This window comes from Sorangium sp. So ce363 (assembly GCF_051520435.1).
Classification (GTDB): domain Bacteria; phylum Myxococcota_A; class Polyangia; order Polyangiales; family Polyangiaceae; genus Sorangium; species Sorangium cellulosum_B.
In genome coordinates this window covers 9122209-9179879 of the sequence record NZ_CP150333.1, presented here as the reverse complement: position 1 = coordinate 9179879, position 57671 = coordinate 9122209, and the positions used below count along the sequence as shown (strand labels likewise).

The following is a 57671-nucleotide window of genomic DNA, read 5'->3' as shown; positions in this document are numbered from 1 at the left end:
GTTGCGGTCGCTCCCAGGCGCCGTCGCCCGACCGCGCGGCGCCGGATGCGTCCAGCGCCGCGGCGGCGCCCGGGGTCGCAGCGACGGCGCCCGGGGCCGTCACGGAGGCGCCCGAGGTGGCGACCGCGCCCGGGACCGCCGCGCCGCCGGGCACTGCACCCGCTCCCGCGCAGTCCGTGAGCGCTGCGCCGTCCGCGCAGCCCGCGAGCGCTGCGCCGTCCATGAGCGCCGCGGGGATCAGGAAGCCCTCGCCGGGCGCGCGCGGCCCGCTGCCCGATGCGAAGCCGAAGCTCAAGTGTGGCAGGACGTACTGCAACGCGGCGGGGGAGTGCTTTGCGCCGTCGCCGCCCCAGTGCGAGTGAAGGCGCAAGGGCGCGGGAGAGACTAGCCGCCGCTCTGGCGGGAGCGCGCGATCCCCCGCGGATCACCCGCGCTTCGACCGCTTGCCCTGGGGCGCGGGCGGAGCCGGCTCCGGGACCGCGACGGGCGCCAGCGTCTGCCGCGCCAGCTCTCGCGCGTAGGCGAGGCGGTCGGCCGGCGAGCCGAGCGCGTTCAGCCCCTCGTAAAGCCCCGCGAAGAACGTCGGGAAGAAGACCGCCGAGAGCGCCGCCACCACCCGGCGCGCCGCCGCCCGCTCCTCGATCCCGGGCACCGCCGCCCGGACGAGATCGCGCAGGCGCTCCATCACAGGCGCGAAGAGCTTCGGGAAAGGACCGCTGTAGTCGTCCGCGTGAAACGCGTCGTGCAGGAGCGCCCTGCCCACGTTCGGGTACCGCATCCCGCCCTCGAGGTAGTAGCCGAGCAGCCCGCTCAGCGCCTCCAGAGGGTCGCCCGGCATCCGGGCGAGGAAATCCTCGCTGTCCACCAGCATGTTCCGGATCGACCCCTCGAGCGCCGCCGCGACGAGCGCTTCCTTCGACCGGAAATAGTAGTTCACCGCGGCGATGTTGACGCCGGCCGCCGCCGCGAGCTTCCGCACCGTCAGCTGCCCGATGCCGTGCTTCTCGATCTGATCGATCGCCGCGACCACGAGCCGCTGCCGTGGATCGAGATCGTCCGCAGGGGCGAGGGGGTCACGGTCGTTCATACGATTGTTTGAAACACACCTTGACGATGCGCCTGGCGGGCGTCAATGCTTGAAACACATGTTTCAATCACTTGTTTCGTCAGGCGCTGGAGGTGCACCGATGCTCGATCGGCGGAGGTTTCTCACCCACACGGCGGTCGCGGGGGGCGCGGCGGCGCTCGGGTTCGCGTCGGGCCGCCGCGGGGTCGATCAGGAGGTCGCGTCCGCGCGGTTCCACGGCGACGACACGCTCGGGCAGGGCCAGGCGGCGCCCGTCTGGCACCGGTTCAAGTTCATCGGCCAGCCGGTGATGGACGCGCAGATCGTGTTCTGGCTCGGCCTCGCGTCGATGGGGCTGACCGACGTCGGCGAGGTGCTCGACACCGCGACCCGCATCCGCCCGGGCGACGAGCGCTCGTGGTTCGACCAGTGGCTGGCCACCGCGAAGCGGGTGCAGGGCTACGGCGAGGAGGCGGAGGCCCGCGGCCACGCGCGCAGCGCCGCGTCGCACTTCCTGCGCGCGGGCGCGTACCACCGGGCCGGGCTGATGCGCTACGCGGATCGCTCTGACCCGCGCCTTGTCGAGGCGACGATCGCGGGGCTCGACCTGCATGACCGGGCGCTCCGCCTGCGGGGCTACGACTCCCGGCAGGTCGATATCCCCTACGAGAGCGGCGTGCTCCACGGCCGCGTCCATTACGCGCCCGGGGTGGCGCGCGCGCCCGCGATCGTGCTGCAGCAGGGCCTCCACGCGTGGCCCGAGGACACCATGTGGGTCATCGACGGCGCGCTCGAGCGGGGCTACCACGTCCTCTCGTTCCACGGCCCGGGGCAGGGCGCCTCGCTGCGCCTCCACGGGCACCCCTTCCGGCCCGACTGGGAGGTCCCCGTGGGGCGCGTGCTCGACTTCGCCGAGCGCGACGAGCGGCTCGACGCCGGCAGGTTCGTCCTGATGGGCCTCTCGTTCGGCGGTTACCTCGCGCCGCGGGCGGCCTCGCGCGAGCGCCGCCTGCGCGCCCTCGTCGCCAACCCGGGCGTCGTCAGCTGGCGCGACGCGATGCTGCGCCACTTCGCGTCGATCCCCGGCCTGCTCGAGCTGCATAAGCGCGGCCCCGCGGCCTTCGACCGCGCCATCGACGCCGCTTCGGTTGTGATGCCCGACGCGCGCTGGTACTTCGACGACGTGACATGGAAGCACGGCGTCTCGACGCCGCACGAGGTGATCGACGAGCTCCGCAAGTACGACAACGAAGGCGGCGTCGCGAGCATCCGCTGCGAGACGCTGATCATGGAGGGCAGCGCCGAGGACGCGTCTCCAGGCGAGTCGGAGCGCCTCTACGGCGCGCTCACGTGCCCGAAGCACATGATGGTGTTCGACGCGGGCACGGCGTCGCAGGTCCACTGCCAGGGCGGCAACCAGCTCCTCGCCCAGGCGCGGCTCTTCGACTGGCTCGACGAGCGGGTGGCGCGATGAGGCCGGCCGATCGCGCCGCCGCGCGCTCCACGGACGAGCGTCGAGGCGGGGGCCCCTCCCGCCGGGGCGCGCGCCCCCCGCGGCTCCTCGCCCTGGCGCCGCTCCTCGGGGTCCTCGCGCCGGGCGCGGCGTGGGCCCAGATCCCCGATCTCGTGGACCTGAGCGCGCAGTATATGCCGGGCGCCGCGCTCGAGGACCCGCGCCCCGCGCGGGCGCAGGTCTCGTCGTACGAGGTCAACGCCAACGTGCCGATCCCCCTCGGGGAGAGGACGTTCCTCATCCCGGGGGCGACCTACCATGTCGAGGCGGTCTCGTACGCCGGCGTCCCGCCCGGCTTCGACAAGCTCCGGGCCTTCCACGCCGTCGACGTCCCGGTGCTGTTCGTCCAGCTGCTCCCCCACGACTGGTCGCTCTCGCTGCGCGTCGCCCCGGGGATCGCGGGCGACTTCGAGGCCTTCGACGGTGGCCTCCTTCGCGTCAGCGCGCTCGGGCTCGCGACCCACACGCTCTCGGAGAAGCTCGTCCTCGGCGGCGGCGCGCTCGCGTCGTACAGCTTCGGCTCGTTCCTCCCGCTGCCGGCGGCGTACGTCGACTGGACGCCGAGCCCCCATTTCCGCGTCGAGGCCTTCCTGCCGGGCTTCGCGACCGTGAAGCTCCTCTTCTCGGATCGCGTCGAGGTCGGCCTGCGCGCGGACCTGGCGGGGAACGCCTACGCCGTGCGCGACCCGCGCGTCACCGGGGCGTGGCCGTGCGCGGCCCAGCCGGCCGACGACCCGGCGACCGAGCAGGACGAGCGGGCGGCGCGGCCCGAGGCGTGCGTCGATCACATCGCCTACTCGGTCGCGACCGCGGGCGTGACCCTCGGCGTGCGCGCCTTCTCGTCGGTGTGGGTGAACGCCCAGGCGGGACACAGCCTGTTCCGTCGCTACGAGCCGATGAACGACGAGGACGAGGGTATCCCCGGCGGCGGGCAGAGCATCCCGAACGTGCTCTTCTTCCGCGCCGGCGTGACATGGCGCATCCCGAAGAGCTGAAGCGCGACTCACCGCCTGGCGCACCGCGCGAGCGTATAGCCGCACACCGACCGACGGGTGCCCGCCGGACCGTTGAAGACGGCTCGACGCCGGTGCATCCTCCGCCTTATGTGCCCGGGAGAGGTCATCGACAGCCGCTTCCAGCTCGAGCGCGTCGCGGCCTCCGGTGGGATGGGGACGGTCTACCGCGCCGTCGACCGGGCCACGGGGGCGCAGGTCGCGCTCAAGCTCCTCGGCCAGCCCGACCGGAGCGCCGCGCACCGCTTCGAGCACGAGGCGCGGATCCTCGCCGAGCTCGATCACCCGCGGATCGTCCGGCACGTGGCCCACGGCATCACCCCCGACGGGGTGCCCTACCTCGCCATGGAATGGCTCGAAGGGGAGAGCCTGGCGCAGCGCCTCGCCCGGCAGAAGCTCGATCTCGAGGAGAGCCTCGCCCTGCTCCGCGCGGCCGCCGAGGCGCTCGGGGCGGCGCACGCGCGGGGCATCGTCCACCGCGACGTCAAGCCGAGCAACCTGCTGCTCGTCGGCGGCGAGGTCGCCGGCCTGAAGGTGCTCGACTTCGGCATCGCCCGGATGAAGCGCACCATCGGCGCGCTCACGCAGACCGGCTCCGTGATGGGGACCCCGGGGTACATGGCCCCGGAGCAGGCCACCGGCGAGCGCGACCGCCTCGACGCGCGGGCCGACATCTTCTCGCTCGGCGCCGTGCTCTTCGAGTGCCTCACGGGCAGGCCCGCGTTCCAGGGCCAGCACGTGATGGCGCTCCTCGCGAAGCTCCTCATGGAAGACCCGCCGCGCGTGCGGAACCTCCGGCCCGAGGTGCCGCAGGAGCTCGACGAGTTCGTCGCCCGCATGCTCGCGAAGGACCCGGAGCAGCGGCCGCGCGACGGATCGGCCGTCCTCGAGGCGCTCGACGCCCTCGAGCGCGATCCGACGAGCGGCCTGGCCGCGCCCCCCGTCCTGTACGAGGCGATCACGGCGTGCGAGCTCCGGCTGCTCTCGCTGGTGGCCGCGCGGGAGCCGCGCTTTACGGCCTGCGACAGCGCGGCCAGCACGCTCGTCGCCGCGGCGCCGAGCGACCTCACGAGGAAGCTCTACACGAGCGCGCAGCCGTTCGGGGCCCGCGTGGACGCGCTCGCCGACGGGACGATCGTGCTCTCGATCGCCGGCGTGGGCGACGCCGCCCTGCAGGCCGCGCGCGCGGCGCGGTGCGCCCTGAAGCTCGTCGAGCTCGTGCCGGAGGCCTCCGTCGTGCTCACGACCGGCCGCGCCGAGCACACCGGCAGCCTCCCGGTCGGCCCGGTCATGGATCGCGCGGCCGCGCTCCTCGCCCTCGCGGAGCGCGACGCGCGCCCGGAGCGGAGGCCCGCGCCCGTGTGGATCGACGACGTGACGCGGGCGCTGCTCGACGCGCGGTTCGAGATCGAGCCGGCGCGGCCCGGCACGTTCTTCCTGCTGCAGGAGCGCGAGGTCGGGCGGTCGGCGCGGACGCTCCTCGGGAAGCCGAGCCCCTACGTCGGCCGCGACAGGGAGCTCCGGAACCTGCGCGAGCTCCTCGAAGACAGCTTCGGCGGGCCCGAGCCCCGCGCCATCCTGATCACCGGGCCGCCCGGGATCGGCAAATCCCGCCTGCGGTACGAGCTCATCGAGATCCTGCGGGAGCGGCACCCCGAGCTCACCGTCGCGGTCGGCCGCGGCGACTCGCTGAGCGCGGGCTCGCCGTTCTCGCTCCTCGGCTCCGCGCTCCGGGGCGCGGCGGGGATCACCGGCGGTGAGCCCGCCCCGGCGCAGCGGGAGCGGCTCCTCTCGCTGGTCGCCCGCGCCCAGGCGCTGACGCCGGGCGAGAGGACGAGGATCGCCGCGTTCCTCGGCGAGATCGTCGGCACGCCGTTCCCGGGCGAGGCCGATCCGAGGTTCCTCGAGGCGCGGCAGAGCCCGGCCCTGATGGCCGACCAGATCCCGCTCGCCTACCTCGACTTCATGGAGGCGGCGTGCGCGGCGGGGCCCTACCTGCTCGTGCTCGAGGACATCCAGTGGGGCGACGCGGCGTCGCTCAAGCTGATCGCGCGGGTCCTCCGGGAGCTCCGCGACCGGCCCTTCGCGGTGCTCTACCTGGCGCGGGTCGAGGTGCGGAAGGTCTTCCCCGTCCTCTGGGAGGGCAGCGAGGTGCACGAGATCACGCTCGGCGCGCTGCCGCGCCGCGCGGCCGAGGAGCTCGTGCGGCAGATGCTCGGCGACGGGTTTCCGCCCTCCGAGGTCGCGCGCCTCGTCGAGCGCGCGAGCGGCAACGCCTTCTACCTGGAGGAGCTCATCCGGGCGGTCGCGGAGGGGCGCGCGGACCGGCTGCCGGAGACGATCCTGGGCATGGTCGAGGCGCGGCTCGAGGCCATCCCCGCGGAGGCGCGGCGGCTGCTGCGGGCGGCGAGCATCTTCGGCGAGGCGTTCTGGAAGACCGGGGCGCTCGCCCTGCTCGGCGACGCCGGCGGGTCGACGCTCGCGGTGGACTGGCTGCCCTGGATGCTCCAGCGCGAGCTGCTCGAGCGCCGCGAGCAGAGCCGCTTCTCGGACGAGGAGGAGTACGCGTTCCGGCACGCGCTCATCCGCGACGGCTGCTACGCGATGCTCCCGGACCACGATCGCGCGCTCGGGCACCGGCTCGCCGCCGAGTGGCTCCTGCAGGCGGGAGAGCACGACGCCAAGGTGCTGGCCGAGCACTTCGAGCGGGGCGGCGAGCCGCGGCTCGCGGTGGAGTTCTACCTGCACGCGGCGGAGCAGGCGCTCGCCGGGAGCGACCCGGCCGCCGCGCGCGCGCTCGCGGACCGGGGGCTCGCCCTGGGCGCGGAGCGGGACGTCGAGGCGGTGCTCCGCGGGATCCAGGAAGGGGCGTCCCGCGCGCTGGGCGCGGCGGACGAGCGCGCCGCGCCCTCGTCGCGGTCGTGAGCGCTCAGGGCGACCGCTTCCGAAGGTGGTCAGCGTCATGTGGCCCGCCATCGTCGCGGCGCTGCAGCCGCTTCATCTGCGGGGTCTCGTCGCAGCCGCCGCCGCCAGCCGCACGCAGGGTCTCCACGATGACCTTCCGCAAACAGGCGGCCGCCGGGTCCTTGTGCGTCCGCTCATGCCACGCGAGCGAGATCTCGTGCCCGAGGTCCTTCACGGGCAGCTCGACGATCCGGACAGGGAGGTGCGACCCGAGCGCCACGGCGACGCGGCGAGGCATGAACGCCACCAGGTCGCTGGCCGCTGCCGCCATCATTGCGGCCGCGAAACCAGGGACCACCAGGGCGATCCGGCGGACCAGGCCCTGCGCGCGGAGGGCCTGCTCGACCATGGCGTGACCACGACCCGGACGGCCGAGCGGGATGTGCACGTCGATGAAGCCGAGCCGCGGGAAGGAGCCCCGCGTCAGACGCTGGCGCACGATCGGGTGATCGTGGCGGACGACCCCCACGGTCGGATCCCGGTAGAGCGGCGCGACGCGCAGCCCAGGGTCGCGCTTCTGCACCCCGAGCGCCGCGTCGAGCCCGCCCGCGGACATGCCCCCCGACGCCACCAGGTAATCGATGCTCACCACGCGAAGCCGCGCGAGCGGCATCTCCCGCGCGAGCGCCGCCGCGACGGGCGGCACGTCCGCGATCTGCGAGTTGTCGGCGCAGGCGAGCGTGAGCTCCCGGGTCGACGAGCGCGGGTCGAACACCCGCCGGTGCTCGATCACCAACCGCAGCTGGCCCATCGCCGCCGTGAGCTCCGGCAGCAACTCGTCCGCCGCCGGCGTCGGCGCCATGCCGCGGCCATCGCGGACGAGCAGCGGATCGCCGAGCAGCTCGCGGGCCCTGGCGAGCGCGTTCGAGACCGCCGACTGCGTGACGCCCAGCCGGCGCGCGGCGCGCGTCGCGCTGCGCTCCTCGAGCGTGACCGCGAGGACGTGGAGCAGGTTGAGGTCGATGGTCGATAGATTCACCACGGTGATATTTTGTATCACGAACCATCACTGGAGATGGCATATGGCCTCTGTCTAGATACGGCCATGTCCACCCGCGAGAGGCGCCCGACCCGCGCTGGTTCCGCCCTGCTCTGGCTCGCCGCCGCCAGCCTCGCCGCCGCGGGCTGCGACGACTTCCACGATTGCGATCCGCCCGATCCAGAGCGCCAGGCCGAGCTGCCCGCGGCGCTGTCGGAGACCGGCCTCTACGCTGACATCGCCGCGCGCGCGGTGGCGAGCGACGTGGTGGCCTACGAGCCCGGGTTCGAGCTCTGGAGCGACGGCGCCGAGAAGCAGCGGTTCATCCGGCTGCCGCCCGGCGCGCAGATCGACACCGGCGATCAGGACGCATGGCAGTTCCCCGACGGGACCCGCCTGTGGAAGGAGTTCCGGAGGGATGGGGCGCTCGTCGAGACCCGCCTGCTCGCCAAGGTAGGCCCCGCCCCCGAGGACTGGGCCGCGGTCGCCTACGTCTGGAACGCCGACGGGACCGACGCGCTCGCGACGTCCGGCGGCGCCGAGGACGCGCGCGGGACGCTGCACGACGTGCCCGCGGCGGCCGAGTGCATGGGCTGCCACGGCGGGACCAAGAGCCGCGTGCTCGGCTTCTCCGCGATCCAGCTCGCCACGAGCCGGGGCGAGGTCGACCTCGACGAGGTCATCGCCCGCGGGATGCTGTCGGATCCTCCGCGTCGGCCGATCCAACTGCCCGGAGACGCCGTGACGCGCGCTGCCCTCGGCTGGCTGCACGCGAACTGCAGCCACTGCCACAACCGGAGCCGCCCGAAGAGCGACGGCGCGCGCTGCTATGACCCGGAGCGCAGGTTCGATTTCACGCTCCGGGTCGACGAGCTCGCGTCCGTCGAGTCGACGGCCACCTACCGCACCGCCATCGGCCCGGTGATCGACCCGGGCGATCCCGACGGCAGCGATGTGGTGGAGCGCGCCCGGACGCGCGATCCGGACTGGCCTTCGATGCCGCCCCTCGGGACCGAGATCGTGGACGAGGCCGGGCTGGCCGTGCTCCGCGCCTGGATCCGCGGGCTCTAGAGCGACGGTCACCCGCTTCGGATACGGGCCCACCTCGGCGTTTTCGGTGCTCAGCGAACCGGAGTGCGCTTGCGCGCCGAAAACGCCGATCTGGGCCCGTCTCCTGTGCGGGAGACCGCCGCTCTGCTCTGCGCGTAGCGGGAGACCGCTGCTCTGCTCTGCGCGTAGCGGGAGACCGCCGCTCTGCTCTGCGCGTAACAGAGGTGGGCGGAAACCGCTGATCGCCCGGCCGCAGCACCGGAGCCAGATACTCCTGCCCCTACGTCTCGAATCGAGGGCGATTCCTGCGCCTTTCCGGCGTGCTCGCGTCGGGCTCGTCGTGGCGAGCCGCCGTGGTGGCTCACGGACCCGCGGCGACGGGCATCCCGGTGCCGGAGACGAAGACGAAGACGAGCGCGACGGCGCCACCGACCTGGGCCAACGACATCACGGCGCCACCTCCCGCGGCTACCTGGGACCCTCCGGCGAGCGCGCGCACGAGCCTCGGCGACGGCATCGTCCCGCCGGTCTACGCACGCATCGACTGGGCTTCCCTCATCCGCCGCGTCTATTTGGAGGATGAGCTCGCGTGTCTGTGTGGTGGGCGCCGGCGGCTCCTCGCCGACATCGGTCAACGTGCGCAGCGCGAAGCCATCGTGGCGATCCTGACCCATCTCGGCATCCCCACCGAGCCGCCGCCCATCGCCAGGGCCAGAGACCCGACGTTCGACGCGGGGTGAGCCTCTCGGCCTCGTCCCTCCGCGTGCCGCTCGCGCGTGCCGAAGGCCAACCTCTGGCCGCAGCTCGACCCCATGCGAGCGGCGCCCTCGTTCTTGAGCCTTTTCGTGCCCCGCGCATCCCCGAGCGCCAGCCCGCGTTGGTGGCCCGCGCGGTTCTGCCTTTCGTGATCCGACCGGCTCGTCATAGCCTCCGCGTAGCCCCAAGAACATCCCGGGCCAGACCAACGCCCTGGAGGGCGACGTGTATCCGCAGCACGCCGATGCGCCCCGTTGCGCGCTCTGCGCCGCGCTCGACCCACTCTTTCGACCCATGAACGAGGCGTCGCGACGCTCGCGGTCCCGCCACTTCGGTTCGCCGCGCCACACTTCCTCGCGAAGCGATCCGGCTTCTTTTACCTACGCGCTCCCCTATCCACCCTATCCCTCGCGCCGCCGACGTGGAGCGACAGGTAGGAGAGCGCGCCGCGGGGCACCGTCGCGACCATAGTTCCCACGGTGCCAAGCGTTTCCTCGATCTCACTATGGGGCGCCACAGGTGTCGTCGCTGGCTTTGCAGAAGCCGCTGCAGCAGTCGCTGTTGAACTCGCAGGAGCCGCCCAGTATGACGCAGCAGTTGCCGTCCACGCACCTCCCGCTGACGCCGCATTCGGCGTCGTTCTGGCACGGATCCCCGGGAGAAGAAATCCCGTGCTGGTCGTTCGAGAGCCCCCCGGAGGGGGAAGTCTTCTGGCCGTGTCCCTGGCCACCGGACGTCCGGCCGCTCGGACGCTTGCTCTTCCCCGCCATCTGTGGCTTCGCCTGCCCGGCGTCCCCATGGTGCGCTTGGTTCGCGTGAGCCGCCCCGACTACTGCCAATGAGGTTGCCAGCGCGTATGTTCCGATGAGCTTCGTGAAATGGATCATGTTCGCTTCCTCTGGTGCGGACGGAGTGATGGATTCACGGCGGTGTGCCCGACCTGGGCGCTGCGCGCACGTCCCATACATCCACCCCACTGCACGGGACATAGTGCCGGGGACCACGCACGCCAATCGGACGGCGAACAGTGTAGCTCCGACGGCGAAGAGCTGGCGCGCGCAGGCGGCGACGCCGAGCACGAGCTCGCGGCGGTCGGTCTTGTCGGGCCAGTGGTCGATGGAGAGGCAGAGTTCGCCGTCGGGGCGCACCCGGCCGGCACTCTCACTATGGGGCACCACATCAAAGAATGTTCTGTCAACCCAGGGCAGGTCCCGCAGTTGGGGCTTGACGTCTCCGAAACGTTTGGACTTTCTTCTCCCCCAAAAGCCGGCGGGACCTGAAGAACAGGCACCCCGATCCGCCTATTCCCGTCCAAATTCCCGCTTGTACGCGGGATTTTAGGTTCTCTCACCGGGGACTAGATAGCTAGACAGCCAAATTGGCTGGTGGGTCTTCCGCTCGAGGGGGGTGGGCTTCAGAGAGGGTATGGCATTCCACAACCACGCTCTGCTCGATGAGGTCTGCGCATGCGCCCCGCTATCGGATGGATCACGGTCGCCGCCGTCTCCCTGCTTTTCGCGTTCGGTGTGATCTTAAAAAAACTCGAGCCCGGGTCCTGGGACCCGCGTCTCGCGCCCATACTCTCCTCAGCAGCCTGCGGCGACTCCGGGCAGGCGTGCTGCGAGCCGGGCGGGGTCTTCAAGGTCGCGCACTGCAACGACGGCTTCGGCTGCGACGGGCGCAGCAACACCTGCGGCCCTTGCGGCCGTGGCGGACAGGCCTGCTGCGACGGACCGAGCACCTGTTTCGGTGGCATTTGCAGGACGGACCCTCTCGATCCGACGAAGTACGACATTTGCCGTGAGGGACGCTGCGACGACGGGACGCACACCTGTCAGGCTTGCGGCCAATGGCCGGACAGCCCCTGCTGTGCGCCTGACGCGAACTTCGCCACCCCGCGCTGCATCGGCGCCGAAATCACATGTAACTTCGAGTCGTCTAGGTGCGAGAGATGCGGCTTCCTGAACGAGCTCGCCTGCGGGTCGTCTTGCAGAGCGGGCGCCTATGATGGCACGACCGGGCGTTGCGTGCCTTGTGGCAAGTTCGGCCAGCCGCCGTGCGCGGGAGCCTGCGACAGCGGGTTGGAGGCCGAACTGTTCGAAAACGTCTGCGTGTTGCCGTGCGGCCGGGAAGGCCAGGATTGCTGCGAAGGGGGCCGCTGCCGGGCCGGGCAACTCACGTGCTCCAACGGGATGTGCAGTGCCCTGTCGGGAGCACTGCCTTGTGTAGTTGTTGGGTTGAACGTGCGCGGCGTAGGCCGTAATGTGCGTGCGAGCTTCACTACGCTGCCCACTTTGAGTACATCGAGGATATCGGTGGGGGGGTTCGGGAACCAGTACCGTGTTCCCACGTTCTATCACCTCTACAACCTTGCCCTCAACACAGGCCGGCTGTGGGGTATACCCCTCAACTACCCGGCCGGGCGATTGCCCTACCGCATCGAGGCGTGCGGAAAAGTGTTCGACGGCACCGTCTATGTCCCGGGGTCACCAGGGGGGTGTGGCACCGAGACTGCCTATCCGTGTAGCGGTGAGTGCGAGAATGGGCTTGAGGTCGGTAAGCTCGGCTTTCTCGGCCCGGATCGCTGTCTGGTGCCCTCGAAAAACTACAGCAATCCTCCGGCACCAGGATCGTTGTCGTGTTATCCTCCTTCTCTCCCTTGCCCGTTTGAGACCATGACGACCTGCGCTTTTGCTAACACGTGCGTTCCATGTGGCGGCGACCTGGAGCCCAAATGCACGAACGGAAGCCGTCCCTGCCGGACTTTCCGCGAACTCGACGAAAGCTGCTCTGCCGACTATCCGTAGGTTCAAGCTTCAGTGCGCCAGGTGAAGCCTGGACGAGGGGGATGCCATGTAGAACAAGCTGAAAGCTCGCGATGGATCTCCAGCGGGTTCAAGCAGCGATCCCCCTCGAGACGCCGACCTGAGGGTAGTTCCTCGGAGCAACGCGACACGCCCCGACAACTCCGCAGCGCGTGCGTTAGGTCGGAGAACGGACGCCGGCCCGATCCATAGGGTATCTTGCCCCGCAGGCTGTGGAGTGAAGGTGGCCCCTTCGATGCATTGATAAATTATTGATATAGCATCGTTCTTTTTTCAGGAGGGCCGGATCGCATAGAGGAATGTTCTGTCAACCCAGGGAAGGTCCCGCAGTTGGAGCTTGACGTCTCCGAAACGATTCGACCTCCTTTTCCCTTCCGCGCCATGCGCGAGCGGATCGAGAAACTCGTTGCGCAGGCGTAGCGGTTCAGTGTCTACCGGCGCCACCTGCCGGAGGCGATCGTTCTCAGGCTCCACGCGATCTGCTTCTGGCGTGCGGAACTGCTGCTCCGGCGCTCCCTTGGAGATGACGACGCTGTCCTCGAAATCGACTGGCCCGTCCCGAAGGCGCCGCCGCGCCTCGAGAACTGCGCCGACGTGCGCGCGCGATCACGTCGCGCCGTTTCTTCGTGCCCGTAAGGCCGAACAGTAGAGTCTGCTCTCGAGGTCAAGCTCCGTCGGCTCGGCGCCCTCCAAGTTGAGTTCGTGCACCGTCGCGCCTCACAGATCCAACGTTAGCTCCAAGTGGCGGTGAACAAGAACTACCCGGCGCTCCCCGTCCCATCGCATGCTCGAGAGAGCACCGTCCTGAGACGCGACGACCGCCGTCGAACCAGGGAATCTGTTGCAGGCTATGGCGGCAGACAGATGTCTGGCGCCACCCACGCCTGCGAGCTCACCTGATTCAGGGGGGCTGTTGGCGCCGTTGTACGGGTCAATGTATTCGACCCCAATTTGCCATGCGGCTGATCCGTTTTGAAGAATACCCCGAAGCAAATTACTGTTAGGTCTGGCGCTATGACGGTCATGCCGTCTGTTCCAGTGAAGTGAGCGATTGACTCGAGTGCGGATCGCAGGCGCGACTCGGTCGCCTGGTCGCCAAGCGTTGGTTTCATTATGAAGGTAGTTAAGTCTTCATTTGTGGTGTATGCTCCGATCTTATCCGCGTCGGGAACGCGTATGCGTGCCGTGGGTCTCTTTGGAGCAAGGATATGGCTTGTTGTGTGGTTCTTCCAGTCTAGTCCGTGGGGTAGCACAAGGAGAGCCCCTCCATGGCCCATGCGTACCATGCATTCGGCGATGCGCGTAAAGCACATTCGTAGCTGGGTCTTTGAAGCGTCACTGGCATAGGAGGAGAACGGTGGTGATAGCGCTCGTTCTACATCTTGTATCAAATCGAAGTCCCCTCGATAGAGAGCTGCCACGCCGCGTCGGTACGTGAGTATTAGCCTGGTATCGTAGCGGGCTGCAAGCACGCCGGGATCGAGGACTCGAACGACGAAATGGCTGGGGCGAACCTGGCCGAAATAATGGATCCCTGCGATCTTGAGTTCGTTCTGGGTCGACCTTATGCCGATGTAGGTGCGCGATGGATCCATGGCCGCGGACAGCCTGGAAAGTGTCTTTGGAGTGAGTGTCAGCGGAGTTTCAAATTCGTAGTCGAGGAAATCATCTTTCTCAATTAGGAATAGGGTGAATGTCACCTTTCTGCCTTCCTCGCGCTCGAGGCTGCCCACGAAGGCGAGCGATAGGCTCTGGGAGATCTGTGCTGATGTTGGCGGGGCTGGTGTGTTGGCCCCAGACTTCGTTTGTTCCGTAAAAATTCGCGCGGTGCACGTCGCCACGTGCTCGACGAGTCTTTGGTCGTGTGGGAACCTGACCAGGTCGCTCATTCTTCGAGCCTAAAGCAGTTCCCAGTCGAAGACCAGCTACGAGGAGTCGACGAACCGCGCCGTCAACACGCTCGACGGGGCTCGACACGTCCGAGCGCGTGTGGGCTGTGCGCACGTCGAGAGCCGAGCGGCAGCGCCGCGAGCTCGTGCGGCGAGCAGCGCGCCGAACAAGCATCACCCGGCCGGGGCGCAGACCCTGGCCGCGCTCGCGCGCGAGCTCGGGAGCCGGGTGTGCGTGGAGGGGGGCGCCCTGGCGGGCCTGCCCGCGCCGGAGCGCCGCTGGGGAGGCGGCGGGGTGCACCTGCTCGACTGCGGAACCCGCTACAGCCACGCGGCGCACGCGACCGAGCTCGCGCCGAAGGTGTGGGCCGCCCTCGTGCGGCCCTGGTTCGAGGGGGTCAGCGGAGCCCCGAGCTCTCCCCGCTCAAAGCGTGCATGCAACTGTCGCTCTTCGGCGGCGCCGTTGTGCGCCTCGATGAGGACGGCGTCCCCCTCGGAGGCGGACGACGAGGATCGCTTCCGCCCCCGGGGCAAGAGCCTGTGGGCCGGCGAGGTGGCAGGCTTCAACATCCATGCGGGCGTCACGCTCCGCGCGGGGGATCGCGCCGTCCTTGAACGGCTGTGCCGCTAGGGCGCGCGCCCGCCCTTCAGCCTGGAGCGCATCTCGCTCCTGCCCGATGGCCGCGTCGCGTACCGTCTTCGCAAGCCCCGTCGCAACGGCGCGACTCACCTGGTGCAGGCGCCCGTGCATTTTCTGGCGCGCATCGCGGCTCTCGTGCCTCCACCCCGGTATGCGTTGCTGCGCCTTTCCGGCGTGCTCGCGTCGGGCTCGTCGTGGCGAGCCGCCGTGGTGGCTCACCGGCCCGCGGCGACGGGCATCCCGGTGCTGGAGACGAAGACGAAGACGAGCGCGCAGCAGGATCTCGGGCGGCTCCCGGCCGGCACCCGCTATCAGGAGGCCAAGGACGCGCTCGGCGGCCTCTCGGTCGAGGTCATGTTCCATAGCCACCTGAGCCACGCGGCCCAGGAGCTGAAGCGCCTGCTCTGCGCGGCCGACGCCATGCGCCGCGCCTTCGATCTCGGCTACCTCTCGGGCTTCGATGCGCTGTCGACGCCGAGGGGCCAGCGCTGCGCCATGCTCCTCACGATGGCCGGTCTCCTGGAGTTCCCCGCAGATCAGAACTTCATCGATGGCCTCTGGTCGATGGCGCTCAAGGCGCTGCGGCTCCCGCAGATCTCTCGCAGCATGGTGCGCGCCTGCATCACCGACGAGGATCACGAGATATCGAACTACTACGGATCGCGGCGCGGGCTGGGCCAGCTCCTGGCAGCGCTCGAGAAGAGCGATCCGGTGACGTTCGAGCAGCTCGGCACGGACGACCCGCTCGTGGGGAGGCCGGCGGAGCTCGATCTCGGGGCGGGGGAGCGGCCGGTGGGCTGAGGGAGGCCGTGAAAAGGGGCTCCACCGAGTGCGGGCGAGCGGCGCCGAGCGGCGCTCGGTGAAGGTCGGGCAGCCGAGCTCCCGGACGGGAGCGGGGGGAGCGATCGAGAAAATCCCCGCTAGGGCGGAGCCCATCGGGGTATTTTCCGTTTATAGATCAACCCAGATCGCGCCCTTCCTGGAGCTCTCCACCGCCTTGACGACGAACTGGATGCCCCGGACGCCGTCCTGGACCGTGGGATAGCCGCCCTGGGGCGCCTGCCCGGACTTCGCCCGGCGGATGTCCGCGCAGACGTTCTTGTAGATCGTCGCGAAGGCCTCCAGGTAGCCCTCGGGATGGCCCGAGGGCGTGCGGGTGCACTCCTTGGCGGCTTCGCCCATGTAGCCCTGGCCGCGTCCCCAGGTCTCCCATCCCTTGCCCTTCGGCTTCACGACGAGGTAGTTCGGGTTCTGCTGGTGCCATTCCAGGCCCGCCTTGGTACCGTAGATGCGGATGTTCAGGTTGTTCTCCTCGCCGCAGGCCACCTGGGAGCAGGTGAGGACTCCCTTGCCGCCGTTCTGGAGGCGCAGCAGCATGTTGGCGTCGTCGTCGAGGGTGCGGCCCGGGACGAAGGAGGTGAGATCGGCGCATAGGGACTTGATCTTGAGCCCAGTGATGTATTCCAGCAGGTTCTCGCCGTGGGTGCCGATGTCGCCCACGCAGTTGGAGACGCCGGAGCGGGCCGGGTCCGTGCGCCAGGCCGCCTGCTTCTGGCCGGTCTGCTCGATGGGGTCCATCAGCCAGTCCTGGATGTACTCCACCAGCACCTTGCGGATCTCGCCGATCTCGCCCTTTTGGACCATCTCGCGCGCCTGCCGCACGGCGGGATAGCCGGTGTAGTTGTGGGTGAGGCCGAAGACGAGCTTGCTCTTCTCCACGAGCGTGGCGAGCTCCTGGGCCTCCTCCAGGTTGTAGGCGAGGGGCTTGTCGCACACCACGTGGATGCCGGCCTCGAGGAAGGCCTTGGCCACGGGGAAGTGCATGTGATTGGGCGTGGCGATGATGACGAAGTCGATGCCTTGGGGGTGCTTGGCCTCCTCCACCGCCATCTTGCGGAAGTCGTCGTAAGAGCGATCGAGGTCCCAGGCCTCGGCGCTGGCCTCGGCCCTGGCCGGATCGGAGGACATGGCGCCGGCCACCACGAGGGCCTGGCTGTCGAGCTGGGCGGCGATGCGGTGCACCGAGCCGATGAACGCCCCGGCGCCGCCGCCGACGATGCCTGCCCGGAGACGTCGTTTGGTGATGTCGGACATGGGAAGGACCTTTCCTTGGTTTCGATTCTTCGAGGGTTCTTCGTTCTTGGCGCTCGGTTCTTCGTTGTGGCCTCGCGGGCCGTTCTTCCACCAAGAAGGAACAACTGAGTACCAGGAACCTATCTCTGAGGCCCGAGGGCCGGCAGCTCCCGGCGAATCTTCAAGTCCTGTACGCCTGCCGCCCGAAGCCCTGCACCGGGATGCCCTGGGCCGGCATGACCTCGTTCTGCAGCGCGAACATGCAGGCCGCGGCCTCGTCGATCTTGCGCGTGAACGCGAGGGAGCCCTTGAGGACGGGCTTCAGCTTCTCCTTGTCCTGGACGCGCGCCGGCGGGAACTCGTGCTCGACCACGAGGGGGGTGTTGGCGACGTCGAGCTCGAGCAGCTCGCGGGCGGCCAGCTGGTGGTCGAGCCAGTCCACGGTGCGGTTCTGGAGGTAGCCGAGCGGGTCGTGCCTGGCCGTGCCCGGCAGCTCGTGCATGCTGTAGACCACCTGCTTCTTCCAGGCGTTGAGGAGGTCGGACGCGTTGCCGGAGACCTCGCCCTGCTTCCAGTCGCCGCGCTGCATCACCTGGCCCTGGTAGCCCCAGGCCGCCACGCCCTTGGTATCGATCACCTGGCCCTTCACGTGGAAGCCGGCGATGAGGAAGGCGTAACCTGTGTCCTTGAGGTACTGGAAGACGGAGCGGGTGTCCTGCCCCATGAGGATGGCGTGGGAAGGATCGTAGTGGATGCGGAGCTGGTCCCCCACCCCGTGCTTCTCGGCGATCCGGTGGAGGGCGATCCAGGCCCCGGGCACGTGGCCGATGTTGTTGACCCAGAGATCGGTGGGGTTCCAGCCGGGCATGGGGCATTGCTCCACCCGGTACTGCAGGCCGCGGTCCTTGGCCGCCTTGAGGAGCGGGACGAACTCCTGCTCGAACATGACCAGGTTCTGGTCCATGCTGAGCTTGATGTTCCGGCCCACGAAGCCGCACACCGCCCTCGCGCCCAGGAGGACCGCCGCGTCCATGGCTTTGACCATGAAATCGTGCTTCTTCTTCCGGTTGGCGTCATCGTCGGTGAGCAGGTTGTCGAAGTAGGCGACGTCGGTGATGCCGACGCACGCCTCCTTCATGGCGGCGAGCACGCGGTCCGCGCGCTTCCTGTCGAGGGGCTTGCGCAGATCGAGGGTGTTGGCCACCGGGTCCAGCATGGCCTCGGCGGGCACGTCGCTCTCGGTGGGGTGCAGGGCCGCGGAGAGCTGGATGTTCTCCACGTCCAGCTCGCGGGCAAACTGCAGCCAATCCTCGATGGCCCGGTCGGGGTCCGGGTCCCGCACCTCCCGGGGAGTCAGCTCCTGGAGGGCGGCGGTGAGGACGCTCATCTTCATGAACTTGGGCTCGAACGCTCTGACGGCCATGGTCGGATCCTCCTTCTGCGGGCTCCGCTGCCCCGGAGCCCAAGGCAGCGGTTGCCCGTGATCTCGGTTGGGGATCTATAGCTATCCGGCCGGAACGCCCCAAGGGAAGCCCCGGCGCGGCCGTCCAGCCGGACGCGGAGAGGTCGCCGCGATCCGATGGAGGCGGGGGCCCTCCCGGTTCGGGGCACCTCGTCGCATCCACGCTGTACCAATCCAGTACGAGTGAGCGGAGCGGTCCCTTCGCGCTCGAGCGCGCGTCGCCCCCGAGACCAGCACCGCACTGCTTCGGCAAGTTCACCACCAGGCGGCACAGAGGGCATTCGGGGACATGGCGCCATGCCCCTGGCTTGCCGCTCAGGGGCGGTACCGCGGATCGTCGAGGAAGGCGGGATCGGTCAGCGACCGCAGGAACGCCACCAGATCGGCCTTCTCGTCCGGAGAGAGCCCCAGTTCATCGATCTGCGGATCGGTGGAGAAATGGCCCAGCCCGCCGCGATCGTAATGGTCGACCACCTCCTCCAGCGTCGCCAGCGAACCGTCGTGCATGTAGGGGGCGCTCGCCGCAATGTTCCGCAGACCGGGCACCTTGAATTTGCCAAGGTCTCCCGTCCGTCCGGTGATCCCTTGCGCTCTCCTTTCTGGGTCCTTGTCTGCCTAACCCAAGGTTTCCCTCGACGGAGGGAGAGCGCCATGCTGCCATCACATGAGATCGCGCGGCCGGCAGCACCTCACGGCAGCCGACCTCGTGTTGCCCTCCCTCCTGCCCCGAGCTCGAGCCTAAAGCGGAGCTCCTCCGACGTGTCCGGTTGCGCGGCCACGGTCGGCAGCTGCGGGAACCAGCAGGGGCAACGTTGCGGACGCCACGTTCCGATGATGCCTTCTCCCCGGTGGTCTCCGCGCAGCCCTTCAACGTGGCGGAGTTCTGAGGCGCCGCTCCGGGTTGTGATGGCCGACCTGCGGTGTTCGGCCGCCGGCGCGAGGTCGAGGCCCTGACCGAACGCGGGGAGCCGTTCGATCTCGACGTCGTGTCGTCGCGGAGCGTGGCGTGGAGCCACCCCGACTTCCTCGTGGGATCGTTCCAGGCGCGGCCGATTTCCGGGAAGGCGTCAGCATTCTGCTCAACGGCTCACGGCGCTGACAGCCGCGTCGAGGTCCGAACCGGCCTCCCGTCGCCCGCCTCCTGAGGGAGCGGTCGGCCCACCTCTGGTGGCATCCAGGGGGCGTTTCCCGGGCCGGATGCATAGGCTTCCGGACAGGGGCAAGATGGGATGCGCTAGTACGTTCAACCGGCAGACGTGGCTCCACGCCCTCGTGCTCGGGGTGGCGTTCTTCGTGGTGGCGAGGCTCGCCAACCAGTTCGCCTTCCCGCCTCATCCGAGCTCCGTGCTCTGGCTGCCGAGCGGGCTCACCCTCGCCTTCTTGCTGCGGAGCCCGCCCCAGCGTTGGCCCGCCCTGCTGGCCGCCGTCTTCGTCGCCGAGGTCACCTCGGTCCTCGTCCATCCCTTCCCCATACCGCCCTGGGTTTCCGGTTTGTGGGGCCTCGCCAATTGCCTGCGCACCCTGGTCGGGGCGTGCCTGATACGGCATTTCGTGGGGACCGCCGTCCTGCTCTCCCGCCGCTGGGAGATCGCCGGGTTGCTCCTCTTTGGAGGCCTGGTCAGCCCCCTCGCGAGCGCCACGCTTGGCTCGTTCGGCTACACGTTCTCCAGCGCGCCTTCTTGCTTCGTGGATGACTGGGTGAACTGGTGGTTGAGCGATGGGCTAGGAACCATCCTGGTTGCCCCGCTGCTGCTCACCTGGACGCCGGCGGCCCTCCGCCCGAAGTGGTCGCGCCGCCTCGCGGAGCTTTCGGCAATGCTGGCCCTGACCGCGCTGGGCACGCACTTCATCTTTGGCGATCCCGCGCCCGAAGGGGTCCGCGCCTCGCTTGCGTACGTCAGCTTTCCCTTCGTCCTGTGGGGTGCGCTGCGGATGGGTCCCGTCGGTGCAGCGAGCACCTCGGCCGTGGTGGCGATGATCGCGCTCTGGCACACCACCCACGGGCTGGGTCCGTTCGGCGCCCTGCCTGCTTCGCTGCCCGAAAAGGTGCTTACGCTCCAGATGTTCCTGGCGATCCTCGGCCTGACGGCCCTGACGCTGGCCGCGGTGGTCGCGGAGCGATGGCGGACAGAGGAGCTGCAGCACTTGCTCGTCGAGGCAGGGGCGATGCTCGCGTCGTCGTTGAATGTCCACGATACCTTTCCGCGCGTGGCCCGTCTCGTCGTGCCTCGGGCGTGCGCAGGTTTTGCCGTGTGGCTCGCGAGCGAGCATGGGCGGCTCGAGGTTTTGGGTCAGGCGGGATGGAGCGCCGCCAGGCAGGCACGCCTGGAGGGTCACCTGCCGCCGCTGCCGACCACATCGAAGCGCTGGAGCACCCAGGAAGGCACGGCGGTGCTCGCTCCGCTGCGGGGCCGAGGGCAGGTTCAGGGGGCGCTCGTGCTCATGAGCGACGACCGGGCCCGCCACGCCGGACGAGCGGACCTCGCGCTGGCCGAGGATCTGGCCCACCGGTGCGGCATCGCGCTGGAAAGCGCACGCCTCTTCGCAGAGGCCGAGCAGGCCATCGCGGCGCGCAACGAGTTCATTGTCCTGGCCGCCCACGAGCTGCGCACGCCGCTCACGTCGCTCACCCTGCATGTGCAAAGCTTCGACGCGCTGCTGCGCCGAGAGGGCGCCTCGAAAGCCGCGCGCGAAAAAGTCCGCGCAATGTCGCGCCAGCTCGAGCGTCTGAGTCAGCTCGTCGAGCGTGTGCTGGACGTGGGGCGTATCACCACGGGCCAGATGGAGATCCACAGGGAAGCGGTGGACGTGGTCGGGATGGTGGAGCAGGTGGCGGGCGCCTTCGCCGAGGATGCGATCCAGGTTGGGAGCGAGCTGCGGGTCGAGGCCGAGGCGGACCTCACGGCGTGGTGGGACCGGGGCCGCATCGAGCAGGCGCTCGTCAACGTCCTGGCGAACGCGCTCAAGTTCGGGGCTGGGCATCCCATCGAAGTTCGCGTATCCCGCGAGGGAGGAGATGTGCGCATCGAGGTGAAGGATCACGGCATCGGCATCGCTTCCGAAGCGCTGACGCGCATCTTTCAGCGCTTCGAGCGGGCGGAGTCGTCCCGCAGGTACGGGGGGCTGGGTCTCGGGCTGTTCCTCACCCAGCGGATCGTCACGTCCCACGGCGGGGCGATTCACGTGGAGAGCCAACCCGGGGAAGGAGCGACCTTCGTGCTGCAGCTCCCGGTGGGAGAGCAGGGATGATCAGCGTGCAGCATCAGGACCGGCGAGAAAGTGGCTGCTCCCGCTCGCCCCGAGGCGTCGCCGTCGCTGCCAGCTGCTCGCCTCGGGCAAGCGGCGCTCGGCGCTGGACACGTACTTGAGGGAGGTAGTTGGCAACAACCGCCCCGCAGGCTGCGGAGTGAAGGCGGCCCCTTCGATGCATGGATAAGTTATTGATATAGCGTCGTTCTCAGTGGGACCATCCATCCGGATAGCCGCACGGGCGCTCGTGCGAGCGCCCCAGTGATCGCTTCGTCGATCGCGATCGCCGCTATGCTTTCAAGTACGGCAAGAGCTCGTTCATGTTCTGGAGCACCGCGCTCGGATAGATGTCCTTCATCCATTCACCGACGAACTTCACGCCATAGCCGCCGTCGGGGTCGGATTGGTATTCGGCCGGAGGCACGCCCATTCCTTGAAGCACGTTCGCGAACCACTGATTGTAAGGCAAGCCCGCATAGTCGGGCTCGGCAGGGTTTTCAGAGAGGTCGTACGGCAGGTTCAGATCCCGGTAATCGAGGTAGCTTCCCGTCCGGAAGAACCCGCCTGCGCTGCCGGCCGTCACGATCGGCTGCGACATCGAAAAATGGGTGACTGCGCCCGACTCCTGGTTCCAGTGGACCAGCGTGCTGTCAAGCAACGTGGAGCCGTCCGCCTCCTCGACGGCATCGAGCTTCGTCACCAGGTCGAGGAAGACATTCTCGAAGAAGCGCTGGTGCGCCGCCCGGAGCGTCTCCTGCTGGGCGGGTAGATCCGCCATGTGCGCGATGTCGTTATGCCAATCGCCGGCGAACGGGGAGAACTGCTCAATGACCTCGAGCGTCGCGATGCGCGACGTGTCGCAGACGAACGCGGCGACGATGACGTCGTTGAAGAGCGACCAATACTCGGCGTTGGCGCTCGGGTCGACGAGGTACGAGCTGTTGCCGTCCACGACGTCCATCGACCCGGTCGCCGGCCGCGACACGTCGCCGCACGAGACATGAACGTTGAGCTTGCGCTGGAGCTCGTGCAGTCGATCGAAGTGATCGTCGAGGCGCTGGCGGTCCGCCTTGGAGAGCCGGGTGTTCGCGTTGCGCAGGCGCTTGTAGTCCTCCATCACCCGGTCGACGATGAGCGGGCGTTTGGGCGCTTCCTCCTCGGCCGGCACGAAGATCTTCTTGAAGAGGTTCTGGGAGTCGTGCTCCACGGCGAGGGCGTCGATCGATCCCGATTTCGTCTGCGGGCTGGACCAGCCCCAAGAGATCCCATACTCGCCTAACATCGAGTAGACGCCCGTGCCGATCGCCATCGTCCGGACGAGGATAATATCGAGGTTCGGGTAGAACGACGGGGACCACGCCATCACCTGATCGATGGTCGGCATCGGCGACGATTGCACTTTATCGGCGTCGTGCCCGCCGTCGTTCGCGGCGAAGTTTCCGAGGTGGCCGCCGCCGTTGTGCCCGATCTCGAACGTAATATCGAGCCCGCGCAGCACGTTGAGCTTCGAGGCGATCTTGGGGGTGAGCTTGCTGGACGCCGCGGTCAGCACCGACGAGAGGCTCGCCGTTCCGCCTTCGAGCGCCGGCACGAGGTCGCCTCGGCGCACGTTCCGCCCGCGATACGCCGCCTCTTCGGTCAAGCTCGCGTCGTTCGGGAACATGTGCGATCCCCACACGCCGCCGTGCTTCGTGGCCATCGCCACGAAGCGCTTCGGTGAGGTGGTGGGCTCGGCGCGCGCGCTCCGCTCGATGAGGGACTCCAAAAAGGGCAGCGCGAGGACGAACCCTGCGGCACCGCGGAGGAACTGGCGTCGGGGATGGGTAGCCATGGTCATTGTCCGTCGAAGGAGCGCATCCGGAATGCGTCAATGAGAGCCACGCTGCGAAGCACGTCTCGGAGCGACTCGCCTTCCGACATCCGTCCGTGCAGCGCCGCGAGCGCGCAGCCGTCGGTGTCAAGGGACTCGGCGCGGCCGAACGTGAAGCGAAAATACTGGCGCGCGAAGCACGCCTGCGGTTTGCCGCTCTCGACCATCAAGCGGCTGAGATCGGCGGCGCCCTTGGAAGGAGCCGTCGCGCCGGTGGTAAGCATGGGCACCGACGACGTGTCGATCGGCGCTTCTCCGACCACCTCGCCCGTCTCGGGATCGTATAGGACTTGCGATTTCCGGGAGCGGCCGAGCGCGTCGAAGTTCTCGGTCGCGAAGCCGAGCGGGTTGATGAACCCAGCGTGGCAACCGGCGCAGGCGGTTCCAGGCTGCTCCGTGACCTGCTCGACGACTTGACGCGTCGAGTAGGTCTTGCTGAGCTCCGGCTTCTTGCTATTGGCGTTCGCAGGCGGCGGGGGAATCTCGTCGCAGAGGATCGCCTTGCGCAAGAAGACCCCTTTCATGATGGGCCTCGTGTTCGCCGAGCCGGTCGCCAATAGCGCGGCGCGCGTCAGGAGGCCGACGCGCGATCCATCGGGCAGCTCCGGCGGCGGGCTCGTCCCGTCCCACACCGGGACGCCGTAGAGCGTCGCGAGATCGTCGGTGCGAGCGAACGATTGCGTGCTCGTGAAGAGATCCGAGAAGGTGCCGCCGGAATCGAACGTATAATAGAGGGCCATGTCGGTGACCTCAGCGAACATCCGTTCGCGGAGCTCGGGCCCGGGCACGAAGTCGCCGATGAATGCATCGAAGACGGGAGTGCCGAGTCTCGTGTCGAGCTCCTCGAGATCCTCGCGATAGAGCCATTCGGAGAAGAAACTCGCAATGGAAGCCCGGGTTCGCGGGTCGTCGACGAGCCGATCGAGCTGGGCCTCGTACCCCTCGGGCGTGGCGAGCGCCCCGGAGCGGGCGGCGGCGAGGAGCTCCTCGTCCGGCGTGGTCTGCCAAAAATGGAACGACAGCCGCGCGGCGAGCTCGTACGACGTCACCGGGACGACAGCGCTGTTTCCCGTACCGTGCTCGACGAAATAGAGCATCCACGGCGCTGTGAGCAGGAGGCCGATGACGTCCGCGTAGTCGGGCGGGTCGAACGGCGGAGCTCCAGCGACGGCGCGGTAAAAGGCGATGTCCTCGTCGCTGACCGGCCGTCGCAGCGCCCGCTCTCCGAAGCGCCGGATAAAGTCGTCGAGGCACGCGTCGTCGTCACCGGCGTCGGGATTGGTCGCGCAGTCGCCGGCCACGGCTCCGAGGCGGCTCGGGCTAGCGGTCAGCTCGGCGCCCACGAACGTCGCGATCTGGTACGTCGCGTCGATGTACTCCTGGTGCACCGTCTGGTCGAGCCGCGTGTAGGCGCCAAACTTACCCCCCGGGCCTTCGCGCTTGTCGGGAGGGACAGCATCGAAGAGCGCCGCAGCGTTCGCGAGGATCGCCGGCGCGTCGCCCGGCAGCAGGTAGCTGACCAGGTCGCCGACGGCGTTCCGGTGCTGCTGTCTCGAGAGGCGCCGGAGCGGGGGCGTCGCTGGAACCGCTGCGGAATCACAAGTAAAACCGGGCGTGGCGGCATCGGGGCCGCCCGGAGCGGGCCCATCCCCGGCCTTGCCGACGCATCCGGCGAGGAGCAGGCAGAACGTTGGAGCGAGTAGACGATGTCGCATGGCCAACCGGGAGGGTACAGCGAGCCGGGTGTAATAGGTGACACAAATCGTCTCGGACAATGGCATTTGAATGTAAGCAAGTAGTGGGTAACTGTGAACCACGTTGCTCGTTGAAGGCAACCCCCGATGAGCGACGCGGGCATCCCGGCTTCGCGCGACCTGACCCGTTGAGAGCTCCCAGGCGACCACGCGATCGCTCGTGTCGGCGGACGCGAGGCGTCGGTCGTCCGGCGAGAACGCGACGGCGTTAACGATTGCTCACATCGGCGACAACCGCACGTTCGTTGTACGTGGAAAAGATGCGCGCAAGCTTACGATCGAACACACGCTTGCATTCGATGCCACATACAGGGAGCGGTGTGGGGGAGCGATGGGAGGGGTGCACGATGGCTGGAAAAAAATGGCTCACGCGGTACTTCGACGGCGACAACGACGGCGCGTAGGTAAAAGAAGCCGGTTCGCTGCGCGATGAAGTGTGGCGCGGCGAAGCGAAGCGGCGGGAGCGCGAACGTCGCGGCGGCTCGTTCATGGGGCGAAAGAGTGGTTCGGACGCGGTGCGGCGCGCGCAGAGCGGCGCATCGGCGTGCCGCGGGCACAAGTCGCCCTCCAGGCTTTTCTCTGGCCCGGGGTGTTCTTGCGGTAGGCTATGCGGCGTCGCCGAGCGCCTTGCGGCGCAGGACGGTGCTCTTCCAGTACGGCGGCCCCCGGTTGGGTGAGCGCGCTATTTCTCGCCCGCCGGCTCATGCCGAGCGGGTGCATTGTTGCAGGTACGAAGCTCGCCGCTCACCGGGAGGCGTTGAAATCGAAGAAGATCAAGCTCTCTGCCAAGGTCGACGCAGCGGTCCAGTCCGTCATTGCGTCCACCGAGGCCCTTGAGGCGCTCGGGAGCGTCGACGCCACGATGGTGGAGATCGATCGCGGCACCGACCGATGCATCGGCGCGTTCAGCTGCCAGCTCGCCAGCATCGAGCGCGCGTTCGATCACGACGACATCCTGCCGATGACGGATGACGAGGTGCGCGCCGTCGCGATGCGCTGCTGGTGCGCTCGGAGGTGCTGTCGTCGGGCACCGACTTCATCCGCCTTGTCTACTCCCAGCAGTGGGTGCGCATGAGCGCGATGATCAAGGCGCTCGACGGCAAGGACGTGAAGGCGGCGGTTGAGCGCCTCGGGCTCTCGGCCGAGGCAGGCCGCCTGCAGCGCTGGACGGAGCTGTACGGGAAGAAGCTCGGCGTCACCGAGGCGAAGGGCGCGGATCCGGCCGTCAAGGCGGTCGAGGCATGGCACGAGGCCTACGGCACGCTCCTGGTCCGGGTCCATGCCGAGTACGACGACGACAAGGACGAGACGCACGCGCTCCTCCGCGACCGGCTGCTCTCGCCGTACGAGGACGCGGCGGAAGAAGAGCGGCGCGCCGAGCAGCGCGCCCGCGCCGCCAGCGCCCCTCGACCACGAGGACACGGACCCCCTCGAGGCGGGGCGGCGCCGCCTCGGCGCCCTCGGTCCGCTCCCGTGGCTCGCCGCGCCGGGCTACCTCCGACGGCAACGCCACCCAGAACGTCGCGCCCTTTCCCGAAGCTGGCGCGTGACATCCAGCGGGAGCGACGTCCGGGGGCGCCTTCGCTCGACCCCGGCGGGCAGTCGCGCTGCCGCCGGCGCTCGTCGGCGCGATGGTCGTCGAGCTCGCGGGTGCGCCGCGCTCGCGCGAGCTTGCGGTCGCGAACACGGCGACACGCGGCGCCGCAGACACGCTGGGTGGTCAGGGCGCGCGGTGACGGTGTGAAGGGGCAGCGGCACTCGGTGCATCGAGGGCGGGACGCCATCCTTGGAGCGTCGCGGGCTGCGACGCGGTGGTCGCCTTTGCGGCGGAGATGGCTGGGGCGGCGCCCCCGGGCCCGATGCACTGACCGCAGCGGGTCGCATCTTCGTCGAGGAGATCGCGCGCTGGCAGAAGCAGAAGGCGACCGAGCGCGCCACGCCCGGCGGCGAGACCGGCTCGGTGACCTTCGTGCAACGGTTCGACTCCACGCTTGGGAGCTTCGTGCACTTCCACGTCGTGGCGCTCGATGGCGTATTCACTCGAAAGGACGGTCCCGAGGTCGTTTTCCACCAGGGCCCTGCGCCCTCGCGCGACGACATCGCCGCTGTCGCCGCGCGCGTCGAGAAGCGCATGATGCGGTGGCTGCGGCGGCGGAAGCTCGTGGACGACCGGCCGATCGAGCAGCGCTCCAACGAGGCCCCCGAGCTCTCCCCGCTCGAAGCGTGCATGCAACTGTCGCTCTTCGGCGGCACCTTTGTGCGCCTCGATGAGGACGGCGTCCCGCTCGCAGAGGCGGACGACGAGGGTCGCTTCCGCCCCCGGGGCAAGAGTCCGTGGGCCGGCGAGGTGGCAGGCTTCAACATCCATGCGGGCGTCACGCTCCGCGCGGGGGATCGCGCCTGCCTTGAACGGCTGTGCCGCTACGGCGCGCGCCTGCCCTTCAGCCTGGAGCGCATCTCGCTCCTGCCCGATGGCCGCGTCGCGTACCGCCTTCGCAAGCCCCGTCGCAACGGCGCGATTCACCTGGTGCTGGCGCCCGTGCATTTTCTGGCGCGCATCGCGGCTCTCGTGCATCCACCCCGGTATCCGTTGCTGCGCCTTTCCGGCGTGCTCGCGTCGGGCTCGTCGTGGCGAGCCGCCGTGGTGGCTCACCGGCCCGCGGCGACGAGCATCCCGGTGCCGGAGACGAAGACGAAGACGAGCGCGACGGCGCCACCGACCTGCGCCAACGACATCACGGCGCCACCTCCCGCGGCTACCTGGAACCCTCCGGCGAGCGCGCGCACGAGCCTCGGCGACGGCATCGTCCTGCCCGTCTACGCACGCATCGACTGGGCTTCCCTCATCCGCCGCGTCTATCTGGAGGATGTGCTCGCGTGTCCGTGCGGTGGGCGCCGGCGGCTCGTCGCCGACATCGGTCAACGTGCGCAGCGCGAAGCCATCCTGGCGCTCCTGACCCATCTCGGCATCCCCACCGAGCCGCCGCCCATTGCCAGGGCCAGAGACCCGTCGTTCGACGCGGCGTGAGCCTCTCGGCCTCGTCCCTCCGCGTGCCGCTCGCGCGTGGCCGTTGGCCAACCTCTGCCCGCAGCTCGACCCCACGCGAGCGGCGCCCTCGTTCTTGGGCCTTTTCGTGCTCCGCGCATCCCGGAGCGCCAGCCCGCGTTGGTGGCCCGCGCGGTTCTGCTTTTCGTGATCCGGCCGGCTCGTCCTAGCCTCTTGCCGAAGATCCGGCCGCGCGGCGCGCCGAAGACCTCGTCGCACGGGCGTGCGCTCGGCGCTCGCTGGAACAGCTCGGTGACGATGCCGACGAACGGCGGCATCGCGATCCACGACCGCTGGGGTTGACAGAATGGCACGGAATAGCCAGTCACGCCCGGGCTTTTCATAGCCGATGACAGACAGCAAGGCGCGACTCCGGAGGAGGCTGAAGCATCTGGGCGTTGGGCTCGCGGCTACGGCCGCGCTTTTCGTGCTCTTCCGGGCCGGCGCATCGGCCTGGGGGCAATCCCGGCTCCGCGATTACGTGGATGCCACCGAGGCCGAGTGGGACGCAGAGCGCGCGCAGCTCCGCGAGCGCGCGCGGGCCGCCCGCGCAGGCGCCGGGGGCGAGGACTGCGGGGCGAGCTATGCGAGAATACCGATGATCCCGCTGAGCCCCCTTTCCCAGATGTTGGAGCAAGCGATCGAGGCTGGGCCCAGCGCGCCGCTCTCCCCCGAGCTCCTCGCCGCTCTCGAGCGGCAGCGCCCGGCGCTGGACGCCTTCCGGCAGGCGGCGCGGTGCTCTCACGTCGAGCTGGCGAAAGACGCGCCGGTGGGCGATCTCGCGCTGGTGTGGCCGGCGCTGAGGGCGAGCCGACTGGTCTTGATCGAGGGGCACGCGCTCGCGGCCAGGGGAGACGCGCGCGGCGCCCTTGATCGCTATCTCACCGTGGCCAGGGTCAGCGCGGACATGTCCGCTGGGTCGCACACCGCTGTCGTGATCAGCGCGTTCGCCGCCACGCCCGCGTACCGCGGCGTCGCCGCGCTGGTCGCCGGCGCGCCGCGGCTCGCCCCCGCGGAGCTCGCCGAGCTGGACCAGGCGCTCGCGGAGCGAGGGCGCCACCTGCCTCTGCTCTCCGACGCTATCCGGAAGGAGCGCTTGGACCTCCGGAAGACGGCCGTGGGCCTGAGCGAGGGGGGCACTTCCGCCGAGGAGATCCCTTTTCGCGTGACGTCCACCAGCGTTCTCGCGCTCACCCTGGTGCTCCCGGCGGACGCCGTGTTCGGCGAGGGCATCCCCCAGCTCGACGCACGGCTGCGGCGCGCGGAGCAGATCGCGCTCGATGCGCAGCGCGATCCGTCTCAGATAGGACGATTCCGGGAGCTCGCGATCGACTCCCTCGCCGCCGAGGCCACCCCGTTCGGCACGTTCCGTGACCCTGAGTTTCTCCAGGACCTGGCGCGGCGGGATTGCGCCCTGCGAGCGTCGCATCTCCTCGCGCGCGCGGCCGTCGAGGCGGAGCGGGCGTATACGGACGGCGGCTACCCCGAGGCGCTCCCGGCCCTCGCGCAAGACCCTTGTGGGACAGGACCTCTCGTATACAGAAAGAGCCCGGACGGCGGTGGTTACAGCCTGTTCAGCGTCGGCAAGGATGGCAAGGCAGGCGGTCCGCGCGCCGAAAACGGCAGGATCAGCGACGGGGACGATCTCGTCGTCACCCGGCGAGGAGAGGGCATCCGGTAGCGGGCGATCAGGCGGCGGAGCGCTAGCCTGGATTTTCACCGAGATAGTTCGCCCAACCGCGCAGCATGAGGCCGTCCCGCAGGCTCGGTATCCGGAGGACGCGGTTTCACGCGGAACGGCGTGATCCAGGCAAGCGGTGGCATCAAGGGCGCCGGGTGGGCGCGCGCCGGGTCGCGATCGGCTGCGATCTCGCCTCGACGCTGGTCGTCGCCTCGATCCCGCTGCTGTACCACGCTGGCCTGCTGGGCTTCCCCCTGTTGCTGGCCCTCGTCGCCGTCGCCAGCGCGCTGCGTGGACCGGGTGACGCCGCCAAGCAAGCGCTCGTGCCGGCGCTCGTGGCCAGCGCCGGGGTGCGCATGAGCGTGCGACCGGCCTCGCGTCCACGGTCGAGCTGTCCGAGAGGCCGCCGAGATCTCCTGGCGGGGAGACGGTCCTCCACGGGCTGGTTCGCTGGTGGCACCGCGAGCTGCGCTGCCCTTCATCCCAGATTCCGTGCGTCACCGCGTTCGCCCACATCAGCGCTGGTCGGGGCCAATCCGGCTCGTGGAGACCGTCGGGCGTGGAGGGAGTGGAGCACTGGCCAGGTGGCAGCGACTTCGATAACTACTTATCGAGCAGAGGCCGCTCCGCCGCACCGGCCAGCCGGACGACCTCGCGCCCGTCGCGAGGGAAATTGACACCCGTCGTGTGAGCGTTCACAGTGCGCCCGCGCTCGTCCTTTCGATCTGAAGACTGCACGGGTCGTCATGCGCACCCGCCAGAGATCCTTGTAGCCGGGATTGGCGACCAGAACGACTCAGGACATGACCATGAGAAAATACAGCGCTTTCATCACGGCGACGATCCTGATCGGGTCTCTGCCCATCTCCTGCGTAGAGGACGAGCGGGTAGAGCCCGTGGCGTATCCCCTGACCATCGAGGCGAAGGGGGACGGGACGACCGATCCGCCGCCTGGAACCTACCTGCACAGGGCCGGCACCGTGGTGACCGTGACCGCCAGACCCGCGCCGAGCGCCGACTTCGCGGGATGGAGCGGAGCGGCGAGCGAGGCGGACGACGTCGTGGAGATCACGGTGGACGGGAACAAGACCGTGACCGCCGCCTTCGAGACAGCGACCTGGTCGAACGAGCCCCAGTCCACCTACCTCAACCCGATCCTGCCCGGCGATCACCCGGACATGAACATCTATATCGAGGGGGACGATTTCTACATCACCGGCTCCAGCTTCAACATCTCACCCAACGTCGAGATCCTGCACTCGCGGGACCTCATCCGCTGGGAGCGCGTGTCGCGCGTCGTCGATCCGGCGTGGTCCGGCCTGGAGACCTCTACCTCGGCGGGGGGCGGGACGTGGGGCGGCTTCATCGTCAAGACCGACGCCGGCTACCGGGTCTACTTCGCCGTCAACTTCAACCAGTACTTCGCGGAGGCCGAGAGCCTGGCAGGGCCCTGGGGAGAGCCCGTCCACGTGGAGCCTGTGGGCCCCTACACGCCGCCTGGAGAGGACCCGGAGCTCGTGTCGTTCGACCGCGGGACCGGCTACGACGACTCGGTGTTCGTCGATGACGACGGGACCACATACCTGGTCGTGAAGGCCGGGCAGTGCAAATGGAACGGAGCGACGGGCGGCGAGGAGAACAACTTCGGCGTCAACCTCCTCCAGAAGATCGATCTCGAGACAGGGCAGCTCAGCGGCGAGTCCATCGATCTAAGCTTCGTCAACTGGAACGTGGAGAACGGGGGGTGCGGTGATCCCGCGGCCGACCCTGACAACGCGGTCGAAGAAAACTGGGCCGAGGGGCCCACGATGACGAAGCGCAACGGCTTCTACTATTACTTCGATTCGACCCACACGGGGTGCGGCGGCGAGCAGTACGGGTGGCGCTCGGCCACGCTGAGCAGCAATCCCGACGACTGGACGCCGCTGGGCAGCGTCCTCACGGGCGAGGCCCCGTTCAGCGGCGCGCAGCACAGCACCGCGCCGTTCCAGATCGCCGACGGGACGTGGTGGGTCTTCTCCCACTCGTACGAGTGCGACAACAACTGGCGTGGCCTGGGACGGCAGGGGTTGCTCAGCCAGGTGACGTGGATCGACGACGAGAGCGGCGCCGGGGTCCCGGTCGTGAACGGCCGTCTTGGCGAGCCGGCGCCGGCTCCGGCGCTGCCGCCCAGCGACATCCCGTTCCTGCTGCCCGTCAACGACGAGTTCACCGGGGACGAGCTCGCGCCGGCCTGGACTTTTTACGGCAACATGCCGTCCGATCGCTACTCGGTCACCGATCGCGCCGGGTGGCTCCGGCTCAAGCCGGCAGCGGACGAGACGCGGTGGGTGGTCCAGAAGGACGCGTTGCACCAGAAGGCGATGATCGTGAGGATGGACTTCGCCCCCGAGGCGGAGGGCGACGCGGCTGGCGTTCGCCTGGGCAACGCCGTCCCGGAGCAGGATCTCACGGCGTTTGGGACCTGGGCCAAAGCCATCAGCCAGGAGGTGTCGGTGGCGCGCGTCCGGGCGGACGGCGACGACCGGATCCGCTTCTCGTTCCGGTCGGTCGTCCCTGTCCTGAACGCCGACGAGAGCGCCTATGAATCGGTGGACGCGACAGAGATCGGCTTCGATGCCCCGGCGCCGGCCGAGCGCACCCTCTGGCTGAAGCTGGTGCACGGCAAGGACCACGAGGCCACCGGCTGGTTCAGCACGGACCGTCTGACCTGGACCCAGGTGGGCGAGCCGATCGATATAAGCGCGCTCGAGGACTACGACACGGTCAACACAGGCTGGGTCGGCAGCCAGGCCGGCGTCTTTGCCAGGAGCGCGAGCGCTGACTTCGACCTGTTCACCTACCGCGACGGCTTCACCGCGATCGTGGCCGCGGAGCCGGACCAGGAGTCCGGCACCGAGGTTGTGTCGAGCCAGTCGGCAGGGCCGGTGCTGGGCGGCCTGGAGGACGGCGACTGGGCCATGTACGGCAGCGTCGATCTGGGCAGCGGCGGCGTGGCGTCGGCCGAGATCGAGCTGCAGGCCTCCAGCGCGAAGGGCGGCGCCGTCGAGGTATGGCTCGACCCGCTGGCGGGCGGCCGCCGCGTCGCGACCTGCGATGTCCCCGCCACCGGCGGCTGGGAGACCTGGACGACCGTGACATGCAAGGTGAGCGCCGCCGGCTCCCACGAGGTCTACCTGAGGGCAAAGGGCGGCTCTGGCGAGCTGCTGCGCCTCGCGTCGCTCCGCTTCGTGCCTGGGAAGAACGGATGAGCTCAGCGTAATGTAGACAATATACCACATCCGAGTGAACTCGCTGGATCCGCTGATTTTTGTAGGCGGATCAGTGGATCGTACTCTTGTACATTATGTCGACTGCCGGTCGTTGAACGAAGCCGCCTTCGGCGGCAGCTTCCTTCGCCCACGTCGACCGGGTAGGCTGCCGTAGCTGGCCGCGCGTAGGCGGTGATGCCCAGCCGACTCTCTTCCCATGCCGGCGGGGAGGGGGCACTGGACGAGCCACGTGGCAGGTCCTTGGGTGTCGACGGCTTCCGCAAACCACGACGGGAATACTGCCGCGGATTTTTTGGTACCCGCCCGGGTGCCCCGCTTGAGGTCTGCCCGCAGATCCCGCTGCTTCAGCAACTTCCCCGTATGTAAGAGCAAGGCGCATGCCGGTACTGGACCGGGCCTGGCTGCCCGGGCGGCGCGCGACGTGAGGATGGGCGTGCTGCCGCTGCTGGGCGAGGTGTGGACCTAGCTCCGTGGCTGGTCCACCGCATCTGCGGCGCGCCGGGTCGGTGAGCCGGGCGGGCAGGGCCGTCCGGCGGATCGCATCCGTATTTGCTGCTCACCTCGCCTGCCCGACACAGCGCTCCTCTCCCTCGCCGCGCTCAGGGTCCCTCCGTCCTCGCGCATGCGCTCACCTCTCGGCCTGACAGCCGCGATCCACGGACAAACATCGCGATGCATGAGAACCGGCATTGGCCGGTGTGTTCTGTATTGCATCGACGTGTGAGTCTCCGCTCCAAGACTCGTCGCTTGCGCTCATGTGCCCTTGACAGAACGAAGCTCGATATGATGGCGTATCCCGCGGGGGAAGAATGTACTTTCGGATGCTTGCCGCGCCGCATCGCCGCCGTCGAGCGGGCGTGTGCTCCGCGCCTCGCCGGCGGCGCATGCGCTGGCTGGAGACCGGGCTGGTCCTGGGGCTCGCGTCCCTCTTCTCCGCCTCATGCGCGCGGGAAGAACCCCATCACCCCGAGAATGCGATCGTCCTCGGGGCGCTCCTGCCCTTCTCCGGCAGCGAGTCGGCCATCGGCCGCAACCTCGAGCAAGCGATGTTGCTCGCGGTCCAGGATCTGAACGCCGCGGGGGGGCTCGACGGGAGACCGTTCCACCTCCGGAGCCGAGACAGCCACTCCAGCTCGGAGCGCGGGCTCGAGGAGCTGCTCAAGCTGCTCTACACGGATCAGGTCCGCTACCTGATCGGGCCGGAAGAGAACGGGCTCGCCCGCGAGATCGCGCGGGAGGTGAAGGCGCTCGACGTGTTCCACATGCTGCCGGGCTATGCCGCGCCCACCGTCGCGCGCAGCGACGCGATGGGAGGCTGGATGCGGCTCGCCCCCTCCTCGTTCGACGTCGGTTGCACGCTGGCGCGCATCGCCTTCGACGAGGGCATCGAGACCGTGAACAGCCTGGCCGCGGGGGACGACTACAACACCACCGTCAGCAGCGAGTTCACGACCCACTTCGCGGCGCTCGGGGGGAGGATCCTCCCCTCGGTGACGTTCACGTCAGGCCAGCAAACGTATGCGAGCAAGATCGAGTCCGCCTTCGGCGCGAACGCCGGCCGGACGCTCCTGGCCTCGTATCCCAGCACCGGCTCGATCATCGTGACCGAATGGGCCGTCTCCGGGCGGCCGGGCACCTGGTTCCTCGGCCCTGCGCTGCGCACCGAGGTGCTCCTCGCCAACATCCCGACAGGCTCACTCGACGGATACGTCGGGGTCTCGCCGTCGCTCAGCGTGCGGAGCGAGTGCCGCACGATGGCCGAGGGCCAGCAGGTGGTCGGCTGCACGACCGAGAACGCCGCCGCCTTCATCGGGCACTTCTCCAGCTTCTGGGACGGCGAGGCGCCGCTGCCCGCGGCGCACTTCTATTACGACGGGGTCGTCCTCATCGCGATGGGCCTCGCGTACGCCCAGGCGAAGAGCGGGGCGATCCCGACCTCCGGACACGATCTGCACGAGGTCATCCGCGAGCTCAACGACCCGGCCCACGAGGCGGCCTCGTGGCGCGACCTCCCGGCGGCGATGACCAAGCTTCGCGCGGGTATCCCGCTCCGCTACGTCGGCGCGGCCGCCGAGTACGAATTCGATGAGTACGGGGCGAACAGGCATTACTTCATGCAGCTGTGGACCGTCGACGGCGACGACTTTGTCGATCTCGCCCCAGTCGCCGTCAGCTGCTTCGGCGGGCGATGAGGCCGCCGCGCGATAGAGATTCACGCGAGGTTGCTGCGTACGATAGGACGAACCACGGAGCATAAGGGGGTATCATGAACAGGATTGGACGACGCTGGGTGGCGGCCTTCGGGCTCGCGCTGATGACGGCGGGATGCGGATCGGGCGACACCACCGGCGAGGGCGAGCAAGCCTCGCCCATCAAGCGCGCGCCGACGCCCAGGAGCGAGTTCACGGCGAAGGAGATCGAGGCGACGCTCGACGCGCTCGTCGCCGAGATCAACAAGGGCGCCATCGAGCCCATGCAGATGGCGATCCTGCTGAAGGCGCTCGGCGGGTTCTTCACGCCGATCACCACGGGGGCGAACCGAGCCATGGGCGAGCTCGGGGCCACGGGGAACGTGGTCGGGCCCAGCGGACAGGGGAGCGATCACCAGCAGAGGGCGGAGGCCCAGGGGGAGCAGATTGGACAGGCGGTGGCGGACGGCGCCGAAGGGATCGGTGTCTCGCCCTTCGGCGACGCCATCGCGGCCGGCATCGATGAGGCCGTCGCCGGCGGGGTTCCTGTGGTGACGCTCGACACCGACGCGAAGGACTCGAAGCGTTCCATCTATGTCGGAACCATCAGCGAGTCCGCCGGCGTCACGGCGGGAGAGACCCTGCTCGCGTTGCTGCCCCCGGCGCCGGGCACGGTGGTGATCCACGGCGCCGACGACCCGTCCTGGGTCGACGGGATGAATCGAATGCTGGGGGCTCGGCGCGTCCTCGAGGGCGCCGATTACACGGTCGTGGTGCGTCCGATCACCTGGTCCCCGGAGGGGGACGTCGCTGACGTCGAAGCGATGAAAGCCCAGATCGAGACCGCGGACCCGCCCGTCGTGGGGTTGCTCGGCCTGCACAACGTCTCGTACCGGTGCGCGATGGCCACGGAGGCCGCGGGCGCGACGGAGCTCCCCGTCGTCGCCTTCGACTTCGAGCCGAAGACCGTCGAGTACATGCGCCAGGGGCTCATCAAGGCGACGCACGCCCAGCGGCAGTATTACGCGGGGTACCTCGTGCCCTACATCCTCTACGGCATCAAGATCGTCGGTCTCGACGCGACCAAGGCGATCCTCGCCCCTCGGATGGTCGACGAGAGCCGGCTCAACGTCGGCCTCGACGTGGTCGCGTGGGACAAGATCGACGAGTACAACGCCTTCCTCGATTCGATCGGCGTGACTCAGTAGCGCGGTGCCGTAGCACGAGGAAGACCACGAGCCCTCTGCGCGCCACGTCGTCAAGGTCGACTGGCGCACGCTGCTCGCCGCGCTCACGGGGATCGACCTGTCCGTCTGTCCTCGCTGCGGTCAGGCTGCGATGGCTCGCCGCCCGCTGCCGTCGTGCGCACGACGGGTCCGGTTCGAGCGAACCCGGCGCAACTTGCGCAAGACCACCTCAACCTGATCCCGCGTTTGGCGGAAAAGCCTGGCTCATCCCGCTGGCACGCCGCTTGACATGCGGCCAGCGCGCGGCCGCGCGGCGGGCCCTTGGGGGTGCGCGCGCAGCCGCCTCGCCGGCACCGACCGGGCCGGCACGAAAGGACGCGTTTGCCTATGCAGACCTTCGGCAAATATCTCGCCCTCGCCCTCGGCGGCGCCGCGATCGTCGTCGCGTGCAGCGCTTCGCCCGACGCCGATCCGCCCGAATTCCTCGAGCCGTATAGCGCTGCAGCCAAATGCGAGGATTGCGAACCGCCGCCCCCCCCCGAGTGCACGCCCAGCTGTGCGGGCAAGGTGTGCGGGGCGTCCGACGGCTGCGGCTGGAAGTGCAGCACCGGCTCCTGCCCGGCGGGCACGACCTGCGGCGGCGGCGGCGTGGCCTACCAGTGTGGGTGCACGCCCCAGTGCTCGGGCAAGACGTGCGGGGCGCCCGACGGCTGCGGCGGCATCTGCACCGGCGGCTCGTGCCCGGCGGGCCAGGCGTGCGGCGCGTCGGGCGTGCCGGGCCAGTGCGCGACGCTGCCGGTTGGGCAGGGGGTCGAGTGCTTCGTGTTCAACGACGGCGCCACCGAGTTGGCCGGGCCGACGCAGGCGCTCTACTTCCAGCGTGACGGCAAGGTGTGCATGCCCGACGGCACCCCGGGCGGCACCTGCCGCAAGTGGTTCGGCAACTGCCGCACCACCGACCCGAGCCACACGCCGGTGCTCTTCTCGGTCTTCAACGACGGCAGGGCCGACATGACGAGCCCGTCGGGTGCGGTGTACCTGACGTCGAACCTCAAGGCGTGCATACCCGACGGCACCCCGACCGGCACCTGCCGCGAGTGGTTCGGCGCCGCAACGCTGCCCGACGGGCGCCCGATCGAGTGCCGTCTGTTCGAGGACGGCGGCGCGCAGAAGACCAAGGTCACGGACGACGACATGTTCATGAGCGGCCTCCCGGAGGTCTGCTTCGACAACGGCACCGGGTACACGTACGGCAAGTGCCGCAAGTGGTTCGGCGAGTGCATGGTGGCCGGCTGCGGCGACGGCGCGTGCAACAACGGCGAGACGCCGTCGAGCTGTCCGTCCGACTGCAAGTGCGGCGACGGGATCTGCAACGGCAACGAGTGGTGTGGCAACTGCGCGACCGACTGCGGCTCGTGCTGCGGCAACCACGCCTGCGAGCCTAGCCTCGGCGAGAGTTGCAGCACGTGCTCGACCGACTGCGGCTCGTGCTGCGGCAACGGCGTCTGTGACAACAACGAGACGTGCGACAGCTGCTCGAAAGACTGCGGCGCGTGCGCTCCGAAGACGTGCTCGGGGCAGACGGCCGGGTCGGGGGCGCAGCACTTTGCTGTGGGCGTCGAAGAAGTCTATACGGTGGGCGGCGCACAAGTCGTCGGCTGCCTGGTCGCGACCCCGGTGTACCTCGCCAACTCGCTGGGCGAGGCCGAGCTGTGCGGGCATAACGCCTACCCCGGCTACAACATCACCACGAGCGGCACGCCCGCGCAGTACGTCTACCACAGCGACCCGACCTACTGCACCGCCTACTATCCTTATGCGACGTCGTCGTCGAAGGCGGCCTGGTGCGGGTGGGCGCATGGCTACCCGTACGAAGGCCCTTGCCCCTGAAGCGCCGGTAGGGCGCCCGCGCGGCGCCCTGCGGGCCGGCATCGTCGAGGGCGTCGGGGGAGCGGTGGTCGACCCCGGCGACCGCGAAATCCCGTGCTGACGCGCGACGCTGCGGGGGCCCCATCCACGGCAGGGGAGACCCTGCTCGCGATGCTGCCTCCGGCGCCGGGTACGGTGGTGATCCACGGCACCACCGATCCGACCTGGGCCGATGGCATTGCTCGAACTCAGGCTGCCGAGGGCGTGTTCACATGTCCAGCGGCAGTACTGTACGGGGTACCTCGGGCCCTACATCGTCTACGGCATCAAGGCCATCGGCCTCGACGCGACCAAAGGGGCCCCGCTCATCGCGTCGGGGCTCCTCGATCCGCCGGGCGCGGCCGCCGCGAAGTGAGCGCGTAAGCGCAAGGAGGGCAATGCCCGTCGTGAGGACGAGCAGGATGCGCGCGCCGGCCGAGCCGGGGTCGATCACCTCCGCGGCGCGCGGAGGCGTGGGCGCGTCAACGCCTCTTCTTGCAACCCCCGTAGCGTTCGACGCTCGCAATGGCTGGCGGATTGGCGAAGTACGTCGCGTCGTATCCGCCTGTGATGAGGACCGAGCCGTCTTGCAGGGGCGTCGCGGTGTGGAAGCCCCTCGGGATCGGGTCGTCGATCGCGGTCCAGGTATCCGCTCCTCGGCGGCTGCGATCCCACCCGCGAGATCTCGCTCGATCTCGAGCGCGCGGGGTTCGATACATCAGGCCTGCGCCGGGTCGAGCTCCCGCTCCCGCGCCTGGCGCGCGCCGGGGTCATCGGCGCGGCTGTCCGGGGATAAACCAGGGGTACGATGTTCACTCGCGCCTTGGCTCAACGCTGGTCGTACTCGTCGTGGCGGCGGAACCAGATGCCCGTCTCGTTGCGCCCTTTGGGTGCGCGGTCGAGCCACTGGTACATTCCCCAGAGACCGTCCAATCCGCGCGCATAGGCGGAATAGGTGTGGTAGAGGACGCCGTCCTTGAGCACGAACGCGCTCAGGCCCGGCCTGTCGAGCGAGTAGGTGGGCGCGTCGGTCCCGGTCATGGCCGCGGACTGGGCGACGGGCAGCGGGACCGGTGTCGCGTCCATCGCGTGGCCGGCGCGCTCGAAGTTGTATTCGACGGTCCCCTCGCGCTGTTGCTCCTCGGTGAACGCGACGTTGAAGTCGAAGTTGAAGCGGCCGTCGCCCGATGACGCCCAGGGGAACGTCCACCCCATCCGCCGCTTGTACGCCAAGAGCTTCGCGAGCGGCGCCCGCGACACCGCCGAAAGCGTGACGTCGTGGTTCGCCAGGTGGACGGCGATGCCGTTGAACCCGTCCGCGATCGCCGAGCAGGACACACAGCCCGCCTTGTAGTCGGGCCCGAACATGAAATGGTAGACGATGAGCTGCGAGCGCCCTCGGAAGAGCTCTGCCAGCGAGGCGCTGCCTTCCTCGGTCTCGAATCGGTACTCCTTGTCGACCCGGACCCACGGCAGCTCCTGACGCCGCCGCGAAAGCTCGTCGCTGCGCCGCGTGAGCTCCTTCTCCGCCTTGAGCAGCTCGAGCCGCGCGGCCAGCCACTCTTCACGTGTCCCGGTGATGTGCGTCGTCATCGCTCTTCTCTCCCTTGGGTGTCCATCGTCGCTCGTACCGTTCTCGATACGACGTGCTGGTTTTTGGTCGTGAGAGATGTAGGACCGGGCATCGAGCCGCGGGAGTAACAAGTGTGTCGGGATTGCACGCGACGGCGGACACGGGCTGCGGCAGGCGCGGGAGAGCTTCGAGGCGAGCGCGGCAGAGGGCAGGGGCTACGTGGAGCTCAAGGGCGCGACGCACTTTCTCCACGGGCACCGTCAGGCGGCGGCGGGCCTGATCGCCTGACGTGATGGACCGTCGGCGTCGCCAGGCAGGGCATCTCACCTTTGAATGAGGTGTTTCAAATCGTCCTGGAGCGTCGCGTGGACGTGCGCGATCGTCTTGCCGCGGAGGCGCGCCTTCGTCGCCTCGAACGCCGGACGTGCGAGGCTCGAGAGCTTCTCCGCTTCCTCCTTGGCCCGCGCGAGCACCGCCTCGGGGGGCACCAACGCATCGAGATACCCCACGCGTACGGCCTCGTCTGGAGCGTAGATCTGCGCCATCAGCGTCGCTCGCGCGAGCTCCGTGCGCGCGAGGCGATCACGCGCGAGAGCCATCGCCAGGACGGGCACCGGGATCCCGATCGCGACCTCGTTCAGGCCGATGCGAAACGCACCTTCGGCCCCGATCCGAACGTCGCCAGTGAGGAGGAGGAGCGCGCCGCCTGCGAGAGCATGGCCGGTGCACGCGATGACGAGCGGGAGGGTCGCCCCGTACAGCTTCATGAGGAGATCGGCGCCGCGCCCGAGCAGCGCCGCCGCGGCCTCCGGACGGCTCGTCATCACGCGCAGATCGAAGCCGGCGCAGAACCGATCCGGCCGGCCGGCGACGACCATCGCGCTCGCCTCCTCTTCGGCCCTCGAGAGGGCCCCGAGCAGAGCATCGATCATCGGCTCGGACAGGGCGTTCGCCTTGCCGTCGTCCATGCGGACGACCGCGGTAGTGCCTTCGAGCGTGTAGGTCAGGAGGTCGGTTGCCATGGCGACCACTCTAACACCACTGTGTCGCGACCGAGCGGGATGAGCCGATGTTGCCCCCAGGAATGTCCCGGAAGTCTGGAGCCTTTCTGCGGACCGGAGCTTGCCGCCCCGCGGGCGCGATGCAGCCTGGTGTGCCGTGGAGTACACGAGAGCAAGGTCGACTTGGCGCTCGGCATGATCGAGCGCGCCGTGCGCGACGGGATCCCCGGCGACATCGCGCTCGCCGACGCCTTCTACGGCAACGCCCATGAGTTCCGGGAGACCGTGCGCCAGCGTGGTGTAGACAATACACCACAGCCGAGTGAACTCGTTGGATCTGTTGATTTTTATAGGCGGATCAGTGGATCGTACTTTTGTACATTATGTCGACTGCCGGTGGTTGGCGGGAAATTCTTGACAGGTCGGATGGCTTTGCGCGGGCTATCCTCACGGGTGACTGACGAGACGAGCTCAGCGCTTTCGTGGCCGCGCGCCGTAGTCGCGTAGTCCCTCCGCGATCCGATCGAAGGCGTCGTGGATCGCCTCGTCCGTCTTCGCGGCGCTTCGACGCTTGCCGTCGGGCCAGCCGATGACGTCGTAGAACGCGAGACGGCCGAGCAGCCCGAGCACCCCCGCGACGACGAACGGCGTCGCATCGTCCCTTGCTGCGCCCGTCTCGACCGCGAGCAACGCGGCGAGCTTCTCCTCGTGGCGCCGCAAGCCGTCGCGCCAACGGGCCTGCACGCTCGGCGCACTGCCGATGATGGTACGGAACGCCTGACGTCGCTCGGCGGGCACGGCTCTCATGCGGCTCGCCGTGGCGAGCGTGTGCTTCCGGACGGCATCGAGCACCGACTCGCCGGGCGCGCGCGTCTCGATCTCGCGAAGCAAGTCGGCGTCGAGCCCTTCGCCGTCGCCGAGGACCAGGTCTTCTTTGGTCGGGAAGTAGTTGAAGACGGTCTTCGTCGAGACGTTCGCTTCCACGGCGACGTCCGCGACCGTCACCGCATCGAAGCCGCGCTCTGCGAAGAGCCGCAGCGCAACCTCCGCGATGGCGCGACGCGTCGCGGCCTTCTTCCGATCTCGCAGCCCGAGCTCATCCGACACGTTCACCTCCACGAGTCAATCGTACCTTGACAGCAAACTTACTGTCACTATAACAATTCGACCACCGCGCTTCAAGGGAACCGCGCGGCCAGAAAGGCTCTAGCAAGATGATCCTCGTCTCGGGTGCAACGGGAACGATCGGACGGGCGATGGTACGCCAGCTGAAGGCGCGAGGGGCTCCATTCCGAGCGATGGTGCGCAGCGCCGAGAAGGGGGCGTCCCTCGCGTGCGACGTCGTGGTCGGCGACTTCGATCGGCCGGAAACGCTCTCGCTCGCGATGGCGGGCATCGACGCGCTCTTTCTCAACGGGCCGGCAGGCGAGAAGTTGGTCCGCCAGCAGACGGCTGCGATCGAAGCCGCGTGCGCCGCGGGCGTGAAGCGCATCGTGAAGATCTCGTCGCGCGGCGCGGACGCGAGCTCCGACGTCGGGATAGCGCGCGCGCACGGCGTCGCGGAGCAGGTGCTCGCGTCGTCCGGCGTCGAGTGGTCGGTGCTGCGGCCCGGCACGTTCATGCAGAACCTGCTTCGTAACGCGGGGACGATCCGGAGCGAAGGCAAGATCTTCGGGGCCTACAAGGACGGGCGCATCTCGTTCGTCGACTGCGAGGACATCGCGGAGTGCGGCATCGAGCTGCTGGTCGGCGCGGGGCACGCGGGCAAGATCTACACGCTGTCCGGCCCCGAGGGCGTGACCTTCGGCGAGATCGCCGCGAAGCTCTCGCGCGTGCTCGAGAAGCCGGTGACTTACGTCGATCTCCCGCCCGAGCAGATGGTGGCAGGCATGAAGGCGAGTGGAATGCCGGCGCCGTTTGCCGAGCTGATGGTGAAGCTGATGGTCGCGTTCTCGACCGGCGGTGGCGCGCAGACGACAGGGGCGGTGCGCGATCTCATCGGACGCCCGGCGCGCAGCTTCGATCAGTTCCTCGCGGACAACGTCGCTTCGTTTCGCTGAGAAATCCGTGCGCGGTACGCGGGCTGCGCGTGGCATGGTGCGCGAATGCGCCGATCGATCGTTCCGTTCGCGAGCTCGCCCCTCGGCGCCACGCTCGCGTCGTGTGGGCCGCCCCCGTCGATGGTGCATTACGCGGGCGCGACGTCGCGCTACGGCGTTCAGCTCTTCGCCGAAGGCAACACGCTCGCGATCCTGCGTGCGGCGTACGCGAGCGTCGCGGACGTCGGGGCGGACGCCTCGGCCCGCCCATCGCGGGGGAGCGGACCGCGCCGTCCGTCGCATGCGCGAACGGCTCCGAGGGCTTTTGCCGCTTTCGCCGAGCGCGCTCGGCGCGAGCGGCGAGAGCCCGCGGCGCCGTGGGGTGCGACCTCGCCTATCCCATATGCGACGAGCTTCATGGGGACGGCGACGATTCGGCAAGGTCCTTCGAACGGGCGACTAGGACAACGATGGGTTAATCGATCTGGCGGTGCCGGCGCCTGGAAAGAGCCACACGGTCGCGGTGAGCCATGAAGGTATGGTCCTCGCGCTCACCAGCGGAGCCGCCAGCGTGGTGTAGACAATATACCACAGCCGAGTGAACTCGTTGGAACTGTTGATTTTTGTAGGCGGATCAGTGGATCGTACTTTTGTGCATTATGTCGACTGCCGGTCGTTGAACGAAGCCGCCTTCGGCGGCAGCTTCCTTCGCCCAGATCACGGCCATGGCGGCGCCGGCCGCGAGCGCCAGACCGAGGAGCGCGCCCTTGCGCCCTGCGCGCGGCGGTTGCCCTGGGTTGCTCCACGAGCTCACCGTGGGGGCCGTCTCCACGGACGCCGCGACGTGCGGCATGGACAGGCGCGCTCCGGCGCCCTGCGCGCTGCCCGTCGTCGCGCCGGGCGGGTGGAGCGTGATGCCGGGCTGGCTGTACGACGGCAGCCCGGTGCCCGGGAGGCCGAGCACGCGGCGCGCCCGCTCGACGTACACGTGGTACACGTGGCCTCCGGGCGGGCGGCCGAGCGCGGTCCTTGAAGCGCCGCGGCGGCGCCCCCATCATCGCGGCCGTGCGACGTGTACAGCTCGTGGAGCTCGAGGATCTCCCCTGGATGCCGGCCGCGATCCGCGACGGCGGCACCGACCTGCTCGACTTCGGCGTCGATCGCATGGGCTTCTACCGTGGCGTCGTGCCGAAGCTCGCCGCGCTCCTCGACCGGACGTCCCGCGCCGAGGTCGTCGACGTGTGCTCGGGCGGCGGCGGCGGCGCGCTCCAGGCGATCCGCGCCCTCCGCAGCGAGCGGCGCGTGGACGTCCGGTTCACCCTGACCGATCGGTACCCGAACGAGGCGGGCCGCGCGCGCGTGGCCGCGCTCGCCGACCCGAAGGTCGTCTACCGCGCGGAGCCGGTCGACGCTCTCGCGGTCCCGCCCGAGCTCGACGGCCTTCGCACGATGTGGGGCGCGCTGCACCACTTCCCGCCCGAGGCCGTGACGGCGCTCGTCGCCTCGATCGTCCGCGACGGCAAGCCCTTCGGCTTCTTCGACCTTGCGGCGTCGCCGATGTTGCGGCGGATGCCGGTCGTGTTCGCGCCGCTCGCGATGGGGTTCAACATGGCGGTGCTCTTCGCGGGCTCGCTCGCCGCGATGCCCTTCGTGCGCCCGCGGCGGGCGTCGCGTTTCGCGCTCACGTACGTCGCCCCGCTGATCCCGGCGCTCTTCGCGTGGGACGGCACGGTCTCCGCGCTGCGCGCCTACACGCCCGACGAGCTCCTCTCGATCGCGCGCTCGGTGCCCGGGAGCGACGGGTACGCGTGGGACGCGGGGGTCTCCGGATCGGCGCTCTACTTCACGGGATGCCGGCGGGGGGCGTGACGGGGCTCATTTTCCCGCGGTGCATCCCGCTCATGCCGCCTTCGCATTGGAAGGGCAGCGCCCCGCGACCTAGATGGCTCGACATGCCACCGTGCTGCGCAGGAGCGCAGCGCGACATGGCGCAACCCGGAGATCATGAAGATGGCTTGGTTCGACGTCATCCATCGAAGTTCCGCCTGAGATGCCGCAGGACGGCGAGATCTTGCTGATTCAACGCGACCGGCGAGGGCTCCGCGAGGGCCGCTCTCCGCCGGCCTGCTCGGCGGCTGCGCCGGCGAGCCCGCACCCCTCGAGATGCCGGGGTCCGGCGACGTCCTGTCGGGCCAGGAGGCCCTGGTCGCCGGCGACCTCACGGGGCTGGAGCACGCGTGGGAGACGATCCCGAGCGTGGTGCGCAGCGACGGCTCGGAGGAGTTCGTGCTGGAGGCCGACCCCGTGGACGGCGTGGTGAGCGTCGAGCTCACCGGGCTCGCGATCCAGCTCGAGGGCCCCGGCGACCTGACCCTGCGCGACGACGGCCTGGGCGCCGATCGCGTCGCCGGAGACGGCATCTTCTCGGTCGGGCCGTTCCGCTTCGATCCCACGCCTTCGTTTCCGCTCCCCTCTCATTACGAGTCGAGCCCGGACAGCCCGGCTGGCCTCTATGCCCTCGATGTCGGCACGCTGGTGATGACGAAAGCAACGGGCGAGACCGTGGAATTCTTCATCCACCCTCAGGTCGGAGCGCTCGCTCCGAGCATCCCGGCTGCGCCGCGGCGGACTCTGAGCCCGAAGTACCGCGCGGGGTCGCACCTGGTCGAGGTGCGGAACGCCCGCGCCGACAGCCAGCGTGATGTAGACAATATACCACAGCCGAGTGAACTCGTTTGATCTGTTGGTTTTTGTAGGCGGATCAGTGGATCGTACTTTTGTACATTATGTCGACTGCCCGTCGTTGGCGGGAAATTCTTGACAGGTCGGATGGCTTTGCGCGGGCTATCCTCCGCCCCCCGGGCGCGTCAGGCGATGGCCGCGATGCCCATCGCCTTTCGCCCGATCATGGCGTCAGAAGACGTAGACGCTCTTGGGGATGAACGGCAGCGGGCTCAGGCCGCTCTCCGCGTAGATGGGGTACGGGTAGCCGATGCAGTCCTCGTTCTGGAACATCGCGGCGCCGACGCCGTTGGTGTTGTAGGCAGAGTGTGCCCTTCCCTCCCAGCCGTGCTCCGGAAGGTTGACGCACGTGCCCACCTGCGGGTCCAGCGCCCGGACGTTGAAGATTTCCCCGCCGTAGTCCTCCTCCTCGAAGAGGCAGAGGACGCTGTCGAACGGGCAGGGAACGGGGTCCTCCTCCTGCGCCGAGGCTACCTCGGGAAGGAGCAGGCCTGCCCCCGCGAGGAGGCCGGCGCCCACCAGGGCACGCAAGCCCAGGGAGCGGGACGGAGTGAAACGACGGAGGTTCTGAACGTACTCGAGCCAGTGCATGTGTACTCCTCCTCCTGCCCACCCATGGGCAGGTACTGCGGAGCCACCAAGCGCCCGAGGCTATTCACGCATTCCCGGCCTTCTGCTGTTGTTGACAGGATGTGACATGAAAAGCACGCGGGCTCGCATGTTCCTGGAAATCTCTCGTCCTGACGGATGGCGGCTTCATCGACATGGAAGCCCTCGGCAAAGACTCACCATGTATGCCAGAAGGGGCGGCGCGTGAACTTCTACAGGCTCATCCGCTTCACCGGCCGCACGAAGCACGGCCTTTTCGTCCCACGCGCATCCCCGAGCGCCAGCCCGCGTTGGTGGCCCGCGCGGTTCTGCTTTTCGTGATCCGGCCGGCTCGTCCTAGCCTCAGATTCGGCGCTGGCTCCTCAACCGACCCTGCAATTCCACCCGGTCGGGGTGACGGGTTCGCCCACGCGCGCGGGGGCGCTGCCCGTTTTCGATTCGTGCTTGGCCTCGAATGGATTCGGCGGCATGATGCCGGCATGAGGATCGCGTTCATGACAGGATGCATGTCCGAGCGGAGCAGCGACGCTTGAGCACGTTCGTGTTGATCCACGGCGGCGGCGACGTCGGTTGGTACTGGCACCGGGTCGAGGCCGAGCTGCGCGCGCGCGGGCACGATGTCGTCGCGCCCGACCTCCCGGGGGACGACGACTCGCTCGAGCTGGACGACTACGCAGATGCGGTGGTCGCGGCGGTGGCCGATCGCAGGGATCTGGTCGTCGTTGCTCATTCGTTCGGCGGATTCACCGCACCGCTCGTCGCCGTCCGGCTCCCGGTCGACGCCCTGGTGTTCGTGGCCGGCATGGTCCCGTCCCCGGGCGAGGCGCCCGGGGACTGGTGGGTCAGGACCGGCTATCGAAAGGCAGTGGAGGAGCAAGCCGCGCGCGACGGCGGCGCGACCGGCAACCAGGATCCGTACGTCTCCTTTTACCACGACGTGCCGCGCGAGCTGGCCGCGCAGGCGCTGAGCAAGGAGCGGGCGCACCCGTCGGCGGCATGCACCGCTTCGCCCTGGCCGCTCGAAGCGCTGCCGGACGTGCCGACCCATTTCGTCCTCTGCACCGAGGATCGCTTCTTCCCCCCCGGCTTCCTCCGGCGCACGGTTGCGGATCGCCTCGGCGTTGTCCCGGACGAGATCGCGGCGGGCCACTGCGTGGCGTTGAGTCGTCCGAAGGAGCTGGCCGACATCCTGGAAGGCTATACGAAGAAACTTCGTCCGCGGCTGCGGTGGGCCGATCACTATGACGCGGAGCTGCGGGCTCACGACGAGCGACTGCGCGCGGCGATGGTCGTCGACCAGGCAGACCGCATACTCGACATCGGCTGTGGGAGCGGCCAGACCACGCTTGACGCCGCTCGGGCCGCGACGTTGGGAAGCGCGCTGGGCGTAGACATCTCCGAGGAGATGCTGGAGCGCGCCCGCCGCCGCAGCGCCGAGGAAGGTGTTTCCAATGTTGCCTTCGATCGGGGCGACGCGCAGATTCATCCATTTTCGCCGGCGCATTTCGACCTGATCATCAGCCGGTTCGGCACCATGTTCTTCGCCGATCCAGTCGCGGCGTTCTCCCACGTCGCGCGCGCGGCGCGGCCAGGAGCGCGCCTCGTCATGTTGGTCTGGCAGGGTGAGGAGCAGAACGAATGGGCGACGGCGTTCCGTCAGGCGCTGACCGACGGTGCCGCGGTAGCGCCGGCGTCTGGGCCAAATCCGTTCTCGATGGCCGATCCGGATGTGGTCCGTTCCATCCTCGACGCGTCCGGCTTCGTCGAGGTCGGTGTCGCCGACGTGCGCGAACCCGTCTACTACGGACCTGACGCAGGAGCCGCGCTCGACCTCGTGCTCGACATGAGGCGGCACAGGGACCTGCTCGCGCGGCTGGACGCAGCCACTGCGCAGCGCGCGCTCGTCAGGTTACGCGAGACGCTCGCCGCACACGAAACTAGCAAAGGCGTACTGTTCGACTCGCGCGCCTGGCTGGTCACGGCCCGCCGCGCGCCGGCGTAGCGTTACTTGGGGAGATCGGTCGCCTCGGCACGAGCAGCGTGAACCGCCGGCCGAGGGCGCGGTCGCCGGGGACCTGAGGTCGCGCAGGTCGACGGCGGGCGGGGAAGGGGACGACGCGGGCGCGGCGGCGTCCGCGAGGGCCCGGCGCGGGGCGAGCGCGGCAGCGCAGAGGGTCAGGAAGAGGCGCCGGGGGAAGAGCATGCCGGCAGTATCGCAGCTCGTCGGCTCCCGGCGAGCGCGCATGCGACGAGCACCCTCGCCGGGGGCCTATCGCTTTGTTTTTATCCAAGTCGCCTTCATCGACGACGCGATCGAACGGCACGCACGGAGGACGCCGGCCGCGTCGTCGGAGATCCGAGATGAATTGATTGCATGAGGATCATGATGCTTATGAATTGGAGCTTGGCTGTTTGAGCATTGAGTGATGACGTCCTGGGGCAGAGTGTGTAAATGTTTGTTAAGGCTGTCAAAATCGTGCTCCAGGTGAATTGGAATGTTGAGCTGAGCTGCTACGTCCGCTAAACGTTGGGTCGCTAGAGGCTGCTCCGAGCGCGAGCTGCCAGATGGAAGCGCTTGAATTCGGCGCGACCGCGCCTGGTATTTGCCCGCGGCGCAAGGGCCGGGCAGTCGAGCCTCGTCAACGCCTTTCTGGGCGTTCATGCCAGGGTCGGCAAGTGACGAGCGGCTGGTCTCGCGTCTTCAAGATCGAGGTCTGCAGGACGCGAGCTCGGGGCTCTCGGCGGAACACAACAGGGGTCATTATGCGCTTTCTCGATCAGCACATTTCCCGATGGATGGTGGCCGGCCTGCTCCTCGCGGGGTGCAGCGCCAGCGACACCGACGCGGAGGTCATCGACACCGCGACCCAGGGGCTGGCTTCGGCCATCAGCTTCTGGCGGATGAACGACTGCGATCCGAGCAGCACGGCGCTGGCGGATTCGACCTTCTCGGCCTTCCACGCCACGCGATCCGCCTCGAGCGCGTGCGTGGACCGCCCGGATGGGCTCAAGGCGGTGGCGCTCGACGCGGAGGGGGAGCGGATCACGACGCCCGTCGCGGCGGCGTACGAGTTCGGTACCCGCTTCGCGGTCGCGGCCTGGATCAACCCGACCAGCATCGACTTCAGCACGGTCCGCACCATCTTCCGCCAGGGGAGCGGCAGCAGCGACATCATCGCGTTCCAGATCGGGCACGGCACGCTGGAGCTCAGCCTGAACGTCAAGATTCCCGGATCGAGCACGCTTGTGAACATCCGCGGCGCGGCCTTCGGGCACAGCCTGTCGCCCGGGTGGATGCATGTCGGCGCCACGTACGACGGCCTGGCGATCCGGCTCTTCATCAACGGCCAGCTCGTGAGCACGACCAGCTTCGGCTTCTCGAGCCCGACGCCCATCAACGGCTCGCCCCTCTCGCTGGAGATCGGCGGGGCTCCCCCCCAGAACGGCAGCTCCCGTCAGTTCCTCGGGGCCATCGACGACGTCTGGGTGTCGAGCCAGCCGGTTACGACCGCCGACATGAGCGAGCTCTTCTCGCTGCCGTCCTGCCCCGAGGTGGACGAGAACAAGGAGCTCTTGATCAGGGATCTCGCGGTGGTCGAGGATCCGGTCAGGACCACGGGCGACGGCGTCTGGACGTTCAAGCACCTGATGGAGGCCATGGCGCCCACCCCGGCCCAGGCGCCCGTCATGGTCGAGCAGATGTTCCAGAGCTGGCTCTCGGACCAGACCATGAACACCCACGTCGTCCCCGCGCGGACGGGGATCCAGTCGCTCGTGCTCGATCCCTGGCCCAGGGTCGACGGGGCGCTCGACCTGTCGCGCGCCCCGATCCGGCTCCTCGCCATCGTGAATCGGCTGGATCTCAGGAAGCTCGCCGACGGCAAGGCGGGTGAGGGCCGGTTCGTGTTCGGGGTGACCGACAGCAGCGGGAGCCCGCTGCAGTTCACGATCATCCTGGAGTATCGCCTGCCGGCGACCACCGAGGCAGAGGTGCTCGACTGGGCGAACCTCTGGCACGAGCTGAACGCGCTCTCCCTCGGCTCGGCGGACTACAACGCGAAGCTGGCCGAGATCACCGAGCGGTTCGCTGGGAGCAACGCGGAGCCCGGCCGCGTGAACGGCAGCGCGCTGTCGCAGCTCCGGACGAACGAGATCGCCCTGGCCAGCCCCTGGGAGCTGCGCGAGTTCACCCTGTCGCCGGCCACGGGGTTCCTGCAGCCCGACACGGTGAAGCTGACGCCCGACACGAGCTTCATGGGGCAATCGATCGTCGCCGACTTCATCAACCAGAACGAGGCGTCCATCCTGACCGAGACGCACACCGTGCCCGAGGTCTTCCAGGGTGTCAGCTTCCTCGGCGGCAGCTCCATCAACGACTTCCCCCGCCCGCCCTGGAACGCCCCCGGGATCACCAACAACGAGGCTCGCCACAAGTTCTCGTTGAACGCTTGCAACGGTTGCCACGGCGTGGAGGCGCAGACCGTCTTCCTCCACATCAGCCCGCGCTTCGCTGGCGTCCAGGCCGACATCTCGGCCTTCCTGGAAGGCACCGACGTGCTGGACCCGGTCGACGGCGTCACCGTCCGGCACCTCGACGATCTCGAGCGCCGGGCGACCGACATGGAGCAGCTGCTCTGCGCGCAGCCGGGACCCGCCGCGTTCCGGGGCACGTCCGGGGCGAGCAGCTCCTTCATCGCCAAGGGCATCGATCGCGTGCACTGAGGCGCGCAGCGCAGCAGCTCAAGAGCGCCGGGCCGCCCGGCCCCGGAGAGGGTGTTCGCCGCGCGGGGCAGGTGCCGTAGACCAAGGCGCGGAAGCGGAGCTGTCGGCGTTTGTTGAGCAGATCCCGGCCGAGCTTGCCGAAGCGAAAACCCATCGGATAATCGCCGAAGAACGGTCCGAGCTGCGTGCCGAGATCGCCATAGCCGAAGCACGAGGCGTCGCAGTGGCCATGCTCGAGGCTGAGGTTGACCATTCGACAGACCACGAGGCCGAGTAGCCGCGCACTTCCACGTCGTGGCGCTCGATGGCGTATTCACTCGAAAGGACGGTCCCGAGGTCGTTTTCCACCAGGGCCCTGCGCCCTCGCGCGACGACATCGCCGCTGTCGCCGCGCGCGTCGAGAAGCGCATGATGCGGTGGCTGCGGCGGCGGAAGCTCGTGGGCGACGGGCCGATCGAGGAGCGCTCCAACGAGGCCCCCGAGCTCTCCCCGCTCGAGCATCTCGTTCCCGCAGCCCGAGGGCGGGATCGTGATGGTGACTTACCCATCGTCTTCTCGAATGTCGACAGCATCTGAGCCCGGAGATCGGCCGGCTCGACGCGCTGCCCGATTGCCACGAGCGCGTGATCGCGCGTACCATGCCGCCCATGCGGAAAGCCTGGAGACATGACAGAACATGGCTGATCTCGCTGGCCATCGGGGCTCTCGGCATGGCGTCGGCCTGCTCGGGAAATCTGACAGTCGACGGCTCGGGCGGCAGCGGCGGCGTTGGGGGTGCCGGAGCGGGAGGGGGAGGCGCCGAGCCCGGGCTCTACGATGCCTTCTGCGATGCCCGGGCCGCTTGCAAGTGGGACTTCGGCGCCTCGAACGACACGGCCGCCTGCAAGGCCAGCGCCCAGTGCGACTCGATGCTGCTTCATCACCCCGGAGGGCCGCTGTTCGATTGCGCGGACTCCTGCTCGCTGGGCGAGTGCCTCACCACCGTCTACTTCGACTACTTGGACTATTCCAGAGTGGAGCACACCGAAGCCGCCAAAGAGTTCGAGGAGCGCTGCGGGACGGGCTGCCCCGTCTTCGAGGACTTCTGCATGGCGGGGGCGCTCTTCACGGACGAGGCGCTCGAGACGATGACCAAGTGCTTCGATCTGGCGAGCTGTGAAGAGGTGAAGAGCTGCGCGCTCGAGACGTATGCCCCCTGCACGGCGTGGGTGTACCAGATCTCGCCGTGACGGGGCCCCATGGCCCGGCCGGCGCTGGATCCAGGGCGTCCCCTCGCATACCCTGGCCCCATGGCGCGTCCGACGATCCTTCTCCTTTCGGCCCCCCTGTTGCTCCTCTCCTCCTGCGGTCACAGCGACGAGGTGATCGACGGTGTGGTCCTCCCCGACGTGGAGTTCGCCGGGTTCCTGCTCGGCGTCAAACACACCCACCTGCACCTGGTGCCCGGCAAGCGCGTAAGGAAAACAAGCCCGATCGCGGCGCGACGAGGTGTGGCGTGGCGGACGGCTCTGGCAGGGTCGCGGGCATCGGACGGCGGCGTCCTGGGGGGGCCGGAGACCTTGGGGCGCGGCGCAGAGCGCGCGAACAGGCGCATTTGCAGGACGTAGGCACACGTCGCCGTGGCAGGCTGGCCTGAGCCCCGCGGTGCTGCTGCGGTAGGCTACGCCGCGTCTCCGAGCGCATCGGCGGAGGTGACCGCGCCGCCCCACATCCACGGCCGCAGGCCACGGCACGTGCGCGAGGTTGAATGCGAGCAGACCTGCAAGCATCTCAGTCCCCGTAAGGACTTACGTGTCGGCGGGGCTCCCGTCCCTGCAGGGAACGACGACGATGGAGGCGACCCAGGCGCTGACATCGCCGGAATGACGTGCACGAACGGCGGAATCCTCTGCAGAGCGACATCGATCTCCGGATCGCCGACGCTCGGGCATCGAGACCACACCACCCAAGAGAAGAACCCAGGAAGGGGATAAGATGAGAAGGGGACGAAGAGACTTCGTGCAAGGACCGACGGCCATCGCGCTCGCGCTCGCGTTGCCGGCGTGCGGCCAACAGGGGATCGACGGAGGTGACGCTGCGGAGACCGGGGTCATCCGTGCCGCCCTCGCGATCCGGGGCGAGCGGCACGACGTGACGGCGGTTCACTACAAGGTCGTCGGCGCCAGCAGCACCTGCAGGGACACGGCGATCGCGGAGGCGACCAGCGCCCTCGACATCGACGTGCCCCTCGCCGGCGACGTGCCCTACGACGACCACCTCGTCACGGGCTCCGGGACGCACGCGGCCGCGGAGGGCACGTTCGTGCTGCCTCGCGGCAATTACCGCGTCTGCGCGACGCCGATGCACGACGCTTCGCCGTCGGAAGAGTGCGCTCCCGCCGAGACGGTGGTGGATGTCCCTGGGCAGTGGACGAGGGAAGTCATGCTCGTGTCCCAGTGCCGCGGGGATACCGACGGCCTCCTCGACGCGGTGGTCGCTCTAAACTCCCCGCCAAAGATCAACAGCCTCGACATCGCGCCCAGCAAGTTCATCACCCTGTGCGAGACGGCCACGATCACCGTGGACGCAGAGGATCCCGATGGCGACGCGATCTCGGTCACCTGGCAGATCGGCTCGAAGGTGAGCGGGTCCTCCCCGGTCCTCGGCCTTCCTGGGCCCGTCGGCACGTTCTCGACGGACACGCCGGGCGTCTACACCATTCAGGTCAAGGCCACCGACGTGCACGGCGCGTCGACATGGCTGTACTTTTACATCCACGTATCGGCCGAGCGCTGCGACTGCACCTGCCCCGACGGCTCCATCCAGCTCCCCGACGGGAAATGCGCGACGAGCTACGACATCGATGCGGACCGCCTCATCAACCAGGAGGAGCGCTGCGATGACACGGACACCCACCGCTACGGGTGCGGCGACTACGGGTTCCAGTGGCACGATCTCGGGCGCGGGTTCTCCTCCGTTCGCCGGGTCGACGTCGAGCTCGAGAGCGGCATCGACTGCTCCTTCGAGGCCGGCGCCCGCGCCGTGTCGCTCAATGGCGCCGCGATTGGCAACTTCGACCCTATCGGATCGTGCACTTGTGACTCGGATCACGAGCTCGCCTCGTTCACCGACGTGAATCCCAGCTCGTACGTGCTCGGCGGGGTGAACTCCGTGAATATTTCCGCGCCGAGCTGCGACGGGCTGAGCCGGAGCGAGGAGCTCGGCGGGGCGTTCGCGCGCGTCACGGTCGTCTACAGCTGCGAGCCGAGCCTCTGCGCCGACGTGACCTGCGCGCCGCCGGACGCGTGCCACGTCGCGGGCGCGTGCGACCCAAGGACGGGGCTCTGCACGAACCCGAACGCGCCCGACGACACGGCGTGCGACGACGGCGACCCGACCACCGCGGAGTCGATATGCATCAGCGGCGCGTGCGTCGCCGAGTCCCCCTGCGGCAACGGCAGGGTCGGTCCGGGCGAGGAGTGCGACGATGGCGGCCATGTCAACGGCGACGGCTGCTCGGCGACCTGCCAAGTCGAGGGCACGCGCCGGTTCCTCTACACCGTGCGTGAGGAGGACGACATGCTTCGCCGGTTCGACCTGCGGACGCGGAAATTCGAGGACGTCGGTCCGCTCGGCGTGAGCTTCGACATCGGCGAGCTCGCCTGGGAGGAGGCGACCGGCACCCTGTGGATGATCGACGGGCGCGCCAACAAAGGACTCTACACGGTGGACATCGCCACCGGGGCCGCCAATCTGGTGGGCATCCACGGCGTCGACAAAATGTTCGGGCTCGGCCTCGATCCGAGGACTGGCAACCTGTACGGCAGCGCGCGCGGGAGCCAACCCGGGTTCTACCAGCTGGACAGGGCGACCGGGGCCGCGACCCTGCTCGGGACGCCCCCCAGAAGCTACGACGGCATGGCCTACGACACCACCCGCGACCAGCTGGTCGGGTTCGTCGCCGGTTATGGCCCCCTCTTCGCCATCGACGTCGCGAACGGCGCCGGGTCGTTGCTGGCATACCAAGAGCCCACCAACGCCGGCGGCCTCGCGTACGATCCGGTCGCCGACCAGTTCTGGGAGATCGATCAGGACGGGTTCCTGTACACCTACGACCCGATGTATGACTATATGCAGACCATCATCAGCTCGCAGCTCGGCGCGCACGATGGGCTGACCCTGGTCATGCCCGCGCCGTGACGTTCCGTATCCGAGGACCGAGGAGCCTCCGTGCGAGGAGGGCCCGGTGGACTCTCCATCTAAGCAGCAGAGGCCGCCGCTCCGTCGGCACGCCCCCGTGCAACATGAGGTAGCCGAGCCGCAGGCGGAACGCTCTCGAGCAGGCCCGGGTGGCGAGATCCGCCCGAGGAGCCGTCGATGCCGGACACGGTGCGCTGCGGGGTCGTGCGTGACGGCGTTTGGACGAGCTCAGCGTGGTGTAGGCAATACTCCACAGCCGAGTGAGCTCGTTGGATCTGTTGATTTTTGTAGGCGGATCAGTGGATCGTACGTTTGTACATCATGTCGACTGCCGGTCGTTGCCGGGAAATTCTTGACAGGTCGGAATGGCTTTGCGCGGGCTATCCTCGCGAGGCGGCGTTCGGGCGCCGGACGCGGTCGCACCACGCCGTGACCGACGCGGCGAACCGCTTCGCCTTCGTCACCAACCTCGGGTCCGACGCCATTGCCCAGCTCACGTTCGACGCGGCGACGGGCAAGCTGCTGCTCGTCGCGAACCAGGGCTCGAGCGACATCGTCGCGTTCCAGGTGAACGAGGCGACCGGCGCCCTCCGGCCCACCGGCCGCGTCACCGAGGTCCCCGAGCCCACCTACGTCGGGATCGCGGCCTCGCCGGGCCCGTGACCGCGCGCCGCGCAGCACGCCTCGGGTTCGTCGCTGCGGCGCTCGCCGCGTCGGCGCTCGTCGCTGCGGCGCGCCCCGCGCGCGCGTCGTCCGGCGAGCAGACCGCGTCGCTGAGCTGGGTGCGGCTCGCCGGCGCCGAGGCGTGCGTCGGGGCGCGCGCGCTCGCGCAGGCGGTGGAGGCGCGCCTCGGGCGCGCGGCGCTCGTCTCGGCCGCCCGCGCCGAGCTCACCATCGAAGGGCGCATCGAGCCGGGGGGCACGGGCGGGTGGCGCGCGGTGATCGCGGTCGCCGACGCGGGCGGCGCGGTGCTCGGGACGCGCGAGATCGCGACGGCGTCGCCGCGCTGCAGCGCGATCGACGACGAGCTCGCCCTGGCCATCGCGCTCATGATCGACCCCAGCGCGAAGCTGTCCCCCGGCGCGCCGCTTCCGCTGGCCGCGCCGGCGCCGCCTCCAGCGCCGCCGCCCGCGCCCTCGCCGCCGGCGCCGCAGGTCATCGTGCAGCGCGTCCTGATCCCCGTCCCGCCGCCGGCACCTCCGCCGCCGGCGCCGTGGCGCGTCGAGGTCGGCGCCGGCCCGCTCTTCGGGCTCGACCTCCTGCCCTCGCCCGGCATCGCCGCCGCGCTCCGCGCGCGCCTCACGCCCCCGCGGTCCTGGTCGTTCGAGGTCGGGGGGGCGATCTGGCTGCCGGACGAGGCGACCACCGGCGCCTCCTCGACGCGCTTCTCCTGGGGCGAGGGGTTCGTGTCCGCGTGCCCCGTCTCGCTCGGGGGCGAGACGCGGCTCTCCGCGTGCGCGGGCGTCCGCCTCGGCGCGCTCCAGGTCGGCGGCCTCGGGTTCGGCGTCGACCGCGCCGACGAGCGCCTGACCGCGGGCGCCGCGCTCGACGTCCGTCTCACCCGGCAGCTCGCCGGCCCGCTCACCGTGGGGGGCGGGCTCGGGCTGATCGTGCCGATCGTGCGTGACACCTTCTACTACATCGACGCGCAGGGCCGGGACCGCGAGGTCTTCCGGATGGCGCCGCTCGCCGGGGCGGCGGACGTCCTTCTCGGCGTCGATTTCCCGTGATGTTTCCGTGACTTCCGCTGATTTTCCCGATTCGGAGCCCGGCGTCGCTTTTCTTCCATAAAACCGCGCGCTCGCGACCATCAAGGTCAGGGCCCGGCTTCCTTGCGCCCCGGCCTCTCGCGATGACCCTCGAGGAGATTTTCGAAGAGAACGCGGCGTACGTGTGGCGCGTGCTGCGGAGGCTCGGCGTCGGCGAGGCCGACGTCGAGGACGTCTGTCAGGAAGTCTTCCTCACGGTGCATCGGAAGCTCGACACCTTCGACGGCAGCTCGGCGCTGCGCACGTGGCTCTACAGCATCTGCCTGCGGCTCGCGTCGGAGTACCGGCGGCGGCCGCACCGGCGGCGCGAGGAGGTGGCCGAGGCCGTTCCCGAGCCGGTCATGGCGGCGCCGCAGGACGAGGCGCTCGATCGCCGCCGCGCGCTCGACCGGCTCGACGCGGCGCTCGATCGGCTCGACGACGACAAGCGCGCGGTGTTCGTCCTGCACGAGATCGAGCAGGTGCCCATGGCGGAGATCGCGAAGGCGGCGGGATGCCCGCTGCAGACGGCGTACTCGCGGCTGCGCGCGGCGCGGGCGCAGATCGAGGCGGCGATGCGCCGGTACGAGCTCGGCGCGTCGCGGGTCGGGGCCGCGCGGGTCACCGAGGGGAGCAACGTATGAGCGGCGATCCTCGCAAGCAGATCGGCTC

45 protein-coding genes and 2 pseudogenes (2 of these 47 only partly in view) are annotated in these 57671 nt (G+C 69.0%); 32 read left to right on the top strand and 15 right to left on the bottom strand.

What is annotated here, in order from left to right:
- On the top strand, positions 1 to 362 hold the 3' portion of the coding sequence (locus WMF12_RS34555; RefSeq protein WP_437852258.1) for a hypothetical protein. Its footprint begins 61 nt before the window's first position; only the last 362 of its 423 coding nucleotides appear in the window; the start codon falls outside the window, past its left edge; it ends in the stop codon at positions 360 to 362.
- A 62-nt stretch (positions 363 to 424) separates the two neighbouring features.
- Here the strand turns inward: WMF12_RS34555 and WMF12_RS34550 are convergent, their stop codons facing one another.
- Positions 425 to 1087 (bottom strand): TetR/AcrR family transcriptional regulator, encoded by a 663-nt coding sequence (locus WMF12_RS34550; RefSeq protein WP_437852257.1) that lies wholly within the window; start codon positions 1085 to 1087, stop codon positions 425 to 427.
- Between the two features lie 100 nt (positions 1088 to 1187).
- Here WMF12_RS34550 and WMF12_RS34545 point away from each other — a divergent pair, with 100 nt between their 5' ends.
- The 3 genes from WMF12_RS34545 to WMF12_RS34535 all read left to right on the top strand — a co-directional run bounded on the left by WMF12_RS34545 (position 1188) and on the right by WMF12_RS34535 (position 6517).
- Positions 1188 to 2540, top strand: a complete 1353-nt coding sequence (locus WMF12_RS34545) for an alpha/beta hydrolase family protein (RefSeq protein WP_437852256.1) — start codon at positions 1188 to 1190, stop codon at positions 2538 to 2540.
- Positions 2537 to 3574: a DUF6268 family outer membrane beta-barrel protein gene (locus WMF12_RS34540; RefSeq protein WP_437852254.1), complete on the top strand. Its 1038-nt coding sequence runs from the start codon at positions 2537 to 2539 to the stop codon at positions 3572 to 3574. The genes WMF12_RS34545 and WMF12_RS34540 overlap by 4 nt, the downstream gene beginning before the upstream one ends.
- Before the next feature lie 108 nt (positions 3575 to 3682).
- Complete coding sequence (locus tag WMF12_RS34535; protein ID WP_437852253.1) at positions 3683 to 6517, top strand: serine/threonine-protein kinase; 2835 nt, start codon at positions 3683 to 3685, stop codon at positions 6515 to 6517.
- A 4-nt stretch (positions 6518 to 6521) separates the two neighbouring features.
- Here the strand turns inward: WMF12_RS34535 and WMF12_RS34530 are convergent, their stop codons facing one another.
- On the bottom strand, positions 6522 to 7535 hold the full coding sequence (locus WMF12_RS34530; protein ID WP_437852251.1) for a LysR family transcriptional regulator: 1014 nt from the start codon (positions 7533 to 7535) through the stop codon (positions 6522 to 6524).
- Between the two features lie 66 nt (positions 7536 to 7601).
- Between WMF12_RS34530 and WMF12_RS34525 the strand changes: the two genes are divergently transcribed.
- Positions 7602 to 8606 carry a hypothetical protein gene (locus WMF12_RS34525; protein ID WP_437852250.1) on the top strand — a complete coding sequence of 335 codons (1005 nt, stop codon included), beginning with the start codon at positions 7602 to 7604 and terminating at the stop codon, positions 8604 to 8606.
- Between the two features lie 335 nt (positions 8607 to 8941).
- Positions 8942 to 9325 carry a hypothetical protein gene (locus tag WMF12_RS34520; RefSeq protein ID WP_437852249.1) on the top strand — a complete coding sequence of 128 codons (384 nt, stop codon included), beginning with the start codon at positions 8942 to 8944 and terminating at the stop codon, positions 9323 to 9325.
- Positions 9326 to 13014: 3689 nt separating this feature from the next.
- Here WMF12_RS34520 and WMF12_RS34515 read toward each other — a convergent pair.
- Complete coding sequence (locus tag WMF12_RS34515; protein WP_437852248.1) at positions 13015 to 14055, bottom strand: putative sensor domain DACNV-containing protein; 1041 nt, start codon at positions 14053 to 14055, stop codon at positions 13015 to 13017.
- A 100-nt stretch (positions 14056 to 14155) separates the two neighbouring features.
- Here WMF12_RS34515 and WMF12_RS34510 point away from each other — a divergent pair, with 100 nt between their 5' ends.
- Positions 14156 to 14686 carry a hypothetical protein gene (locus WMF12_RS34510; RefSeq protein WP_437852247.1) on the top strand — a complete coding sequence of 177 codons (531 nt, stop codon included), beginning with the start codon at positions 14156 to 14158 and terminating at the stop codon, positions 14684 to 14686.
- A gap of 18 nt (positions 14687 to 14704) precedes the next feature.
- Positions 14705 to 15496, top strand: a pseudogene (locus WMF12_RS34505) (transposase); the annotation flags it as partial.
- Positions 15497 to 15646: 150 nt separating this feature from the next.
- Here WMF12_RS34505 and WMF12_RS34500 read toward each other — a convergent pair.
- The 3 genes from WMF12_RS34500 to WMF12_RS34490 all read right to left on the bottom strand — a co-directional run bounded on the left by WMF12_RS34500 (position 15647) and on the right by WMF12_RS34490 (position 18737).
- Positions 15647 to 16789 (bottom strand): Gfo/Idh/MocA family protein, encoded by a 1143-nt coding sequence (locus tag WMF12_RS34500; protein ID WP_437852246.1) that lies wholly within the window; start codon positions 16787 to 16789, stop codon positions 15647 to 15649.
- Between the two features lie 160 nt (positions 16790 to 16949).
- Complete coding sequence (locus WMF12_RS34495) at positions 16950 to 18191, bottom strand: TIM barrel protein (protein ID WP_437852244.1); 1242 nt, start codon at positions 18189 to 18191, stop codon at positions 16950 to 16952.
- Between the two features lie 354 nt (positions 18192 to 18545).
- On the bottom strand, positions 18546 to 18737 hold the full coding sequence (locus tag WMF12_RS34490; RefSeq protein ID WP_437852243.1) for a hypothetical protein: 192 nt from the start codon (positions 18735 to 18737) through the stop codon (positions 18546 to 18548).
- A 774-nt stretch (positions 18738 to 19511) separates the two neighbouring features.
- Here WMF12_RS34490 and WMF12_RS34485 point away from each other — a divergent pair.
- Positions 19512 to 21479, top strand: coding sequence for an MASE1 domain-containing protein (locus tag WMF12_RS34485; protein WP_437852242.1), 1968 nt, complete (start codon positions 19512 to 19514; stop codon positions 21477 to 21479).
- Positions 21480 to 21768: 289 nt separating this feature from the next.
- On the opposite strand, the gene WMF12_RS34480 is transcribed toward WMF12_RS34485, so the two are convergent.
- The 4 genes from WMF12_RS34480 to WMF12_RS34465 form a co-directional block, all read right to left on the bottom strand.
- Positions 21769 to 23310: a DUF1552 domain-containing protein gene (locus WMF12_RS34480; protein ID WP_437852241.1), complete on the bottom strand. Its 1542-nt coding sequence runs from the start codon at positions 23308 to 23310 to the stop codon at positions 21769 to 21771.
- Between the two features lie 2 nt (positions 23311 to 23312).
- Complete coding sequence (locus WMF12_RS34475) at positions 23313 to 25166, bottom strand: DUF1592 domain-containing protein (RefSeq protein ID WP_437852240.1); 1854 nt, start codon at positions 25164 to 25166, stop codon at positions 23313 to 23315.
- 619 nt (positions 25167 to 25785) lie between these two features.
- Positions 25786 to 26049 carry a hypothetical protein gene (locus WMF12_RS34470; RefSeq protein ID WP_437852239.1) on the bottom strand — a complete coding sequence of 88 codons (264 nt, stop codon included), beginning with the start codon at positions 26047 to 26049 and terminating at the stop codon, positions 25786 to 25788.
- A complete protein-coding gene (locus WMF12_RS34465) occupies positions 26046 to 26417 on the bottom strand; it encodes a hypothetical protein (protein ID WP_437852238.1) in 372 nt (123 codons plus the stop codon). The genes WMF12_RS34470 and WMF12_RS34465 overlap by 4 nt, the downstream gene beginning before the upstream one ends.
- A gap of 472 nt (positions 26418 to 26889) precedes the next feature.
- On the opposite strand from WMF12_RS34465, the gene WMF12_RS34460 reads away from it, so the two are divergent.
- The 8 genes from WMF12_RS34460 to WMF12_RS34425 all read left to right on the top strand — a co-directional run bounded on the left by WMF12_RS34460 (position 26890) and on the right by WMF12_RS34425 (position 38762).
- Entirely contained in the window at positions 26890 to 28131 is a 1242-nt protein-coding gene (locus WMF12_RS34460) for a transposase (RefSeq protein ID WP_437852237.1), read from the top strand.
- A gap of 192 nt (positions 28132 to 28323) precedes the next feature.
- Positions 28324 to 28452 (top strand): hypothetical protein, encoded by a 129-nt coding sequence (locus WMF12_RS34455; protein WP_437852236.1) that lies wholly within the window; start codon positions 28324 to 28326, stop codon positions 28450 to 28452.
- A 178-nt stretch (positions 28453 to 28630) separates the two neighbouring features.
- Positions 28631 to 29830, top strand: coding sequence for a hypothetical protein (locus WMF12_RS34450; protein WP_437852235.1), 1200 nt, complete (start codon positions 28631 to 28633; stop codon positions 29828 to 29830).
- A gap of 803 nt (positions 29831 to 30633) precedes the next feature.
- Positions 30634 to 33081 carry a family 43 glycosylhydrolase gene (locus WMF12_RS34445; RefSeq protein WP_437852234.1) on the top strand — a complete coding sequence of 816 codons (2448 nt, stop codon included), beginning with the start codon at positions 30634 to 30636 and terminating at the stop codon, positions 33079 to 33081.
- Between the two features lie 905 nt (positions 33082 to 33986).
- Positions 33987 to 35294, top strand: a complete 1308-nt coding sequence (locus WMF12_RS34440; protein ID WP_437852233.1) for an ABC transporter substrate-binding protein — start codon at positions 33987 to 33989, stop codon at positions 35292 to 35294.
- 74 nt (positions 35295 to 35368) lie between these two features.
- Positions 35369 to 36499 (top strand): substrate-binding domain-containing protein, encoded by a 1131-nt coding sequence (locus WMF12_RS34435; protein ID WP_437852232.1) that lies wholly within the window; start codon positions 35369 to 35371, stop codon positions 36497 to 36499.
- A gap of 366 nt (positions 36500 to 36865) precedes the next feature.
- Positions 36866 to 38368 (top strand): hypothetical protein, encoded by a 1503-nt coding sequence (locus tag WMF12_RS34430; protein WP_437852231.1) that lies wholly within the window; start codon positions 36866 to 36868, stop codon positions 38366 to 38368.
- A gap of 211 nt (positions 38369 to 38579) precedes the next feature.
- Positions 38580 to 38762 carry a hypothetical protein gene (locus WMF12_RS34425; RefSeq protein WP_437852230.1) on the top strand — a complete coding sequence of 61 codons (183 nt, stop codon included), beginning with the start codon at positions 38580 to 38582 and terminating at the stop codon, positions 38760 to 38762.
- 452 nt (positions 38763 to 39214) lie between these two features.
- Here WMF12_RS34425 and WMF12_RS34420 read toward each other — a convergent pair whose 3' ends face one another.
- The gene (locus WMF12_RS34420) at positions 39215 to 39979 is read right to left on the bottom strand and encodes a DUF899 domain-containing protein (RefSeq protein WP_437852229.1); all 765 of its coding nucleotides are present in this window, start codon (positions 39977 to 39979) and stop codon (positions 39215 to 39217) included.
- A 303-nt stretch (positions 39980 to 40282) separates the two neighbouring features.
- Entirely contained in the window at positions 40283 to 40981 is a 699-nt protein-coding gene (locus WMF12_RS34415) for a crotonase/enoyl-CoA hydratase family protein (RefSeq protein WP_437852228.1), read from the bottom strand.
- 39 nt (positions 40982 to 41020) lie between these two features.
- On the opposite strand from WMF12_RS34415, the gene WMF12_RS34410 reads away from it, so the two are divergent.
- The gene (locus WMF12_RS34410) at positions 41021 to 41467 is read left to right on the top strand and encodes a transposase (RefSeq protein ID WP_437852227.1); all 447 of its coding nucleotides are present in this window, start codon (positions 41021 to 41023) and stop codon (positions 41465 to 41467) included.
- Here the strand turns inward: WMF12_RS34410 and WMF12_RS34405 are convergent.
- On the bottom strand, positions 41432 to 42079 hold the full coding sequence (locus tag WMF12_RS34405) for a TetR family transcriptional regulator (RefSeq protein WP_437852226.1): 648 nt from the start codon (positions 42077 to 42079) through the stop codon (positions 41432 to 41434). The two genes, WMF12_RS34410 and WMF12_RS34405, sit on opposite strands and share 36 nt — an antisense overlap.
- A 95-nt stretch (positions 42080 to 42174) precedes the next feature.
- Here WMF12_RS34405 and WMF12_RS34400 point away from each other — a divergent pair, with 95 nt between their 5' ends.
- Positions 42175 to 43020 (top strand): SDR family oxidoreductase, encoded by an 846-nt coding sequence (locus WMF12_RS34400; protein ID WP_437852225.1) that lies wholly within the window; start codon positions 42175 to 42177, stop codon positions 43018 to 43020.
- A gap of 613 nt (positions 43021 to 43633) precedes the next feature.
- On the opposite strand, the gene WMF12_RS34395 is transcribed toward WMF12_RS34400, so the two are convergent.
- Positions 43634 to 43996: a hypothetical protein gene (locus WMF12_RS34395; protein ID WP_437852224.1), complete on the bottom strand. Its 363-nt coding sequence runs from the start codon at positions 43994 to 43996 to the stop codon at positions 43634 to 43636.
- A gap of 68 nt (positions 43997 to 44064) precedes the next feature.
- Between WMF12_RS34395 and WMF12_RS34390 the strand changes: the two genes are divergently transcribed.
- Positions 44065 to 44868, top strand: coding sequence for a class I SAM-dependent methyltransferase (locus WMF12_RS34390; protein ID WP_437740928.1), 804 nt, complete (start codon positions 44065 to 44067; stop codon positions 44866 to 44868).
- A gap of 294 nt (positions 44869 to 45162) precedes the next feature.
- Positions 45163 to 45738 (top strand): choice-of-anchor X domain-containing protein, encoded by a 576-nt coding sequence (locus WMF12_RS34385; protein WP_437852223.1) that lies wholly within the window; start codon positions 45163 to 45165, stop codon positions 45736 to 45738.
- Positions 45739 to 45912: 174 nt separating this feature from the next.
- Here WMF12_RS34385 and WMF12_RS34380 read toward each other — a convergent pair whose 3' ends face one another.
- Entirely contained in the window at positions 45913 to 46332 is a 420-nt protein-coding gene (locus tag WMF12_RS34380; RefSeq protein WP_437740923.1) for a peptidase inhibitor family I36 protein, read from the bottom strand.
- Between the two features lie 520 nt (positions 46333 to 46852).
- On the opposite strand from WMF12_RS34380, the pseudogene WMF12_RS34375 reads away from it, so the two are divergent.
- The 11 genes and pseudogenes from WMF12_RS34375 to WMF12_RS34325 form a co-directional block, all read left to right on the top strand.
- A pseudogene (locus WMF12_RS34375) lies at positions 46853 to 47476 on the top strand (alpha/beta hydrolase); the annotation flags it as partial.
- A 96-nt stretch (positions 47477 to 47572) separates the two neighbouring features.
- On the top strand, positions 47573 to 48352 hold the full coding sequence (locus WMF12_RS34370; protein WP_437873918.1) for a class I SAM-dependent methyltransferase: 780 nt from the start codon (positions 47573 to 47575) through the stop codon (positions 48350 to 48352).
- Between the two features lie 761 nt (positions 48353 to 49113).
- Entirely contained in the window at positions 49114 to 51072 is a 1959-nt protein-coding gene (locus WMF12_RS34365; protein ID WP_437852222.1) for a LamG domain-containing protein, read from the top strand.
- 294 nt (positions 51073 to 51366) lie between these two features.
- Positions 51367 to 51648, top strand: coding sequence for a hypothetical protein (locus WMF12_RS34360; protein WP_437852221.1), 282 nt, complete (start codon positions 51367 to 51369; stop codon positions 51646 to 51648).
- A gap of 134 nt (positions 51649 to 51782) precedes the next feature.
- The gene (locus WMF12_RS34355; protein WP_437852220.1) at positions 51783 to 52301 is read left to right on the top strand and encodes a hypothetical protein; all 519 of its coding nucleotides are present in this window, start codon (positions 51783 to 51785) and stop codon (positions 52299 to 52301) included.
- Between the two features lie 60 nt (positions 52302 to 52361).
- Positions 52362 to 52679, top strand: coding sequence for a hypothetical protein (locus WMF12_RS34350; RefSeq protein WP_437852219.1), 318 nt, complete (start codon positions 52362 to 52364; stop codon positions 52677 to 52679).
- Between the two features lie 391 nt (positions 52680 to 53070).
- Positions 53071 to 55251: a PKD domain-containing protein gene (locus WMF12_RS34345; protein ID WP_437852218.1), complete on the top strand. Its 2181-nt coding sequence runs from the start codon at positions 53071 to 53073 to the stop codon at positions 55249 to 55251.
- A gap of 429 nt (positions 55252 to 55680) precedes the next feature.
- A complete protein-coding gene (locus WMF12_RS34340; protein WP_437852216.1) occupies positions 55681 to 55914 on the top strand; it encodes a beta-propeller fold lactonase family protein in 234 nt (77 codons plus the stop codon).
- A complete protein-coding gene (locus WMF12_RS34335; protein ID WP_437852214.1) occupies positions 55911 to 56981 on the top strand; it encodes a hypothetical protein in 1071 nt (356 codons plus the stop codon). Before WMF12_RS34340 ends, WMF12_RS34335 begins: the two co-directional genes overlap by 4 nt.
- A 122-nt stretch (positions 56982 to 57103) precedes the next feature.
- Positions 57104 to 57643, top strand: coding sequence for an RNA polymerase sigma factor (locus WMF12_RS34330; protein ID WP_437852212.1), 540 nt, complete (start codon positions 57104 to 57106; stop codon positions 57641 to 57643).
- Positions 57640 to 57671, top strand: partial view of a hypothetical protein gene (locus WMF12_RS34325; RefSeq protein ID WP_437852209.1) — the beginning only. The gene runs 898 nt beyond the window's last position; only the first 32 of its 930 coding nucleotides appear in the window; it begins with the start codon at positions 57640 to 57642; its stop codon lies beyond the right edge, outside the window. Before WMF12_RS34330 ends, WMF12_RS34325 begins: the two co-directional genes overlap by 4 nt.

What these genes read in the sequence shown, in the direction of transcription:
- WMF12_RS34550 (WP_437852257.1), bottom strand. Translation starts at nt 1,087, where the DNA reads ATGAACGACCGTGACCCCCTCGCCCCTGCGGACGATCTCGATCCACGG.
- WMF12_RS34545 (WP_437852256.1), top strand. Translation starts at nt 1,188, where the DNA reads ATGCTCGATCGGCGGAGGTTTCTCACCCACACGGCGGTCGCGGGGGGC.
- WMF12_RS34540 (WP_437852254.1), top strand. Translation starts at nt 2,537, where the DNA reads ATGAGGCCGGCCGATCGCGCCGCCGCGCGCTCCACGGACGAGCGTCGA.
- WMF12_RS34535 (WP_437852253.1), top strand. Translation starts at nt 3,683, where the DNA reads ATGTGCCCGGGAGAGGTCATCGACAGCCGCTTCCAGCTCGAGCGCGTC.
- WMF12_RS34525 (WP_437852250.1), top strand. Translation starts at nt 7,602, where the DNA reads ATGTCCACCCGCGAGAGGCGCCCGACCCGCGCTGGTTCCGCCCTGCTC.
- WMF12_RS34515 (WP_437852248.1), bottom strand. Translation starts at nt 14,055, where the DNA reads ATGAGCGACCTGGTCAGGTTCCCACACGACCAAAGACTCGTCGAGCAC.
- WMF12_RS34500 (WP_437852246.1), bottom strand. Translation starts at nt 16,789, where the DNA reads ATGTCCGACATCACCAAACGACGTCTCCGGGCAGGCATCGTCGGCGGC.
- WMF12_RS34495 (WP_437852244.1), bottom strand. Translation starts at nt 18,191, where the DNA reads ATGGCCGTCAGAGCGTTCGAGCCCAAGTTCATGAAGATGAGCGTCCTC.
- WMF12_RS34490 (WP_437852243.1), bottom strand. Translation starts at nt 18,737, where the DNA reads ATGCACGACGGTTCGCTGGCGACGCTGGAGGAGGTGGTCGACCATTAC.
- WMF12_RS34480 (WP_437852241.1), bottom strand. Translation starts at nt 23,310, where the DNA reads ATGGCTACCCATCCCCGACGCCAGTTCCTCCGCGGTGCCGCAGGGTTC.
- WMF12_RS34445 (WP_437852234.1), top strand. Translation starts at nt 30,634, where the DNA reads ATGACCATGAGAAAATACAGCGCTTTCATCACGGCGACGATCCTGATC.
- WMF12_RS34440 (WP_437852233.1), top strand. Translation starts at nt 33,987, where the DNA reads ATGCGCTGGCTGGAGACCGGGCTGGTCCTGGGGCTCGCGTCCCTCTTC.
- WMF12_RS34435 (WP_437852232.1), top strand. Translation starts at nt 35,369, where the DNA reads ATGAACAGGATTGGACGACGCTGGGTGGCGGCCTTCGGGCTCGCGCTG.
- WMF12_RS34430 (WP_437852231.1), top strand. Translation starts at nt 36,866, where the DNA reads ATGCAGACCTTCGGCAAATATCTCGCCCTCGCCCTCGGCGGCGCCGCG.
- WMF12_RS34425 (WP_437852230.1), top strand. Translation starts at nt 38,580, where the DNA reads ATGGCATTGCTCGAACTCAGGCTGCCGAGGGCGTGTTCACATGTCCAG.
- WMF12_RS34420 (WP_437852229.1), bottom strand. Translation starts at nt 39,979, where the DNA reads ATGACGACGCACATCACCGGGACACGTGAAGAGTGGCTGGCCGCGCGG.
- WMF12_RS34415 (WP_437852228.1), bottom strand. Translation starts at nt 40,981, where the DNA reads ATGGCAACCGACCTCCTGACCTACACGCTCGAAGGCACTACCGCGGTC.
- WMF12_RS34410 (WP_437852227.1), top strand. Translation starts at nt 41,021, where the DNA reads ATGAGCCGATGTTGCCCCCAGGAATGTCCCGGAAGTCTGGAGCCTTTC.
- WMF12_RS34400 (WP_437852225.1), top strand. Translation starts at nt 42,175, where the DNA reads ATGATCCTCGTCTCGGGTGCAACGGGAACGATCGGACGGGCGATGGTA.
- WMF12_RS34385 (WP_437852223.1), top strand. Translation starts at nt 45,163, where the DNA reads ATGCCGGGGTCCGGCGACGTCCTGTCGGGCCAGGAGGCCCTGGTCGCC.
- WMF12_RS34380 (WP_437740923.1), bottom strand. Translation starts at nt 46,332, where the DNA reads ATGCACTGGCTCGAGTACGTTCAGAACCTCCGTCGTTTCACTCCGTCC.
- WMF12_RS34365 (WP_437852222.1), top strand. Translation starts at nt 49,114, where the DNA reads ATGCGCTTTCTCGATCAGCACATTTCCCGATGGATGGTGGCCGGCCTG.
- WMF12_RS34355 (WP_437852220.1), top strand. Translation starts at nt 51,783, where the DNA reads ATGGCGTCGGCCTGCTCGGGAAATCTGACAGTCGACGGCTCGGGCGGC.
- WMF12_RS34350 (WP_437852219.1), top strand. Translation starts at nt 52,362, where the DNA reads ATGGCGCGTCCGACGATCCTTCTCCTTTCGGCCCCCCTGTTGCTCCTC.
- WMF12_RS34330 (WP_437852212.1), top strand. Translation starts at nt 57,104, where the DNA reads ATGACCCTCGAGGAGATTTTCGAAGAGAACGCGGCGTACGTGTGGCGC.